This is a genomic window from Haloferula rosea (assembly GCF_016595525.1).
Taxonomy (GTDB): Bacteria; Verrucomicrobiota; Verrucomicrobiia; order Verrucomicrobiales; family Akkermansiaceae; genus Haloferula; species Haloferula rosea.
This window is the reverse complement of sequence record NZ_JAENII010000010.1, coordinates 115,343-173,013: the sequence shown is the minus strand read 5'-3', so window position 1 is coordinate 173,013 and position 57,671 is coordinate 115,343. Positions and strand designations below refer to the sequence as shown.

At 60.9% G+C, this 57,671-nt stretch carries 46 protein-coding genes (2 of these 46 running past the window's edge); 22 read left to right on the top strand and 24 right to left on the bottom strand.

Annotated elements, in window-relative coordinates:
* Together JIN81_RS13620 and JIN81_RS13615 are read left to right on the top strand one after the other, a co-directional pair.
* Positions 1-4,021, top strand: partial view of a beta strand repeat-containing protein gene (locus JIN81_RS13620; RefSeq protein ID WP_200280715.1) — the 3' portion only. It extends 809 nt beyond the left edge of the window; the window shows 4,021 of its 4,830 coding nt (coding positions 810-4,830); the start codon falls outside the window, past its left edge; the stop codon is at positions 4,019-4,021.
* Positions 4,022-4,158: 137 nt separating this feature from the next.
* Positions 4,159-4,944 carry a 3-keto-disaccharide hydrolase gene (locus JIN81_RS13615; RefSeq protein WP_200280712.1) on the top strand — a complete coding sequence of 262 codons (786 nt, stop codon included), beginning with the start codon at positions 4,159-4,161 and terminating at the stop codon, positions 4,942-4,944.
* A gap of 55 nt (positions 4,945-4,999) precedes the next feature.
* Here JIN81_RS13615 and JIN81_RS19500 read toward each other — a convergent pair whose 3' ends face one another.
* Entirely contained in the window at positions 5,000-6,577 is a 1,578-nt protein-coding gene (locus tag JIN81_RS19500; protein WP_200280709.1) for a mechanosensitive ion channel domain-containing protein, read from the bottom strand.
* 88 nt (positions 6,578-6,665) lie between these two features.
* Entirely contained in the window at positions 6,666-8,159 is a 1,494-nt protein-coding gene (locus tag JIN81_RS13605; protein WP_200280706.1) for a hypothetical protein, read from the bottom strand.
* A 336-nt stretch (positions 8,160-8,495) separates the two neighbouring features.
* Here JIN81_RS13605 and JIN81_RS13600 point away from each other — a divergent pair, with 336 nt between their 5' ends.
* The 3 genes from JIN81_RS13600 (at position 8,496) to JIN81_RS13590 (ending at position 10,939) form a co-directional block, all read left to right on the top strand.
* Positions 8,496-9,785, top strand: coding sequence for an alpha/beta hydrolase family protein (locus JIN81_RS13600; RefSeq protein ID WP_200280703.1), 1,290 nt, complete (start codon positions 8,496-8,498; stop codon positions 9,783-9,785).
* Between the two features lie 106 nt (positions 9,786-9,891).
* Complete coding sequence (locus JIN81_RS13595) at positions 9,892-10,362, top strand: hypothetical protein (protein WP_200280700.1); 471 nt, start codon at positions 9,892-9,894, stop codon at positions 10,360-10,362.
* A 97-nt stretch (positions 10,363-10,459) separates the two neighbouring features.
* Positions 10,460-10,939, top strand: a complete 480-nt coding sequence (locus tag JIN81_RS13590; RefSeq protein WP_200280697.1) for an LURP-one-related/scramblase family protein — start codon at positions 10,460-10,462, stop codon at positions 10,937-10,939.
* 3 nt (positions 10,940-10,942) lie between these two features.
* Here JIN81_RS13590 and JIN81_RS13585 read toward each other — a convergent pair whose 3' ends face one another.
* Positions 10,943-11,518, bottom strand: a complete 576-nt coding sequence (locus JIN81_RS13585) for a 3-keto-disaccharide hydrolase (protein ID WP_200280693.1) — start codon at positions 11,516-11,518, stop codon at positions 10,943-10,945.
* A 237-nt stretch (positions 11,519-11,755) separates the two neighbouring features.
* Here JIN81_RS13585 and JIN81_RS13580 point away from each other — a divergent pair, with 237 nt between their 5' ends.
* Positions 11,756-13,174, top strand: coding sequence for a BNR repeat-containing protein (locus tag JIN81_RS13580; RefSeq protein WP_200280690.1), 1,419 nt, complete (start codon positions 11,756-11,758; stop codon positions 13,172-13,174).
* Between the two features lie 114 nt (positions 13,175-13,288).
* The gene (locus JIN81_RS13575) at positions 13,289-13,912 is read left to right on the top strand and encodes a hypothetical protein (RefSeq protein ID WP_234044902.1); all 624 of its coding nucleotides are present in this window, start codon (positions 13,289-13,291) and stop codon (positions 13,910-13,912) included.
* Positions 13,913-14,027: 115 nt separating this feature from the next.
* On the opposite strand, the gene JIN81_RS13570 is transcribed toward JIN81_RS13575, so the two are convergent.
* From JIN81_RS13570 to JIN81_RS13560, 3 genes are read right to left on the bottom strand one after another with little or no spacing between them, the layout of a single operon-like run.
* A complete protein-coding gene (locus tag JIN81_RS13570; protein WP_200280684.1) occupies positions 14,028-18,899 on the bottom strand; it encodes a PVC-type heme-binding CxxCH protein in 4,872 nt (1,623 codons plus the stop codon).
* Positions 18,896-20,113 carry a Tm-1-like ATP-binding domain-containing protein gene (locus JIN81_RS13565; RefSeq protein WP_200280681.1) on the bottom strand — a complete coding sequence of 406 codons (1,218 nt, stop codon included), beginning with the start codon at positions 20,111-20,113 and terminating at the stop codon, positions 18,896-18,898. Before JIN81_RS13565 ends, JIN81_RS13570 begins: the two co-directional genes overlap by 4 nt.
* 12 nt (positions 20,114-20,125) lie before the next feature.
* The gene (locus tag JIN81_RS13560) at positions 20,126-20,989 is read right to left on the bottom strand and encodes a phosphoenolpyruvate hydrolase family protein (protein ID WP_200280677.1); all 864 of its coding nucleotides are present in this window, start codon (positions 20,987-20,989) and stop codon (positions 20,126-20,128) included.
* A gap of 173 nt (positions 20,990-21,162) precedes the next feature.
* Between JIN81_RS13560 and JIN81_RS19330 the strand changes: the two genes are divergently transcribed.
* Entirely contained in the window at positions 21,163-22,008 is an 846-nt protein-coding gene (locus JIN81_RS19330; protein ID WP_200280674.1) for an AraC family transcriptional regulator, read from the top strand.
* 5 nt (positions 22,009-22,013) lie between these two features.
* Here JIN81_RS19330 and JIN81_RS13550 read toward each other — a convergent pair whose 3' ends face one another.
* Both JIN81_RS13550 and JIN81_RS13545 read right to left on the bottom strand, forming a co-directional pair.
* Positions 22,014-22,424, bottom strand: a complete 411-nt coding sequence (locus JIN81_RS13550) for a cupin domain-containing protein (RefSeq protein ID WP_200280671.1) — start codon at positions 22,422-22,424, stop codon at positions 22,014-22,016.
* A complete protein-coding gene (locus JIN81_RS13545) occupies positions 22,421-23,536 on the bottom strand; it encodes a glycerate kinase (RefSeq protein WP_200280668.1) in 1,116 nt (371 codons plus the stop codon). The genes JIN81_RS13550 and JIN81_RS13545 overlap by 4 nt, the downstream gene beginning before the upstream one ends.
* Positions 23,537-23,706: 170 nt before the next feature.
* On the opposite strand from JIN81_RS13545, the gene JIN81_RS13540 reads away from it, so the two are divergent.
* Positions 23,707-25,059, top strand: coding sequence for a dihydrolipoyl dehydrogenase family protein (locus JIN81_RS13540; RefSeq protein ID WP_200280665.1), 1,353 nt, complete (start codon positions 23,707-23,709; stop codon positions 25,057-25,059).
* 67 nt (positions 25,060-25,126) lie between these two features.
* On the opposite strand, the gene JIN81_RS13535 is transcribed toward JIN81_RS13540, so the two are convergent.
* Positions 25,127-26,185: a sialate O-acetylesterase gene (locus JIN81_RS13535; protein WP_200280661.1), complete on the bottom strand. Its 1,059-nt coding sequence runs from the start codon at positions 26,183-26,185 to the stop codon at positions 25,127-25,129.
* 178 nt (positions 26,186-26,363) lie between these two features.
* On the opposite strand from JIN81_RS13535, the gene JIN81_RS13530 reads away from it, so the two are divergent.
* The 5 genes from JIN81_RS13530 to JIN81_RS13510 all read left to right on the top strand — a co-directional run bounded on the left by JIN81_RS13530 (position 26,364) and on the right by JIN81_RS13510 (position 34,274).
* The gene (locus JIN81_RS13530) at positions 26,364-28,544 is read left to right on the top strand and encodes a carbohydrate-binding protein (protein ID WP_234044901.1); all 2,181 of its coding nucleotides are present in this window, start codon (positions 26,364-26,366) and stop codon (positions 28,542-28,544) included.
* Positions 28,545-28,853: 309 nt separating this feature from the next.
* On the top strand, positions 28,854-30,224 hold the full coding sequence (locus tag JIN81_RS13525; protein ID WP_200280655.1) for a Gfo/Idh/MocA family protein: 1,371 nt from the start codon (positions 28,854-28,856) through the stop codon (positions 30,222-30,224).
* Positions 30,225-30,301: 77 nt separating this feature from the next.
* The gene (locus JIN81_RS13520) at positions 30,302-31,126 is read left to right on the top strand and encodes a methyltransferase domain-containing protein (RefSeq protein ID WP_200280652.1); all 825 of its coding nucleotides are present in this window, start codon (positions 30,302-30,304) and stop codon (positions 31,124-31,126) included.
* 55 nt (positions 31,127-31,181) lie between these two features.
* Positions 31,182-32,687, top strand: coding sequence for a glycerol kinase GlpK (glpK, locus tag JIN81_RS13515; RefSeq protein ID WP_200280648.1), 1,506 nt, complete (start codon positions 31,182-31,184; stop codon positions 32,685-32,687).
* A 27-nt stretch (positions 32,688-32,714) separates the two neighbouring features.
* Complete coding sequence (locus JIN81_RS13510; protein WP_200280645.1) at positions 32,715-34,274, top strand: glycerol-3-phosphate dehydrogenase/oxidase; 1,560 nt, start codon at positions 32,715-32,717, stop codon at positions 34,272-34,274.
* A gap of 190 nt (positions 34,275-34,464) precedes the next feature.
* Here JIN81_RS13510 and JIN81_RS13505 read toward each other — a convergent pair whose 3' ends face one another.
* From JIN81_RS13505 to JIN81_RS13495, 3 genes are all read right to left on the bottom strand, one after another.
* Positions 34,465-35,052, bottom strand: coding sequence for a hypothetical protein (locus tag JIN81_RS13505; RefSeq protein ID WP_200280642.1), 588 nt, complete (start codon positions 35,050-35,052; stop codon positions 34,465-34,467).
* A gap of 145 nt (positions 35,053-35,197) precedes the next feature.
* A complete protein-coding gene (locus JIN81_RS13500; RefSeq protein WP_200280639.1) occupies positions 35,198-36,526 on the bottom strand; it encodes a Gfo/Idh/MocA family protein in 1,329 nt (442 codons plus the stop codon).
* Between the two features lie 49 nt (positions 36,527-36,575).
* The gene (locus JIN81_RS13495) at positions 36,576-37,289 is read right to left on the bottom strand and encodes a 3-keto-disaccharide hydrolase (RefSeq protein ID WP_425498593.1); all 714 of its coding nucleotides are present in this window, start codon (positions 37,287-37,289) and stop codon (positions 36,576-36,578) included.
* Between the two features lie 218 nt (positions 37,290-37,507).
* Between JIN81_RS13495 and JIN81_RS13490 the strand changes: the two genes are divergently transcribed.
* From JIN81_RS13490 to JIN81_RS13480, 3 genes are all read left to right on the top strand, one after another.
* Positions 37,508-38,398, top strand: a complete 891-nt coding sequence (locus tag JIN81_RS13490; protein ID WP_200280633.1) for a DMT family transporter — start codon at positions 37,508-37,510, stop codon at positions 38,396-38,398.
* 126 nt (positions 38,399-38,524) lie between these two features.
* The gene (locus JIN81_RS13485; RefSeq protein WP_200280630.1) at positions 38,525-39,445 is read left to right on the top strand and encodes a TIM barrel protein; all 921 of its coding nucleotides are present in this window, start codon (positions 38,525-38,527) and stop codon (positions 39,443-39,445) included.
* Between the two features lie 3 nt (positions 39,446-39,448).
* Positions 39,449-39,958: a P-loop nucleotide/nucleoside kinase family protein gene (locus tag JIN81_RS13480; RefSeq protein WP_200280628.1), complete on the top strand. Its 510-nt coding sequence runs from the start codon at positions 39,449-39,451 to the stop codon at positions 39,956-39,958.
* A gap of 32 nt (positions 39,959-39,990) precedes the next feature.
* On the opposite strand, the gene JIN81_RS13475 is transcribed toward JIN81_RS13480, so the two are convergent.
* A complete protein-coding gene (locus JIN81_RS13475) occupies positions 39,991-40,758 on the bottom strand; it encodes a substrate-binding periplasmic protein (RefSeq protein ID WP_234044916.1) in 768 nt (255 codons plus the stop codon).
* Between the two features lie 65 nt (positions 40,759-40,823).
* Positions 40,824-41,612 (bottom strand): M48 family metallopeptidase, encoded by a 789-nt coding sequence (locus JIN81_RS13470; protein WP_200280622.1) that lies wholly within the window; start codon positions 41,610-41,612, stop codon positions 40,824-40,826.
* Between the two features lie 142 nt (positions 41,613-41,754).
* On the opposite strand from JIN81_RS13470, the gene JIN81_RS13465 reads away from it, so the two are divergent.
* Positions 41,755-42,402: an RluA family pseudouridine synthase gene (locus JIN81_RS13465; protein WP_200280619.1), complete on the top strand. Its 648-nt coding sequence runs from the start codon at positions 41,755-41,757 to the stop codon at positions 42,400-42,402.
* Between the two features lie 91 nt (positions 42,403-42,493).
* Positions 42,494-43,576 (top strand): SAM-dependent methyltransferase, encoded by a 1,083-nt coding sequence (locus JIN81_RS13460; RefSeq protein WP_234044896.1) that lies wholly within the window; start codon positions 42,494-42,496, stop codon positions 43,574-43,576.
* 32 nt (positions 43,577-43,608) lie between these two features.
* On the opposite strand, the gene JIN81_RS13455 is transcribed toward JIN81_RS13460, so the two are convergent.
* From JIN81_RS13455 to JIN81_RS13445, 3 genes are all read right to left on the bottom strand, one after another.
* On the bottom strand, positions 43,609-44,169 hold the full coding sequence (locus JIN81_RS13455; RefSeq protein ID WP_200280613.1) for a hypothetical protein: 561 nt from the start codon (positions 44,167-44,169) through the stop codon (positions 43,609-43,611).
* 38 nt (positions 44,170-44,207) lie between these two features.
* Positions 44,208-44,699, bottom strand: coding sequence for a transcriptional regulator NrdR (nrdR, locus tag JIN81_RS13450; RefSeq protein ID WP_200280610.1), 492 nt, complete (start codon positions 44,697-44,699; stop codon positions 44,208-44,210).
* 258 nt (positions 44,700-44,957) lie between these two features.
* A complete protein-coding gene (locus JIN81_RS13445) occupies positions 44,958-45,965 on the bottom strand; it encodes a polyprenyl synthetase family protein (protein ID WP_200280607.1) in 1,008 nt (335 codons plus the stop codon).
* Between the two features lie 232 nt (positions 45,966-46,197).
* Here JIN81_RS13445 and JIN81_RS13440 point away from each other — a divergent pair, with 232 nt between their 5' ends.
* The 3 genes from JIN81_RS13440 (at position 46,198) to JIN81_RS13430 (ending at position 51,969) form a co-directional block, all read left to right on the top strand.
* Entirely contained in the window at positions 46,198-48,405 is a 2,208-nt protein-coding gene (locus tag JIN81_RS13440; RefSeq protein WP_234044892.1) for a hypothetical protein, read from the top strand.
* 72 nt (positions 48,406-48,477) lie between these two features.
* A complete protein-coding gene (locus JIN81_RS13435) occupies positions 48,478-49,545 on the top strand; it encodes a vWA domain-containing protein (RefSeq protein ID WP_200280601.1) in 1,068 nt (355 codons plus the stop codon).
* Between the two features lie 60 nt (positions 49,546-49,605).
* On the top strand, positions 49,606-51,969 hold the full coding sequence (locus JIN81_RS13430; RefSeq protein ID WP_200280598.1) for an alpha/beta hydrolase family protein: 2,364 nt from the start codon (positions 49,606-49,608) through the stop codon (positions 51,967-51,969).
* An 11-nt stretch (positions 51,970-51,980) separates the two neighbouring features.
* On the opposite strand, the gene JIN81_RS13425 is transcribed toward JIN81_RS13430, so the two are convergent.
* The 7 genes from JIN81_RS13425 to JIN81_RS13395 all read right to left on the bottom strand — a co-directional run.
* Positions 51,981-53,210 carry a M16 family metallopeptidase gene (locus JIN81_RS13425; protein ID WP_234044891.1) on the bottom strand — a complete coding sequence of 410 codons (1,230 nt, stop codon included), beginning with the start codon at positions 53,208-53,210 and terminating at the stop codon, positions 51,981-51,983.
* A 1-nt stretch (position 53,211) separates the two neighbouring features.
* The gene (gene ispD, locus JIN81_RS13420; protein ID WP_200280592.1) at positions 53,212-53,868 is read right to left on the bottom strand and encodes a 2-C-methyl-D-erythritol 4-phosphate cytidylyltransferase; all 657 of its coding nucleotides are present in this window, start codon (positions 53,866-53,868) and stop codon (positions 53,212-53,214) included.
* Complete coding sequence (locus tag JIN81_RS13415; protein WP_200280589.1) at positions 53,868-54,323, bottom strand: GatB/YqeY domain-containing protein; 456 nt, start codon at positions 54,321-54,323, stop codon at positions 53,868-53,870. Before JIN81_RS13415 ends, ispD begins: the two co-directional genes overlap by 1 nt.
* Before the next feature lie 282 nt (positions 54,324-54,605).
* Entirely contained in the window at positions 54,606-55,316 is a 711-nt protein-coding gene (locus JIN81_RS13410) for a YqjF family protein (protein WP_234044890.1), read from the bottom strand.
* Between the two features lie 113 nt (positions 55,317-55,429).
* Positions 55,430-56,296, bottom strand: coding sequence for a sugar phosphate isomerase/epimerase family protein (locus tag JIN81_RS13405; RefSeq protein WP_200280583.1), 867 nt, complete (start codon positions 56,294-56,296; stop codon positions 55,430-55,432).
* 78 nt (positions 56,297-56,374) lie between these two features.
* Positions 56,375-57,418 (bottom strand): Gfo/Idh/MocA family protein, encoded by a 1,044-nt coding sequence (locus JIN81_RS13400; RefSeq protein ID WP_200280580.1) that lies wholly within the window; start codon positions 57,416-57,418, stop codon positions 56,375-56,377.
* A 30-nt stretch (positions 57,419-57,448) separates the two neighbouring features.
* Positions 57,449-57,671, bottom strand: the 3' portion of a protein-coding gene (locus tag JIN81_RS13395) for a divalent metal cation transporter (protein ID WP_200280576.1). 1,397 nt of this gene lie beyond the right edge of the window; only the last 223 of its 1,620 coding nucleotides appear in the window; its start codon lies off the right edge, out of view — the gene reads right to left on this strand; it ends in the stop codon at positions 57,449-57,451.

Genomic DNA, 57,671 nt, shown 5'->3' with positions numbered 1-57,671 from the left:
GAGCAATACCTTCAAGGGAAAAGTCGTTCTGAATGGGAACATGACCATCAATGGGGATGCTGCCCTAGGGGAGGTGCCCGGTGCCCCGGTGGCCGATCAGTTGACGATCGATGGTGGGGAACTTCGGATCAATGCGGCCACGACCATTGCCGCCAACCGGGGAATCACGGTCGGGCCGGGCAACGCAAGTTTCGTCGCGGGATCATCCTCCGCTCTCGTGATCGACAGCGTGGTCGCTGGCACCGGGGGCGTAAGCTTCAGCGGCACGGGCAGTGCGACGATGAATGCGGCCAATACGTATGAAGGTACGACGACGGTGGATGGTCTGACTCTCAACTTCTCGGCGGAAAGTGCGCTTGGTACTGCTCCTCTAACGCCCGTCGCTGATAGTCTGACCCTGCGCAACGGGGCGCTGCTGTTTCCAAACAACACGCCCAGCTTGGACAGCAATCGGGGCATCACGCTCGACAACGGCGGTGGCATCGTGGCCTCGAACAGTCCGAAGACCTACGATGGAACCATTACCGGGACGGGGCCGTTCATCCTGGGGCGTGCCGATGGGTTTGCGAATACCTTGACGCTGGGAGCTGATACCCACGACTACACGGGGGGAACGGAGATTCGCAAAGGAAGGCTGGTTCTCGGAATCGACGAAGCGCTTCCGTCGGATACGGTCGTCACCATCGGCGCAACGGGAGGCAGTGTGTCGAAACTCTACCTGAACGGGAAAAGCCAGACGATCGGTGGCCTGGTCAATACCGCCAACAACACCCGGCAGGTGGTCAACTTTGATACCGGGGCAGCTCCTGGGGCGGGTGGTCCGGCGGGGACACTCACGATCGATGTCGCGGACGGGGAGAGCTACAACTTTGGCTCCGCCTTTGGAGTCAACGAAGGGCAGGATCGCGGTAATTTCAATCTCGTGAAGGATGGACTCGGCACCCAGTCGATCGGCAATGTGCGGATCAACGGCACGATCGAAGTCAATGATGGCGACCTGCAGGTTGGTGGTTCCTTCATCCGCTCCGCTGATGTCACGGTGAACGGGGGCCTGCTGGCTTTCCGGACGACAAGCAATGCGATCGAGGTGGGGAACGTGACGATCAACGGGGGGATCATGACCCTTGACGACTCGATCGATGCAGCCTCCTACACGGTCGGAGCGCTGGGAATTCTGAGTGTCGGGGACGGTGCGGGGAATCAGGGCGTGATCGGAGGGCTCAACAAGGACATCACGAATGACGGAGTGGTGCTTTTCGATCGGAGTGGCAACCTCACCTACGATGGTGTGATCAGCGGCAGTGGTGCCGTGCAGATCGATGGAGGATTGAATCTGACCTTGTCCGGCACCAATACCTTCACGGGACCGATTGATATCCTCAACGGGAATCTGATCCTGGGGAGTCCAACCGCCCTGCCTGATCTTGGGTTGGTGACCGTGCAACCCGGCGAGGTCTTCTCGGTTCCTTTTGACGGATCGACCTTCGCTTCCTCCGACCTTCCGGCGGTGTCCACGACGGTGGACTTCGTGGATCCGACTGCCTACCTCGGACTCGAACTGACGGCGGGATCGATCACGCTGGCGGATGATCTGATCGGCGCCCACAGCTTGCAGGTCAATGGAGCGAGTGCCGACGTCCTCACGATCGGGACGACGCTATCGTACACGGGCGATACCCGGATCTTCCAGGGAAGAGTCGACCTGACCGCGGACAACCAGCTGCCCGCGGCGGCGGAGATGCAGATTGGCGGCGCCGGGGTTGCGGAGTTCAATCTCAACGGTTTTGATCAGACCATCGCGGGCTTGCCGAACACCACAGGCTCGACGCGTCAGATCAACAATTTGTCTGCCAACCCTTCCACCCTGACGCTGGATGTCGCGAGCGGTGAGAATTTTGCCTACACGGCGAACATCTTGGAAGATGGCGGAGGGGTCGTGAACCTGGTGAAAAATGGCGGTGGAACCCAATCGATTGAGAAGAACGGGTTCACCAGTTACTCAGGTAGCGCCACGGTGAATGCAGGAGAACTTCGTTTCAGGTACCCCTCGGATATTGACCCGGCGAGCCAATCCATCGTCGTGAACAGCGGCGGGACCTTCGGGATTTCGGTGGGTGGAGGGAACGAGTGGATGACGGGAGACATCGATACACTGCTCGCGAACGCCACCTTCAATGCCGGGTCGATCCTGAGCTTCAGGGCGCAGGGAGGACCGGATTTCGATCTCACTTCGGACCTTTCCGGAGTCTTCGGTATCCAAAAGCTCGGTACTGACGGGATCGAACTTCTCGGCACCAATAGCTTCACGGGACCGACTCTTGTCAGAGGGGGTGAGTTGAGCATCGATGCGGAAGACCGGTTGGGTCCGGCCCCGGGGGTGTTTGCTGCAGATCATCTGGTCCTTGATGGCGGAACGCTTCAGGCAACGGCGGACCTGACGCTCGATGATGCCAACCGGGGAATGACCGTGGCACCCGCGGGAGGTGGGTTTTTCACCGCTGGCTTTGTTTCAGAGATCGCCCTTCCGATTGATGGCACGGGTGAGTTGCTGGTGACCGGTTCCAACACCTTCGGCACGGGGCTGGTTCAGTTGACAGGCCTCAACCCCTTTGCCGGGACCCTGGAGATCTCGGGAGCGCCGGTGGAAGTGTCCAGTGCCGACAACCTCCCTCTGGCAGCGAACGTCAATCTGAACGGCACGGCCGTGCTTCAACTGGCTGGCAACCTCGATGGTGGTGCCTCTGATTTCACGCGGTCGGTCGGCACGGGGCCTGGTGAGATTCAGTGGACGGGAGGTGGCGGTTTCGCCGCGGTCGGCGCGGATCGCACCATCGATCTCGGCGGCGCCGGTGCCGACTTCGAGTTCGGTGTCGGGAGTTTCCTTCCGTCATCCGCCACTGCGCTGTTGCTGGGTTCCACTTCGGCGACCCACACGGCGATCTTCCTGAATGGATTGGTTCTCCCCGGAAGCGGCCAGTATGTGATCCGTCTTCCCGATGGTCCTGCAGCGGTCGAGGGAGAGGTGGCCGGACTGATTTCCGGTTCTGGTGGACTGAGCATCCGGGACCAAGGGGCGGTGATCCTCTCCAACGACAACACCTACACCGGCCCCACGAATGTCGAGAATACTTCGACCCTGCTGGTGAATGGGGATCAAACGCTCGCGAACGGGTTGGTCACCGTGACCAGCGGAGCAACTCTCGGTGGCACGGGAATCATCGGAGGCGGCGTCGACGTGAATGGCGGTGGCACCCTCGCTCCGGGAACCAGCGTCGGCACGCTGACTACGGCGGATGCCGTCTTCAAGGACAACTCGTTCTTCGAGGTCGAGATCGACAGCTCGGTGCCCAGTGCCGACAAGCTGGTGGTCACGTCTGGCGATGTGACGCTCAATACGGATGTCACGCTGGTGCTGAGCGATGTTGCCATGAGCCCACAGTCGATCAGTCCCGGCACGAAGTTGACCATCATCGACTACACGGGATGGGGCCTGATCGGAGGTTTTGCCGGTCTTGCGGATGGTGACGTGGTCACTGTCGGTGGGAACAGCTTCGAGCTCGACTACGATGACGGTGAGACCGTAACGCTCACCTCGATCGCGACCAATGCATACGACCAGTGGGTGGCGAACAACTACCCGGCCCTGGTGGGTGGTTTTGGCGACGATGATGACGGTGATGGCGTAAGCAATGGCTTCGAATGGTATTTCTTCGACAGCGATCCGCTGACGGCAGAAGGACTTGGAAGTCCCATCGTCGGCATCACCAAGACCGGACCCGATACCTTCACCTTCGTGCATCGTCGCCCGGTGGACCGCACGGGTCTGACGGAGAATTACGAATGGTCCGCTGATCTAGCCACGTGGACGCCAAGTGGGGATCCGGAAGGGGGCGTGACGGTCACTCTGGCTCCGATTTCCGTAGTGGCGGATGGCCCCGACTATGAAGTGGTCACCATCGAGGGGACGGTGAGCCCCGGAACTGCCGAGAAGATCTTCGCAAGATTGGAGCTTGTGAACTGATCGAATCCGTTCAATTGGCCGGTCGCGGAGTCCTTCCGCGGCCGGCCCTTTTTTTGCGCACCTACAGGAAGGGCCAATTCGGAGGTGTGGTCAGACGGGGCTTGGAGTTCGAGGGGGGAGTTTCTAGAACTCCCTCCATGAAATTTTGTTTCGCCCCTCGATTCATCGCGCTCGTGGTTGCTGTCTGGTCCTGTGCAGCGTTTGCTCAGGAGAAGCCGTGGATCGAACTCTTCAACGGCAAGGACTTGAGTGGTTGGACGCCGAAGTTTGCCAAGCACCCGGTGGGAGCGAATCCCTTCGATACCTTCCGCGTGGAGGATGGAATCCTGAAGGTCTCGTACGAGGACTACGACAAGTTCGACGGGCAGTATGGCCACTTGTACAGCAACCTTGCCTACTCCCGCTACCGGCTCCGGATGGAATACCGTTTTGCCGGCACGATGATGTCGGACGCACCTCACTACGTGAATCTGAACAGCGGTTTCATGATCCACTCGCAGTCACCCCTGAGCATGGGTCTGAACCAGTCATTCCCGGTCAGCCTGGAGTTCCAGTTCCTTGCGGACGAGGGCAAGGGGAAGCGTGCCACCGGCAATGTCTGCACGCCGGGGACGAACCTTGAGATCGACGGAAAGCTGGTGACCCAGCACATCGTGCAGTCGACGGCACCGACTTTTCCAGCCGACGAGTGGGTCTCGGTGGAGATTGAAGTCCGTGGTCATGATGAGGTGATCCACCGCGTGAACGGCAAGGAGGTGCTTCGATATCAAAAACCCCAACTCGACCCTGAGCATGGTGTCGAGTCAGCGGAGTCCCTGCTCAAGGCGGGGGCTCCCCTGAAGTTGGAGTTCGGGCACATCGCGCTTCAGGCCGAAGGTCAGCCGGTGTGGTTTCGCAAGATCGAGCTTCAACCGCTGGAGTGAGGCCGGCGAAGGTGCAGGGCTCTCATTCGATGCGCGGGGTCGACCGGGGCGACGCTCAGTCTTGCTCGTCTTTCGGCGGAAGGACGAGTGCTTCCGGCTGCGCGACGAAGTTCGGAGACATGATCTGCACACCCGCTTCCGCAAAGGCATCCTGAATGGATTGGTGAAGTTTTGACAGAACGGCCCCCTTGGTGGTCACGTCGGCGGGCACGAAACGCAGTTCGTAGGCGGCGTAGAAATCCGAAAGCTCGGTCTGAATCACCTTGGGTTCCGGCTTTTCGCGGATGCCGGGGGTGCGGTCAGCGGCGAGCAGCAGGAGTTCGTGGACCTGTCGCCAGGGGGTATCGTAGCCGATGGTGACCGTCGTGGAGAGTTCTGTGCGGAAGGCATCGGTGAGGCGCGAGTAGTTGAGCGTGTCCTTGGAGATGAGCACGGCATTGGGCACGGTGACGAACTCGTTTTTCGGGGTCAGAACCTTGGTCGACAGCAGGCCGATGTCGGTGATGACGCCCTCCACATCGCCGACCCGGGCGTATTCGCCGGTTCGAACCGCACCGGAATAGAGCACAACGAACCCACTGACCAGTTGATTGACCAGACCGGTCGAACCGAGGGAGACCATCAGTCCCAACAAGACGCCGACTCCCTTGAATGCATCCGAGTCGGATCCCGGGATGTAGGGGTAGGCGATCACCAACCCGAAGATCCAGATGAGGACCGAGGCGATCCGCCGTGTTGCCTTGGCAGTGTCCTTGCCGAACAACTGCTTGTCATCGGTATCGGTCTCGAAGCTGCGGAGAATCTGCTCGGTGATGCGCGCGGTTCCCCGGGTGAGCATGAAGATCAGGACGACAATCAGGAGGTTGGGAATGGAAGCCAAGAGGCCACCAAGAAGATCCCCTGCAAGCTTGCCCACCTGTTCGCCGATGACATGGGACCATGGTGCGGTGTAGGGGAACTGGCTGAGAATCACCGTGATCCAGACGCAGCAAGCGCCCAGTGCCACGAGGGTGAAGAATACCGCGGTCAATCGGCGTGAGAGCTGGAGGAAAGCAGGCCGTAGATCGAGGTCGCGTTGTTTCAGCTGAGACAGTTTGGCGGTGCTGCGGATGAACCGGCGCCGTGTGAGGCGGCTCAGTTTCTGCAGTCCGAAAAGCAGGGCGGCGAGGAGGAGGGTGGCGACCACGGAAATGCCCGCACCCTTGAGGTTGATGGCCCAGCTTCTCTGCGCGAGGCGGGCGGTCCGGACTTCGTCGAGGTTGCGGACCACGGCCTTCTTCACTTCCTCGAGCGTTTCGCCTTCTGCGGGATCGAGATCGGCCTCGATCAGTGTGAAGAGCAGGCGGTCACCGGAGAAGAAGGAGACCCCCTTGAGGCTCTCAAGCTGGGTGGGCAAGGTGCGGATCTCATCATAGAGTGCGGATTCGGGGAGTTCCCTGATCCTCCTCAGCGCGGTATCGCGCCGGATCGTCGGGCTGAGTGTGGCGATCGGTGCTCGGAAGGTGGCGACCGGGCGTTGCCAGACCTTGAGTTCTGCGGGTTCGATGACTGAATCGGCAGGGATGTCCTGCGCCCCACCAATGGGGCTGAGAATACCGAGGACCAGCAGGGCGAGGATGAACGGACGGATCACCCGCGTTCTATGCTGTTTCCGGGGCCGGGTCGTCAAGCGGAGGGATGAACCGGGTCTACGATCCGCGCGCGTGGAAGTGGCCGGAAGACTAACGCTGAATCACCCGGTTTCCCGATCCGTTGTCCTCGACGGGGCCCTTCGAGCGGATCGTGCAATTCCGAACGTTCTTGTGAAGGATGAGCTTGGCCGTTGACTGGTTGTCGATGGTGGAATCCGTCAATTCCTTGTCTCCTCCGCAGTTCAGGTAGTTGGTGCCTTCCGCGAGCGGACGGGTGGTTCCATCCTTGATGATGAAGGTGCACTTGTGGCCGCAGATCTTTCCGAGGCTGGAGCGTGGAGTGGGTTTGGATCCCTCGGGGGGGCTGAGCAGTGTGACCTCGTAGGTCGCACCTTTGGGCAGGTCGCCACGGGTCAGGTTGAAGAGTGGGTTGTAGGCGACGTCTCCCTTGCAGTCCTTCATGATGATCCGGCTTCCGGGCGTCGAGGAGACATCGAAGGAGAAATCACCGCTCTCGAGCACGGTGACATTCTCGAGCGTGACGTCCCCGGTGCAGAGCAGTTGGATCGCTCCCCGCATGCGTTCCACGGTGGTGTTCACGACCCTGATGTTCTTCACGTCTTCATAGGATCGAATGCCGTCTTCGGTGAGGGGGATGACCTCGCCACGCGGGATCGGCTGTTTCTTCCGGTAGAGCATGTGGAAGTCGTGTTCAACCGCTCGTCCCACGACTTCGTTGAATATGTCGTCCGTCGGGCGGAGGGTTCCGGTGAACAGGCAATCCTGAATCAAGGCACCGTCGACCGTATGGAAGTGTACGCAGTGACCGAAGGACTGTTGATAGACCTGGCAGCGGATCAGTTCGGTGCCATTGGCTCGGTCAATGGACATGAAACAGTGCTTGTTGAGACGGCCAAAGCTCCCGGCGCCTTTCCCATAGAAGTCGGTGTATCCGTAAGGCACCGAGCCCTTGATGACGAAGATGCAGTCGAAGAACCGGTTTCGGTCTCCACGGATCTCGAATTCGTTGCCTGTCACCTGATAGGTCGGGTAAGGCATGTCCAGCACGTTCCGGAAGTAGCCTCCGATGAAGACATTGCCGGACCCGTTGATGTGCCAGGAGTCGGACACGTGCACCCGGCCGGTCAACTTGCTCTGGACGGACACCGGTGTCTCAATGACAACGCCCCGAAGGTCGAAGTAGTTGTTGGAGCCATTGACGGCAAAAATATGTTCCTGATAGCTCGGTTTGACGTCCCTGGACTTTGAAAGGCGTGAAGTCTCGAGGGGGAAGGTGACCGGTGGGTCCGCCTTCGTGGCGCGGTAGATCCCGGGTTTCATCCGGATCTTCTGATTGCTCTTCTTCGTCACTTCGCGGAATTCGTCGAGGGTCGAAATGACCCGGTAGCCTCTGCGGACTTCGAAGTCATCCGTGGGAACGGGCACAGGCGGCGGTTGCCGGGTGTTGATCACCATGGGCGGGTTTTCCGTGTGCTGCAGCCCGGGATCGAAGGCGTCATCCTGTGCCTGTGCCGAATGCCATCCAGCCAGCATTCCGAGCGCCATGCAGGCTGCTTTCGCCATGCGGAGGACTGGGGCGGAAGTCGCTCGGTCTTTCCGTGGGCGAATCCGATGCAGAGGACGGGTTAAGGCTTTCATGAGTTGGGGAAAGGGTGGCTGCTGGATCTCTCCGATGGATCGACTGCGGAGGTGAAACATGCAGGTCTCGATCATTGTCCTGCCAACTCGGCATCGATCAATCTGGCAATCGGCGAACTCGGGTCACCCTGTTCACCTCTGGGCAGGAGAATCGCGCGATGTTTGTCGAAGTCCCTGCATCCCCGGGTCGTGGATCGGCAAATGCCTTGTCATGGTGGGTGGGGGTGGACAGGTTGTGATTCAGACGGACCCTCGATTTTCATGAAGCCAATCCCATTCTTCCTTGCGTTGCTGTATGTTCCTCTTTTCGGAGAACCCACCGAAGTAAGGGAATGGCGTTCAACGGCGGGGACAACGATCAAGGCGGCGGCCCTCAAGGTCGAAGGAGGGCAGGTGTTCCTGAAAGCGGATGATGGGAGGGAGTTCAAGGTGGCGGTCGACAAGTTTGCCGATCAGGATCGGGCTTTCCTGAAGGATCATTTTGCGATCAAGGCTCCGGAACCCGGGCAGCCGACAGCAAGTGGTGTGGCCATGGTGGAGGGGGGGGTGACCTATCCGCAGGGCGAGGTTTCCGGTCCGATCGATGCGGGTGAGGGCTCGACCCTGTTCGTCTATGTGCCCAAGACCCTGAGGGAAGGACGCCTGGCTCCGCTGATGTTCCACACCGGTGCCGGCGGGGGCAGCGGCAACTCGGTGAAGGCGTACGCCGAGGGTGCTGAGTTCAATGGCTGGGTGATCGCGTCTTCCGTCCAATCGAGAAACGGTCCTGACCATCCGGAGGTGAATCATGAACACTCGAAGCGCTGCGTGGAACATCTGCTCGGGAATCTTCCGATCGACGAGGAGCGGGTTTACTTCACCGGGAATTCCGGAGGTGGAGCAATGTCCTTCTACAACGCACTGCGAATCAAATCGGCAGGCAACATGCCCATCATCGGCTACTCACCCGACAAGAAGTATGAGAAGAAGCAGTATTGCTACGGCATTGGTGGTAATACCGACTACAACCGGTATCTGACGGCCCATGCGGTGGCGGAGTTCGGGGACCGGGGTTTTCATCGGTTTCATCCCGGAGGGCACTCCAACGGGCCGGATTGGATGGGTGACGAAGGCATCACGTGGCTGAATGGACGCTACCTCGGGGATCAGCGGAAGGATTCGGATCTCGATGCGGAGAGGCTCGACTACGAGGCGTCCATGATCGAGTGGATCACGACGCTCCAGGATGCCCATCCCTATCGCGCCCACTACTGGTGTCACTTTCTAAAGGACGAGTATGAGATCGAAGGGCCGAATGCCGCAATCGTCTCCGGCCTGCTGGGGGAACTGAGCAAGGAGCCGAACAACGTCCGCTACACCGAAGGGATTGCGGCTCTCGATGAGTTTTCGGACAAGTATTATGTGGGTGAGGGAGAGGGGGGCGGTTCGCAGTTCAAGCACACCAGCTCGAAGATCGAGAAGGCGGCCGAGAAACTTGCCGAAGGATACGAGGGGGTCCCGTTGATTGAGGATATCGCCAAAGGACTGGGTAATCCGACGGTTGGCAAGTAACGAGGGGACTCGTGCGCGAACAGCGATGCGACGGCCATAGCTTGGGATATGCCGGTGATTTGGCTGTCCCGAACCGGGCTTTGGGCAGTAATAACAGGAACGAATCATGTCTGAAGACCAACGCACATCAGGAGGCGGCAGCTTCAACGCCCGTCAGCTTTTTTTCGTCCGCTATTTTGCACTCGTGCTGACGGATATCGTCGTCCTGAACCTGTTCGAGGAACACTGGGGGAAGGTGACCATCCCTTCATTCACCATCTCGATCGGAGCCGCTCTGCTGCTCCAACTTCTGCTCAAGCTGACCGTGGCTGCTGAGCACAAGGTCGCGGGGTTCTTCTCAGCTCGCACTCACCGGGGGGCCAAGGCGCTCAAGATTTTCGCCCTCTGGCTCGTGTTGTTCGGATCGAAGTTCGTCATCCTCTGGGCCCTCGGCTTCGCGTTCGGTGATAAGGTTCACTTCGAGGGGAAGATGCACGGCGTGGTTCCTCTGATCATCGTGATCGTGGTCATTCTGTTTGCTGAAATGCTGGTCCTCAGGTTGACCGATTTTCTCGGACGCGGAAAGTCGAAGGCCTGAAAGGGTGACGGCGCGAAGCAGGGCGTACTCGCCTGCGTTCCAAACAGACCCGGACAATTGTAGCTGCCGAGGAGTCGCTGACCGGGCAGCCTTGGGCATGATCTATCAGATCCGAGAGAAATTTTGGTCGCTGGGTGATGAGTTTCACATCCTCGACGAGTCCGGAGAAATCGCCTTTCTGGTCCAAGGAGCGGCGTTCTCGTGGGGCGACAAGCTCTCGCTGCAGGACCCATCAGGTCGGGAGTTGGCATTCATTTCCCAGAAGATGCTATCCCTGAAACCGTGCTATGAGATCCACCGTGATGGCGGCCTCTTTGCCACGGTGGTGAAGGAGTTCAGGTGGTTCAAGAAGGAGTTCACTCTCGATGTCCCTGGGCCGAATGACTATTCGATCCAAGGCAGGTTCTGGGTGCATGATTACGATTTCCTCCGTGGTGGCGAGCCGGTCGCGACGGTGAGCAAGGAGTTCTTCACCATGTCGGATCGATATGGCGTGCGAATCCGGGACGGCGAGGATGTGGTGTCCATTCTCGCGGCCTGCATCTTGATTGATCAGGTGTTGGAAGATGACTCGTGATCATCAGTCACCGATGGCTTCCACGGTGATGTTGCGGAACTCGATTCTCATGTCGAACCCCTGATGGACCTGGAGTCCGATCGGGCCCTTTTCCTTGGCGGTGCCCGAAGTGTAGTCGAGAACCTGCTTGCCGTTGAGAGAGACGACGTAGCGCGGCCCCTTGGCGGTGATGCTCAAACGATTCCAATCACCCTCCTTGAGGAGTTTGTCGACGCCCTTGGCTTCCACCGGGTATTTGCCGAGGGAGGCGATGTAGGGAGAGCAGGTCATGTCTCGTTGCAGGGAGGACGAGATGCCGAGCTGGATCTGGTCGTTGAATGCCCGGACGAAGACGCCGGAATCCATGCGGCCCTCATAACGAAATTCTGCCTTGAGCGTGAAGTCGGTGAATTGTTTCTCGGTCCAGAGGTTCGAGTGCTTCTTTTTTGCGTCACTTTGCCCGATCAGCACGCCATCCTTGGCCGTCCAGTATTCCGCACCCTCCACCTTCCAACCGGTCAGATCCTTGCCGTTGAAGATGGCTTCCGGGGCGGCGTGGAGTATGCCCATGGTGAGAATGAGACTGATAAGGGTTTTCATGGTGGGAAGGATTCGAATTGCTGGTTGGCGATGGAGCGAGCGGAAAACCGTCCACGCAGTTGTCCAGAAACGTTGTTGGTGGTGTCTGATATTTCAAGCATGTCGCAATCCCACGTCAGGAGCGCGTATTGTCTGGGGCGTATCCGGAGGGAGCTGCCTATGGCCGGGGGGGAATCGGGGGCAAGCGAGTGAGCTTTCCAATTCCCTCCGTGATGGGTTGGGCCGGGAGCAAACCCAATGAAACAGGGCGTCGTCCGCGGAGGTAGTAGTGGCATGGCATCTGATCGTCTCCACTCCACCTTCTCCTGCGGTCGCTGGACCAATTTCGTGCGGCTTGGGGCGCTCGTCCTGACGCTTGGTGGTGCCATGGTTCATGCCGCACGGTTCAAGGTGGTGGAGACCTTGGAGATCGGTCGGGTTGTTTCTGATTTCCGGGTCGGGTTCTCCTTGGTGACTGATGAAGGTTCGAATTCGCAGTATGTGGCTTACTACGACGATCAACGCAGGATGACGGTGGCGATGCGGTCACTGGATTCAAGCGAGTGGCATTACCAAACGCTTCCCTCGAAGGTAGGATGGGACTCCCACAACTACATCACCATGGCCATCGATCGCCTTGGAAACCTTCATGTGGCGGGGAACATGCACGCGGATCCGCTGGTGTATTTCGTGACCTCAAGGCCCGGCGACATCTCGAGCCTGAAACCCGGGGCCATGACGGGTGAGCGGGAGGAACGTGTGACGTATCCCAGATTCATGAACGACCATGAGGGGAAATTGGTGTTCAACTACCGCGACGGTGGCTCCGGGCGGGGTGCCCGGTTGTTCAACAGGTTCGATCCTGAAACGAAGAGTTGGGCCCGCTTGCTCGACACTCCGCTGCTTGACGGGGAAGGGCAGCGGAACGCGTATCCGCTCGGCCCGGTTCGTGGGCCCGATGGCTGGTTCCACATGGTCTGGGTGTGGCGGATGACTCCCGACTGTGCGACCAATCACCATCTTTCCCATGCCCGTAGCCGCGACCTCATCGCCTGGGAGTCAAGCGGCGGGCGGAAGGTCGAGTTGCCCATCACCTTTGAAGATGACTTCCTCTTGATCGATCCCATCCCGGTTGGAGGTGGCATCATCAATGGCGGCGCCAAGCTGTTCTTTGACAAGAAGAAGCGTCCGTTGGTCACCTACCACAAATCAGACGCCGAGGGGAACATGCAGATGTATGTGGCCCGTCCTGAAGGGAAGGGCTGGAAGATCCAACAGCTGACCGAGTGGAATGATCCGATCGAGTTCAGTGGCAATGGCTCGATGAATTTCATCGGGATTCGGGCCAGCGAAGCGATGGAGGCGGAACCCGGAGTCCTGACTCTATCCTATCAGCACCGCGTCCTCGGCAGTGGACGCTTGTTCTTTGACGAGGAAAGCCTCCGACCTTTGGAAGGACCTTTCGAAGTCACGAAGGCGTTGCCTTCCCAGCTTGGTGAAGTGGAAAGCGACTTCCCAGGAATGCAGATCCGCCGCGCCACGGATCAGGCTGGCTCGGATGCGCAAGGAGTGCGCTACGTCCTGCAGTGGGAGTCGCTCGGAGCGCATCAGGACAAGCGCCGCAAGCCCCCGTATCCTGAGCCCTCGATGTTGCGGCTGTATCGCTTGGTGGAATGAATTGCCATCCGGTTGCCCAAGTCGATGAGGTCAGTCGCTGCTGGCCCTCAACGAATCGGAATGTGGTGGAAAGAATGGGCTCGCCCCTTTGACGATGAGTCGATTGTTTCGGGCATGGGCCCCGAACTCCTACTGCTTCTTCTCCCACTGGCTGCCTGCATGGGAATCTTCTGGATCATCCTCAGGTTTTCGTCGGCGAGGATTACGAACCAACATCGAATCCTCGCGGAACGGTTTGATCTCGAGTTCAGCCAGTTGCCTGCAACGATGGGCGGGTTTGTGCGGCCCGAACCGACCGTGTATGGGGCTTATCGGGGACGGGAGATTTCGTTCTCGGCACCGGGCAAGGGCCTCAAGGGTTCTCGGCAGATTGAGAGCCTCCTGAAACTGGAACTCAGGGACCGACGCTTGAAGGTGCAGATGGCCCCTACGGGTTTGCTCGGCGGTTTACGTCAGCGGGATAGTGGGGGGCTCAGCCGTTGGAAGTCCGGAGACGAGGGGTTTGACCGGGCGGTGGACGTGCGGACCAGCCATGGGGAGGTTTTGAATGGAGTTTTGACGGAGGAACGGCGCACTTGGCTCGCCGATCGGTTCAAGCGTTCGAAGGCTTCGCTGTATGTCGGGGATGGGACGATCGCCTATGCAAAGCTGGGATTGATCGGTGATGAGGCGACGAGACTGCAGTTCGAGGAGATGGTCGAGTTTCTCTGCGATTTCGCTGAGTCGTTGGAAGGTTGATACCGCGCAGGCGGCGGCTCCGCTCCCCGGAGGGGCCACAGGAGTTCAGATGCGGGGAGCTCGGTTCGTGGATCTGCGGCAACCCCGGTTCTGGCGAACTGTCTTAGGGTGACGATCAGGATCCGCCCACCCATTTCACCGAGTTGATCAGCAGTTGCTTGAAGTCCGGATGGGAATGGGCGCGCTGGTCGTGGCCGAGGGTGATGCACACGATACGGGTCTTCGGGTCGTTGACGATCCACACGCTGGGAATGGGGCCCTTGGTCTTGTCGGGCTCATTCACGGCGAGGAGTTGATGCTTGGATCCGTCCTTGAATCGGAAGCGATAGTTCTCGTCCCAGATCGTGAACTTCGGCTTCACCTTTGAGGCGATCGGATGACGGGGTCTCTTGATTGTCACGTCAAACTCGCCCTTGCCATGTTCGGTCGTACGCCCCGAAACGAAGCGCTCGTTGTATCCCTTCCAAGGGTGCGACCAGGTGGCGGCATGAAGCATGACCATCCCTTTGCCGCTGTCGGCGAAGTCGTGCAATGCCCGTTGGAAGCGCTCGCTGCCCCACTGGTCGTGATTTCCGCTGAAAACAAGCACGTCGGCGAGCGGCATGGCGGCGAGGGCTTCGTCGAGGTTCATGGTGCCGATGACATCGGCGTGCTTGATCCGGGAGAGCGTCCCGCGATCAGTGGCGATGAAGTCCCGAGGGAAATGGTGGGCCTGCCCGGCACCGACGAGCAGAACCCGAAGGGAATCGGCTTTCCGGGGCTCGACAAATCTCTGGCCGGTGGCAGCAGTGCTGTTGGGGGGCAGATTGGCAAGGTCGCGTCGAGTTGTACCGTGGGCGGCTGCTGCTGTGGAAATTTCCGCGGGTTCGTTTGAAAGGTCGGCGGTGATGGCTGCGATGACGGGGGAGATCCTGTTGTCCGCGCTCTCAAGGGTGATCTGACGAATGGTTCCCGGCTTCTTGATGTCGACGGTGAGCATGCGGATCTGCCCTGCCTTGACCCACCCCTTGAGCAACTTCGAGCCAGGCACATTGATGACGCGGTTGTAGTCGCCGAAGTGGACCTTATTGAGGAACTCCGTGCTTTCGGTCGTGCCATCCTGGTGGGTGAGGGTGACCTTGAGGGCCACCCTTTCATCGCCGATGGCCGGGAAACCCCAACCGGCGACCCCGCTGACGAGGTAGAGTCGAGAAGCTTCGATGTCGGTGGGGATCTCCACCTTTTTCGGGTAAGTCCGGGCGACGTTTCCGGGCTGACCTCCCTTCAGGACGACGAGGCTCCGGCCGTTCGGGCTCTTGGCGGGATCCATGAGAAAGAAGGGGACCCCTTCGAGATCGACGTGGCCGAACTTCCGGAAGAACACACTGTCGCGCGTGGCTTTCACGTCGGCGAAGAGCCCGCGACGGGCATCGGCCGTGTAGGCTTCACGAAGGTCGATGACCCGGTAGCGACCGGCATCCGTGGATGTCATGTAGGCAAGGATGTCGCGGAGGACCTCCGGGCCGAGACCACCGAGTCCCTCCGGCATGAGGGAGCGCTGCGTGTTTTCCCGCTGGGCGATGTCATCCTTCTTGAGCTCGGTGTCCCCGGCCTGGCTCCGAAGGGTCAACGAGGTGGCGTTCTCGGAAGTGATCACGCCGGCAAGCGAGCGACCGTCCTTTGTGGTGATGTTCCACTGCCAGTAGCTGGGATCGACCTCGCGGTTCGGGTCGATGATGTGGGTCAAGAGTTCCTCCGGTCCGTGGGAACCCATGCCGTTGAGGGTCGGGCCGACGTCGGAAGTACCAAGGTCATCGTATTTGTGGCAGATCGCGCACGCGGCCGCGAACATCAACTTGCCGTTGGCGATATCACCCGGTTTGCGCACCTCCGGCAGGAACTGAGCGATCAGTTCCCGGGTCTTCTTCATGCCCGGGACCAGTTTCTCCACCATCGACTCGGCCTTGTCCGATACCATCCGGTCGGGATGGTTGCGGAGGCGTGCGATGTTGCCCGGACCGATGTCAGCCGGTTCGACCTTGCCTCCTTCAACGGCCTGCAACAGGGCAAGGGCGGCGGCGGGGTGGGCGACGATGGCGTCGAAGGCGGCATTCTGTAGTGCCGGATCGAGTTGGCTGAAGATTGGTGCAAGGCGGGTGGCGTGGGCGGTTTCCCCGAGCTTGGAAAGAATGCCGAGTCGGATGGATTCAGGGGTGTTGGGGTCTTGCAGGGTCACCATTGTGGCCGCGATCGCCGTTTCCTCTCCGACGGCAATCAAAGCCCGGGCGGCGTCGAGGCGCTGTTTGGCATCCGCGGTCGTGTCGGTCAGCTTTTTCGCCAGCTTGTCGACCTGTCCGTCCACGGTTTCCTTCATGCTGCCATTTCGATCCCATCGTGCGATCAGGGGCAGTGCGGTGGACGCGGTCTGGGCGTCGCCGAGCAAGGCGCCGAGTGAATCCGTCAGTGGCTTCGTCAGGGGTGGCTGCACCTTCTTGTTGGTGGAGAGCGCCTGCAGGATGATGACCTTGAGTGCGGTTGACGCCTGCGGGGCGGAAGCGGAGGCGACGACCAGATTCGTCGCCGTGGAGGATGGATCGGCCTTCAGCGCAGACGGCAGGAGATTCTCGACCAACGGAGCGAGTGGATCCGGTGATGGCGAGTTCAGTGCGGCGAGAATGTACTCGGTGGGGGCGGAGGAAGCGGCCGCAATCAGCGCGGAACGAGTCCAGTCGTCCTCGGCTCCGGCGAATGCATTGAGCAGGGCATCGCGACGGGCGGCATCGGTTGTTTCGCTGAACTCTCGGTAGGCTTCGAGGGGGGAGGAACCGGCCGCCGCAGCCACCGGCTTGCCCGCTTCACGAAGCAGGCGGTGCGCGCTCATGCGGGTGTGGGCATTCGGATGGTCGAGCGCCTTGGTGAGGCCGTCGGTGTCCTCCTTGTCGAGGGCGGGAAGCGTCACGGTTTTGGCCTGCTTGTGCTGCACCCTCCAGATGCGGCCGAAGTAGTGGTCCCGGTCGGGCCGGATGGCGGCATTGGCCGGACCGTGACGGGGGCCACGGGTGTCATTGTGAATGACGGCCTGGTTGTAGAAATCGATCACGTAGAGGGCACCATCGGGGCCGACGCGTGTCTCAATCGGCCGGAACCAAAGATCGCTGCTGCGGATGAACTCGGTCTTCTCTCTCCCTTGCTCCTTGTCGGCAGTGTAGGTGACTCCATTGGGCCGGAGGAAATACTGGCTGACGAGGTTGATGGTGGGTTCGCCGGTGAAGTAGCTGTCGTTCCACTTCTCCGGCCATGCTCCGCCCTGATAGATCGCGCAGCCGGCGGCGGCGGTGTAGGAGCCGACGAGATCGATCTGGCGGTAGGCGGCCTGTTCCCAGGTCAGAAGGGGGAAGGTGGGTTGACGAACGATCATCCCGTGGAAGCTGTTGGTGCCGGGGATCTTCCCCTTCTCCAGAACGTACTCGGGCAGGACGGTGTGGAAAAGTACGGTGCCACTGGTAGGTTGGGTCCAGAAGCAGCGGCCGTCGGCCGTCATGTCGAGGCCCCACGTATTGCCACCCTTGCTGGAATACATCTCGATGCGCGTCCCGTCGGGCTTGAAGCGAAGCACTCCCGATCCGATTCCGACTTCGGGAAGCTCGGGGGCGCCGAGCGGCTTGACCTTCCCGGCGGAGTAGCCGTGGGTCGCGTAGATCCAGCCGTCGAGTCCCCAACGGAGATTATTGATCACCGCATGGGTGTCGCGCGTGCCGAGGCCAGTGTAGAGTCTTGTGCGCTTGTCGGCCACTTCGTCGCCATCGGTGTCCTCGAGGAACCAGATGTCCGGGGCGGCAGAAACGATGACGCCGTTGTTGTGAAAAACGAAGCCGGTTGCGAGCTCGAGCTTGTCGGCAAAGACATGCTTCCTGTCCATCCGTCCGTCGCCATCGGTGTCGGTCAGGATGCTGATGCGGTCGAGTGGATCTCGATCATATTCACCGGGTTCCACGGATCCGGAGTCCTTCCAGATCTCGGTATTCGCCTTGCGAAGGCCGTTGGGGTATTCCGGACTCTCGACAACCCACATGCGTCCCTGACCATCCCAGTCGAGGTTCATGGCCTTGTTGATCAGCGGTTCGGCGGCGACAAGGGAAAGGTCGAACTCCGGATGAAGTTCGATCTTGTCCGCGGCTTCCTCGGGTCGCGTCGGTCCGCCCACCGGGTAGCGCAGGGCGTCATCAAGGGCCTCCTTGTTGGAGAGAAGGGCGTTTGGATCCTCCATCTTCCCCGCCCAGGCGATGCCGCGCAGCAGGAGTGTCTGAAGGGAGGTGTGGGAAAAGTTCTTGTATCGATGCCCCGGGATGCAGGCGAAGGCGCGGCGATCGTTGGTTTCGTAGGTCCATATCTGCGGTTGGATGTCGTAGATGTTGACCGGCTGCCCTTCTTCGGCCGGACCCTCCTTGGGTTTCGGCGTGTAGGCGGCGGCGAGGACCTGGATCTCGGGGAGGAGATCCAGGTCGTAGTAGATCTCATCGTCGAGATCGAAGTTCGACACAGCGCGGGTGATCGGGTTTTCGCGGTCGGTGAAGTAGAGCGACATGGGCCCTTCGAGCCACTTGGTTTGGCCAAAGCGCCACGAGCCGCCGATGACCGACTTGAACCAGTCGGGGTCGCGGGAGACGGTGCCGCCGTGGATCGCGACGACGCCGCCACCACGGTTGAGGAAGGTTTCAAGATTCCTGCGGTCCTCTCCCTCGATGTTGCCCGCTTCCTTGGCATGAAGGATCAGCACATCGGTTTCCGCCAGTTGGTCCGCCGTGGGAAACCGGTCACCTCCGGTCGCCCGTGCTCCGCGTTCGTTGAGGAGGGCGGTCCAGTCCTTGAGGAAGGCTGGATGGTCGTGAGCTCCGGGTCCGTGGGTTTTGGGGCCGGAGCGGATGAAGACCCGCAGCGCGTCCTCCGCCACGCTGAGGTTGCACTGCAGTGCACAAAGGATGGCGAGAAGAAGGGCGTGGCGAATCATGGGTTGGCGGTGGATGAGCTTTGAATGAGTTTGAGTAGCTTGTCGGCACATGCGCGGGCGAATTCCGGGTCGTTGATCTGGTGATCGAGTTCGGTGATCTCGACATTTGATTGCTCGCGGATGGCTGAGAACAGGGCGTCGTCGGCCTCCGGGTCGTGGAAAGGCTGTCCTTCAGCGCTGATCACGCTGATCGCCTTGGTGGGAATCATCACGGCGGCGGGGGCCGAGTAGCGGTTCACCTTGTCAGCAAGGATCTTGCCGAGTTCGGCGCATTCCCCGGGTGTGGTCCTCATCAGGGTGACCTGTGGATTGTGGATGTAGAAACGACGCCCATCGTACTTCGAAGGGACGCTGTCCATTTCCCCGAAATTGACCATGTCGAGACAGCCGGGACCGATGACTGTCGGAATGCCGGCCTTGGCAGCTGCCTCAAGGCGATCGGGGCCGGCGGTGAGGACGCCGCCGGCGAGTTCGTCGGCGAGTTCGGTGGTGGTGAGGTCGAGCACGCCGGAAACCATGCCGCTTTCAATCAGCGACTCCATCGCCCTGCCACCGGCGCCGGTCGCGGCGAAGACGAGGACTTCGTAGCCCTGTTCTTCGAGGAGGCGCTTGGCTTCGGTCACGCAGGTGGTGGTGTTGCCGAACATGCTTGCAACGATCAGGGGTTTGGTGGCGTTGTCGTCGAGTTCGGCCTCGACCATGCCGCAGATGGCTCCTGCAGCGCGTGAGAAGATGGTGCGCGAAAGGCGATTGAGGCCGGCGACATCGGCGATGCTTGGCATCATGACGATGTCCTTGGTGCCGAGGTAGGGGGCGGTGTTGCCTGCTGCCAGTGTGGAAACCATGAGCTTGGGAAAGCCGATGGGAAGCCCACGCATGGCGGCCGTGCCAATGGCGGTGCCGCCGCCGCCGCCGAGCGAGACGACGCCGTCGATGCGGCCTTGTTCCGCCAGTGAGGCGAGGAAGATCGGGGCGGCTTCGCTCATGGCGACCACACAGCTTCCGCGGTCCTGTTTCGCCATCAGGGCGTCGAGATCCTTCCCTCCCGCTGTCGCCACATCGTGACGGGTGAAGTCGGGTTTGTGGGTCGGGGGCGCACCCGTCCCGACATCGATGAGGACCACGTCGTGCCCGCGAGCGCGGATCAGTTCGGCGACGAACTGGTGTTCTTCGCCTTTGGTGTCGAGAGTTCCGAGGACAGCGATGGTGGCCATGGTGACTGTGGATCAGCGGTTGATGGTGATGGACTTGAACTGGCGTGTCAGGTTCGTGAGGGACTCCTCGACCGCCATCCGCTCGAGGCTGGATGCTCCGACGAACCCGACGCAGTCGGTCGCCTGGATCACGCGGTCGGCATCCTCCGGGGTGTTGATGGGCCCGCCGTGGCAGAGATAGAAGATGTCGTCGCGCACGGCTTTGGCGGCATCGATGATGGCCTGGGTTTGGGCGATGGTGTCTTCCCATGAAACGACGGCATCGCGCACGCCGATGGAGCCGCCGACGGTGGTGCCGACGTGGGCGATGATGGCATCCGCCCCTTGCTCGGCCATCTTGGCAGCTTCCTCGGGCGACCCGACGTAGACGATGGAGAACATGTCCATCTTGTGGGCAAGCCCGACGGCTTCGAATTCCTTCTCGACGCTCATTCCGGTTTCCTCAAGCACGCCGCGGAAGTGTCCGTCGACGATGCTGTGGGTGGGGAAGTTGTTGATTCCGGAAAACCCCATCTCCTTCACCTTGCCGAGCCAGTGCCACATGCGGCGGCGTGGGTCCGTGGCATGGACGCCACAGATGACCGGGATTTCGTCGACCACGGGAAGCACTTCGTATTCACCGATTTCCATGGCGATGGCATTGGCGTCGCCATACGCCATCAAGCCGGCGGTGGAGCCGTGACCCATCATCCGGAAGCGTCCGGAGTTGTAGATGATGATCATGTCGGCACCGCCTTTTTCGATGAATTTGGCGCTGATTCCGGAGCCAGCTCCGGCGACGATGATCGCCTCACCCTTCGACAGGGTGTCGTTGAATCGTTCGATGACTTCGGTGCGTGTGTAGGGATTTCCTCTCCCGGTCCATGGATTCGGCATCCCTGAGGAATAGGGTCGGGAGCTCCAGCGGTCGAGGGAGGAAGACGAATCGCTCCCACGAGAACTTATCGAAAATCCACATGGTTGGGTGAGGTGTGGCTCGACGGGTGGGACTGGGAGGGTATGGTAGAGCCTGCATGGCAGGGAGGGATTTACCGGAATCTGAGTCGAAAGTGGACCGTGAGACTCTCGGGCCCGGGAGCAGATTGGCGGCGGTGCTTTGCGGTGAGTATGAGGTGACCGAGTGGATGAGGGGGGAGCCCGAGTGCCCGCTCCTGGCTCAACATGGGATCGCGCACTGTGGCTTGATGCTGGCCCGTCCGTCCACCGAGATTGTCCGAGGTCATCAGAGCGGGACCTACATGCTGGCGTGCATCGAGGGGGAGGGAGTGGTGCTCGCCGATGGCCGATGGAAGCGGATCGGCGCGGGGCAGGCTTGTTTGCTGCCCCCGTTCGTGACGAATGCCTTCAAGTGCCTGCCCGGAAAGTCGTGGTCGTTTGTGTGGGTCCGCTATGCGGAGTCGCGCGACACCCGACCGATCGTGACCGCGGTGTCACCGGTCTCCGGCTGCTTCAATGGTCTTCCCTTGAAGGCCGCCGTTGAGGGATTGCGGGCGGAATGCCTGGGTGAGTCCAGCCTGCCGGCGCTCCATCATTGGGCGGAATTGATTCATCAATACGTGCTCCGCTTTGCACAGCCGCACACCACCGATGAACGTCTTTGGCGGGTGTGGCGGAAGGTCGAAGTCGACCTTGCCGCGGATTGGACGCTCGATGGCCTCGCCAGGATCGCCTTTGTCAGTGGAGAGCATCTGCGTCGGATGTGCCACAAGGAGTTGGGGCGTAGCCCGATGCAGCACCTGACCCATCTGCGGCTCCAGCGTGCGCGCGAGATCCTCTCGACCTCGAATGACAAGATCGAGGCGGTGGCCCGTCAGGTCGGCTTTGAGAGTGTGACGAGTTTCTCGAACACCTTCCTCAAGTGGATCGGGTGTCGACCGTCTGCATTTCGGGATTGAGCGAGTCAGGCCTTGGACTGTCGGATCGATGCCCAAGGCTCCTCCTCGAACATGTCGACGGCCAATGGCCCCTTCTGGGATCCCGGCGAAAGGATGGCAAGGATGACCGCATCCTGATCGCTCCGGTTGAAAGACGCATGAACGACATCCGCGGGGATGTGGGCGCATTCGCCCTTCTTGATCCGTTGGGATTGCTCTCCAACCCATTGTTCGATCTCTCCTTCGAGGACGTAGATTGCTTCTTCGTTCTCTGGATGGCGGTGGAAATCATGTCCTTTTCCAGGTGGGAGGACGGCGCGGCAAACTTGGAGGTCCTTGGCATTGGTGATCTCAGGACGGCACATCCAGTAATTGGTGCGGCCTTCGAAGTCTTCCTTGATGGCATCGGCTTCGGTGATGAACGGGGACTTTTTCATGGTTCGAGGGTATCTGAGTTGGCAACGAGGTCGATAAGCAGGGGCGCGGCTTGTTCTATCAACTGTTTGAGGGGGAGTCCGCTCGAAGTGAGGGCGTGCAGTCCGTCGAACTCACCGCTGTCGCGCGCCGCCTGATCGGCGATGCCGCAGAATGCGGTGACGGGTTTGTGGCGCTTGCGTGCCATCCGAGCGAGGCCGACCGGACCTTTGCCCGAGAGGCTCTGGTGGTCGATCGATCCCTCTCCGGTGATGACATGGTCCGCTGCCTGGATGCGTGAGTCGAGATGGAGAAGGTCGGCGAGGAGGTCGAAGCCGGACACAAGTCGTGCCCCGGCGAAGAACATCAGCCCGAAGCCGAGCCCACCTGCGGCACCGGCGCCGGGGCATGCTGCGATGTCGGACGCGCCTCCTGCCTCTACCAGGCGAGTGATGCTTCGTTCCAAGTTTTGCTTCATCGGCGGGTCGGCACCCTTTTGGGCTGAGAAAACCGAGGTGGCCCCACGAGGGCCGAGTAGCGGGTTGTCGACATCGCAGGCCGCCGTGATGGCGGGGAGTCCGATGATGGAGTCCGCATCGATGTTGGCAAGGTTCTGAAGATCCGAAGGAATGGGACCGAGTTCGCGGTCGGCATGGTCGAGGAACCTCACGCCAAGTGCCGATGCCATGCCGCAGCCGGCGTCATTGGTGGCGCTGCCTCCGAGACCGAGGATGATCCGGTCCACCGAGTGCTGAAGGATGGCGTGGGCCATCTGCATGCCGACGCCGCGTGTGGTGGCCTTCAACGGATTGTACTCGGACGGGTGCAATCGCCAAAGACCTGCGGTTTCCGCCATCTCCAGCACGGCAATCCTTTCGCCAGAGGAACCGGCAAGCACGTAGCGGCTGTTGATGGGACGTCCCAGAGCATCGACCGCTTCGCAGTGGACCCAGTCGGCCTTCATGGCCTTGGCCACGGCTTCCATGAATCCCTCGCCTCCATCTGCAATCGGGCACAGATCGAATTCGGCCAGTGGGTCGATCCGGCGCACCCCCTCTGCAATCGAGTTGGCGGCTTCGATGGCGGTGAGAGAGCCCTTGAACTTGTCGGGGGCGATGAGGATGCGGCGCGTCATTCGTTTCTACGTCCTTCTCCGTAGCAGACATGCCGCCCGAGAAAAGCCACCGTTTTCGGTTTTCACGGAAGCGGGTCGATCAAGGGTTGCAGGAGACGACATCCGTTGGAGGGTTCGGGCGAATGAACTGGAAGAGCGTGTTCTTTCATGTCTCATGTCCCATCAAAACCATGGAAACCCCTGAACTGAACCATTTCGACGTGATCCTCATCGGGTCCGGCACGTCCGCCTATTACTGCGCCACGCCTCTGCTTGAGGCCGGCAAGAAGGTGGCCATCATCGATAGCCGTCCATTTGGAGGGACATGCGCCCTGCGCGGCTGCCAGCCGAAGAAGTATTTCGTCGCGAATGCGGAAGCGGTGGCAATGGGGCGTCAGCTCGTGGGCAAGGGGATCGAGGCGGCGCCGCGGACGGATTGGAAGGCGCTGCAGGCATTGAAGGGCGAGTTTCTTGAGGGGCGATCCGAGGAGGAGGTCGAGGATTGGCGGGAGGCGGGAGCCACGCCGATTCGTGGTGAAGCCAGGATGGTCGCGGAGGATGCCATCGAAGTCGACGGGCGCCGGCTCACCGCGGAAACGATCGTGCTGGCGACGGGCGGGACACCGGTCCAACTCGACATTCCGGGAAGCGAGCATGTTGGGGTGAGCGACGATTTTCTCGATCTACCGGATTTGCCGGAGCGGATTCTGTTCGTCGGCGGGGGCTACATCTCTTGTGAATTTGCCTTTGTCGCGGCGCATGCGGGGGCGAAGGTCACGATTCTCCAGCGGTCGGATCGAATCCTGAAGAACTTCGATGGGGAGATGGTGGGGGTGTTGCTCGAGGCGGCCAAGGAGCTGGGGATTGAGATCCGGACCGAGGAAGAGGTTCGTGCGGTTGAGAAAGTGGGAGAGGCTCTGAAGGTGACCACTTCCACGGGAGCGGTGCTTGAGACCGACGCGGTGTTCGAGGCTGCCGGTCGGGCACCGAATCTAAGTGTGCTGGATGGCCATGATGGTGGTGTCGAAACCAATCGATCGGGAGTGGTGGTCGATGAGTTCATGCGAAGCGTGTCGAATCCCCGGGTCTTTGCGATCGGGGATTGCGCCGCATCGGGCATGGACCTTGCGGCCGTGGCGGATGAACACGGGAAGGCTGTGGCAAAGAGCTTGCTCGGTGATGAGTTGGTTCGTCCGCGGCTGGAGGTGGTGCCAAGCGCGACGTTCACCATTCCATCGCTTGCTTCAGTAGGACTCGGTGAGGATGAAGCAAGGGAGAAGGGTCTGGCCTTTCAGGTGCACAAGAACCTCTCCATTTCGTGGGCATCGTCGAAACGCATCGGTGAGAATCACGCAGGCTACAAGGTGTTGGTCTCCGAAGAGGATGGAAGCATTCTCGGCGCGCATCTCGCGCGTCATGATGCGGCCGAGGTGATCAATGTGTTCGCGCTCGCCATCAAGCATGGGATCAAGGCCGACGATCTGGCCTCATTTCCATGGGCCTACCCAACCATGTCCTCGGATGTGAAGAACATGGTGGGCTGAGCGGAACGAGTGGCGCCTGACTCCGTGCGATCCGTGAGTCGCTTGGGTGAGTCGGATCTCCAGGGGGTCATTCGTCCTCGTAGAGTCCGACGAGTGCTTCACCCATGGCGAGGCCGATGTTCATGTAGGTCTCGGCGTTCTTGCCATAGTGACCATTCGAGGCTCCCCCTTTTGAAAGAGGGTGAGCATAGACGCTGGCGACGTTCCCCTTGAATTCCGGGTACTTGCCCGCGCTGCCATCCACGGAAAGCTGGGCATTGAGGATCTCTCCCTCCTTGCCGGTTGCTCCCTTCTCGGTTTGACCGAGGGTCGCGCAGACGAACTTGGCGTTCGGTGCATTGAACTCCTTGCGCAGCGCCTTGATGAACTGGACCAGGTTCTTTTCGTAGGTCGCGGCGTGGGCGGCATTGTAGCGGTCTTTGTCACCTTGCCAGAATGCAAACCCGGCGATTTCGTATCCCTTCGCTCCGGGATAGTATTTTTCGAGGTTCTCCAGCACCTGCCGTGCGCTTGCGATGTCGGTATCCCATTGTTTGCCGGCGTACCATTCCTTGCCTTCGTATTTCTCGCCGCTGCCGGCGGTTTCCGGGGTCTCACCATAGCCGGGTTGCAGCTTGCCGTCGTGTTCGTAGGCCTTGCTGCCGGGGGGGAGCAGGTCCCATCCGAGACTGCGGTTTCCAATGCATGACTTGAGGACCAGGACGGGCTCGTCGAAGTGCTCCCCAAGATGCCAGCCGATACCGATTTCGGGACCGATTCTCCCGGTCTTGTCCGCGGTGAGCCAGTCGTTCTTGTGATCCTTGAAATTCATCACCCGCACGTTCCGGACATCCATGCGGGTGGTCCAGGCACCGTCGTCATTGATGAGAAAGGGATATTTCCCTGCTTTGGTGGCGTGTTCCAGAGTACCCTCCTTGTTCCCGGCGACCGTGCCGAATCCGAGCATGTTCGACTGCCCCATCAGGATGAAGACCTTAACGGGTTTGCTCATGTCCGCGGGTTTGCCGTCCGGATCAGGAAGCGAGTTTGAGTCCGCCGGAGCCGCGGAGAGAGGTGGGCTGAGGAGTAGGGCGAGGATCACGCCGAGACGGGTAAGCGGAGAATGCCAGGAAGGAGGGGTTTTCATCGTAGGGTTTGAGGTTTCAGCAGCAGACTACTCCATCATGCGGAGGGTTCTTTCCCCGCTCGCACTCATGGCCGGAAATTCGGGTCCGCTCGGGATCGGCGGACCCTCAGGGGCAGCCTCCCGACAGAACGCTGAAAATTTCCGGGTGATCCCGCCGTTATTAGGCGATGATCTTGCGGTGAAGCAGGGCATTCTGAGCCTGATTGCCGAAAAACCCATGACAACTGATGCGATGAATTACTTGAAACGTGGGCTGTGTGCCATCGGAGTGTTGTTCGTGGGTTCATCCATGGTGGCTGCGAAGGATGAAGGTGCTGCGCTGCCTCTGTCCGGGAAAGGGGAGAGTCTGGCGGCGGAGTATGGTGCTCGGATGGATGAGCTCCGGTCCGAGTTGGCGGACCGCTTGCCCGACATTTCGGATTCGAAACGAGAAGCGTTTTTCGCGGCGATCGATCAGGAGGTCGCGGCGAAGGCGGCGCTGGAGGATGCGCGGAAACGTGTGGGAGAAATCCAGACAGCCAAAGCGCTTGTCGCCCACGCCAAGGGCAAGTGGATCGGCGGGGCCGACAAGGGGATTGCTGCCGCCAAGGCGGCGATGGCATCGGCCACCACGGACGAGGAGAAGAAGGCGGCGGAAGCGGATCTGGCGAAGTGGGAGCAGAACCGACTGGATGGGCTTCAGGCGTTGGAGGAACGGCAAGCGGCATTGGTGGCGGCGGAGAAGAATCGCGCGGAAGTGGAACTGGCTTTGAAATCGGCGGAGGCTGCCTTGGTGGTGGCCGAAGATGGGCCGATGAGGAAGCTCAGCGAGTTTGGCCTGGATCAGGCACTTTCGAGCAACGCGCTGGACGGGGCGCTTGCGAGATATGTCGTGATGAAGGAGGCAACTCCGCGTGGGTTGGCTGCCTTTGCCGAGAAGGGCGAGGAGCAGGAGGCGCTGGTTGAGAAGCTGCTTTCTGCGGACGACCTGCTGGTGCAGATGCTCGTCGCGGATGGTGCGAGGGAGGGCCGCTACGGGCGAGCGCTCGAGATCTACCGCGACATCTGGCAGGCGAGTGAGATGGCTGGCGAAGGGGCCCTGCAGCGCCTCGCACTCGCGATCAGCCTCGAACATGCGGTGCCGGTGGGTCAGCGAAATGCGGTGGCGGCAACCGATGCCCCTGCGGTGGTGGATCCGGTGAAGCGATATCTTCATTTCGAGAAGGCGCTGCTCGATGGTGAGCTGGACCCCGCCTTCGTCGACTTGACCGTTTGGGACTATCGGATGGTGGTCAACGGTGAGGAGCCTGACGAGATCCTGCAGTGGGGGAGGGAGATGCTGCGCAATTACCGCCCGGATCATATCACGACACCCGACTACCGCTGGCGCTACGTGGCTGCGGTGAGGAGTGACATCCGCTACGGTTCCCAGGACAATCAGTATGACAAGGACGAGCTCCAGTTCTTCCAGAATATCCTGATGAACGGGGGGATCTGTGGGCGTCGGGCGTTCTTCGGGAGGTTCATCCTGCGGGCCTTCGGCATTCCGACCACGGCACGTCCCCAACGAGGCCATGCCGCGCTGGCCCACTGGACGCCGGATGGATGGGTTGTCTGCCTGGGTGGCGGTTGGGGAGCCGGCTGGACCAAGACGCGCTACAACAAGGATCTGGATTTTCTTGCCAATACCCAGGCTCGGGCGGCGGGGGATGTCTTCATGAAGGTGAAGCGCGCCCAATGGATGGGTGATGTCGTGGGGGAACCCCGCGTGTTTGGTCTGCTGTCAGGGAAACCTGAATTCTGGAATGCGGTGGCCCTGTATGCTCAGCGCGGCATCGTTGCTGACTCGAAGGCGGAGGCATTGGCAGCGGTGGGCGAGGATATCGGGGAGGCGAATGAAACCAAGGAGAAGGTGGAGATCGTGAACGCGGAGCTGAGTGGTGAGGACCGGAAGATCACCCTCGATGAGGACGGGCGGATTACGATTCCTGCCGTAGCGACCACCAGGCCCACGAAGAGCAACGGGAAGATCATCCTGATGAAGGATACCGGCGGCAACGCGCTGCTGCACTACAGTCGAACCGGGGGGCATCAGGACTTCGAATATGAGTTCGATGCTCCGGAAGCCGGTCGCTACGAACTCCGGATGGAGGTGGTCACGCCGAGTTGGAAACAGGCCCTGCAGTTGGAGGTGAATGAGTCGGGTTCACCTCAGGTCATCGCACTGCCCTTTACGGTCGGGATGTGGCAAACGTCTGATCCGGTCGTGGTCGAGTTGAAATCCGGAGCGAACCGGCTGAGGTTCTTCCGTGAAGGCGAGGTCAAGGGAGTGACGCTGCGCAAGTTCACGCTTTCCCCGGTCTCCAGTGGTTCAGATTGATTCCCGTTTCCGGTCACCGTGTTTCGGGAGAGGGGTCCTTCTGTTCTAACAAGAACAAGGAAGCTGGAGTGGGTCGGCGGAGTGGCCGCCACTGGACGCGTGGGCGGAATGACCCCAGATCGTGCATCTGGGGACGTTGCACAAACGTTGAAGGATATGTGCGACCCGATCCGTAGTGGAACCCGAAAATCCGGCTTTGATGGTTTCCTTGTCTACATCGGGTCATCTTGGAATCCGTTCTTGCTTCGGCCAATGATCGGGTTACTTCCGGAGTCAACGTTATCCCGATCATTCGAACCCAATTTGACCATGGAACGCAGAAAGTTCATCAAGACGGCCGCTGTCGGAGCGGGAAGTTTCGTTCTCCCCCGTTTTTCCATCGGCAAGCCCGGTGTCTCGGCGAACAGCAAGCTGAACATCGCGATGGTGGGTGCCGGCAACATCGCCGGCATGGCCTACGACGGATGCAAGGGCGAGAACCTGATCGCGCTGTGCGACATCGACTCCCGGATGTTCAAACAGCATGCGAAGAAATTTCCCGAGATCGAGAAAGCCGAGAAGTTCACCGACTTCCGCGAGATGCTGGACAAGCTGGGGGACAAGATTGACGGCGTGTGCATCAATACGCCGGATCACACCCACTTCCATGCGACCCTGGCCACGATGGAACGCAAGATTCACGTCTGCACGCAGAAGCCGCTCACCCATAATGTCTGGCAGGCGAGGACGCTGAGGAAGGCGATGCACAAGTATGATGTGATCACCAACATGGGGAACCAGGGGCACACCTACGACGGGATCCGCAAGATGCGCGAGATGTATGAGGCCGATTGTTTCGGACAGATCAAGGAGGTGCATCTGGGGATCAATGGTCCGAAGTGGGGCAGTGGATATTTCAAGCAACCTGCCTCGATGCCGATGAAGGGCGAGAAGGTGCCTGACGAAGTGAACTGGGATCTGTGGTTGGGGCCACAGGAGGATCGCCCTTACAACCGCCTCTATCATCCGAAGACTTGGCGTGGTTTCAACGACTTCGGAACCGGACAGTTCGGAGACTGGTTCTGTCACATCGGTGACGGACCGGTATGGATTCTGGATCTCTACGCTCCGACGGTCATTGAATGTGTGGAGCGGGGTCCTGCCATGGACGGCATGATTCCAAGCTACAGCGTGGTGAGGTTTGATTTCCCGGCTCGCGGCAAGAAGGAGGCCTGCTCGATGTTTTGGTATGATGGCCGCCTCAACGGAGGGACGCCCATCAAGAGCCCACAAGACTGGGGCTGGGGCAAGATCCCGGATCTCGGGTCGTTCTGGTATGGCGAGGACGCGAATGCCTTCCTCGACCACCGTTCGAACAATCCGCGCTACACCGACAAGAAGAAGGAGATCGCCTTCCGCGATTCCGGTGGTGTGGAGCAGAAGTATGACCGGGTGAAGGGTGGACCTTTCGGTGAGTGGATCGATGCCATCAAGGGTGGCCCGAAACCGGGATCAAACTTCGACTATGCGGCGCCGATGACCGAGGTGGCTCTGCTTGGCGTGATTGCACAGCGATTCGGTGGGAAGATCGAATGGGATTCGAAGAACATGAAGATCACCAACCGACCCGAGCTCAATGCCTTCATCAAGGAGCCGGTCCGCGATGGGTGGGCCGCTGGTGAGGAGCTTTGGAAGTCCTAGTCTTCGGGCTGCTGAGTGCGGAGCGGGTTTCCATGAATGATGTCTGATGGTCGCCGGCTTCACCTTTGTCCACGTGGATGAGTCGACCGTTTGAGATCCGTGTCCGGCCGATCCCGGGGTGGCTCGACTGGAAGCGCCTGCTCGGGCCGGGCTCGTGGGAATCCATCGAATTGGCCGATGGTCGCCTTGAGTTGACCGGTCAGCTCGGCCGCAAGGCTGCGGCTGACTTGTCAGCCCGGCTGCGCGGTGTCGGCATCGGGGGCTCCCTGCTGGAATTCGAGGTCCGTCCACCTCTTCACCGCAAGGAACTCCGGCAGGCGGCGACGGAGGAGGCGCGCCGTTATCGCAAAGGGAGCATTGGCTTCAGTCGGAAGGGCACCCGTCTCGATGCCGAAGGGAAGTTCTCGCTAACGCCGGAGTCGCTGGCACTGGAGATCGGTGAGCGGGCGGGTGGGATGAAGGTCATCGATGCCTGTGCGGGTGCCGGTGGGAATGCGATCGGCTTTGCGCGGGCAGGTTGCCGGGTGCTCGCCATCGAGCTCGATGAGGCGCGGATCGCGATGGCCCGGCACAACGCGAAGGTCTACGGAGTCGAGGGCCGCATTGAGTTTGTCTGCGGTGATGCGGTTGAACTGGTGCCTGGACAGAAGGCGGATCTGCTTTTCATCGATCCACCGTGGGGTGAGCGGTATGACAAGGCACGGGTGGAGCTCGGGGATTTGGCGCCATGTGAGCGTCTCTTGGCGGCTTCATCCCATATCGACAGGGTCTGGATGAAGGTGCCGCCCTCGTTTGACCCCGTGACGGTTCCGGGTTGCACGGTGGAAGCTTTCTTCGGGAGTGGGAGTGGGGATTCCCGGCGGGTGAAGTTCCTGCTGGTAAAGTCGGGTATCCCTTGTTGATGGGGGAGTTTGACGATGGGTGGAGGGCCTGATATCTCATCAGATCCGCAGACCCATGAGCCGATTCATCCTGTCATTCGACCAAGGGACGACCAGTTCCAGAGCAATCCTTTTCAACCGAGAGGGAGAGATCCGAGGTATCGCGCAACGGGAGTTCGAACAGATTTTTCCACAGCCGGGTTGGGTCGAGCATGATGCGGAGGAAATATGGGCATCCCAGTCCGGAGTTGCCGACGAGGTGATGTCGAATGCCGGAATTTCTGCGGACGACATTGCCGCGATTGGCATCACCAACCAGAGGGAAACCACGGTGGTCTGGGATCGATCGACCGGGCGGCCGATCCATCGTGCCATCGTGTGGCAGGACCGGCGGACCTCCGAACGCATCGACCGGTTGAAGGGCGGCGAGGGAGAAGCGTTGATCACCCGTCGGACGGGGCTTGTGCCGGATGCCTATTTCGCAGGCAGCAAGATCGAGTGGATCCTCGATCACGTCGAGGGCGCACGGGCACGGGCGGAGCGGGGGGAATTGGCCTTCGGGACCATCGATTGTTGGTTGGTCTACAGGCTGACGGGGGGATCGGTCCACGTGACGGATGCTTCCAATGCAGCCCGGACCATGTTATACAACATCGAGACCTGTGCTTGGGACGAAGACTTGATGAAAGTGTTCAGGGTTCCTGCGTCGATGCTTCCCGAAGTTCGTTCTTCCAGCGAGGTCTACGGTGAGGTCTCCGCCGGGCTGGCGTGCCGCGGTGTCCCGATCGCCGGGATGGCAGGGGATCAGAATGCCGCTCTGTTCGGGCAACTCTGTCATGAGCCTGGTAACGTGAAGAATACCTATGGGACGGGTTGCTTCATGTTGATGAACAGCGGTGACCAACCCCGGAAGTCGTCCCACCGCCTGCTCAGCACGATCGCGTGGCAGTTCGACGGGAAGATGACCTACGCCCTTGAGGGAAGTGTGTTCGTCGGTGGGGCGGTGGTCCAGTGGTTGCGGGACGGACTGAAAATGATCGAGAAGTCCGCCGATATCCAGGGTCTTGCGGGGTCGGTGGCGGATTCCGGAGGGGTGTATTTCGTGCCGGCCTTCGCGGGGCTGGGAGCTCCCCATTGGGACCAGTATGCGAGGGGGACGATATTCGGTCTGACACGCGGCACGACCTCGGCCCACATTGCCCGCGCTGCCGTGGAATCGATGGCCTTCCAAAGCGCGGATCTGCTGGATGCCATGGTGGCTGATGCGGATGCCCCCATTCCCGAGCTGCGGGTGGACGGTGGTGCGACTCGTGATGAGATCCTGCTGCAGTTCCAGTCCGATGTGCTCCAGATGCCCATCGTGCGGCCGACGATGGTCGAAACCACGGCGTTGGGGGCAGCCTATCTCGCTGGGTTGGCGACAGGGTTCTGGGGCTCGGTGGACGAACTCGTGGCCAACTGGAAGGTGGATCGGGTCTTCGAACCGCGGATGCCTCCGGACCAGGTGGCGGAGAAGCGGGCGAACTGGAACAAGGCGGTTCGAAGATCACTGGGCTGGCTGACGGACAAGGATGGAAAATGATGAAGGCAAACCACCGAAATTAGAACGATGAAGAGGGAATCAATGCTGGAGAGGGTTCGTGGGGAAGAGACGTGGGACATGGTGGTCATCGGCGGGGGGGCGACCGGGATAGGGGTGGCGGTGGATGCTGCTTCCCGGGGCTACTCGACCCTGTTGCTGGAGCAGAGTGACTTCGGCAAGGGAACCAGCAGTCGGAGCACGAAGCTGGTCCATGGCGGCGTCCGCTATCTTCAACAGGGCAATGTCTCGCTGGTCATGGAAGCGCTCAAGGAGCGTGGCATCATGCGGGACAATGCGCCCCATCTGGTCAGCGACCTGAGGTTCATCGTGCCGAACTACACGTGGTGGGAAGCGCCGTTCTACGGGATCGGGATGAAGGTTTACGACATGCTGGCCGGGAAATACGGGTTCGGCCCCTCCGTCCTGATGTCGAAGGAGAAAACCCTCGAGCACATTCCCACCTTGAAGACCGAAGGACTGCTCGGAGGGGTGCAGTACTACGACGGCCAGTTCGACGATGCGCGGTTCCTTGTCAATCTCGCGCAGACGGCTGCCGAGCAGGGAGCGGTGCTCGTGAATTATGCAAAGGTCACGTCGCTCGAGAAGAATTCGGATGGGTTCATCTCAGGCCTGAATTTCGTGGATGAAGAGAGCGGCGAATTGCATCAGGTGAAGGCAAAGGCGGTGATCAATGCCACGGGCCCCTTCACTGACGGTGTGCGTCGGATGGATGACCCCGGCGCGGAGGAGATGATCTCGCCAAGCCAAGGGGTTCACCTCGTCTTGGATAAGTCGTTTCTGCCGAATGATACGGCCATCATGGTTCCCCACACCTCGGACGGGCGCGTGATGTTCGCGATTCCTTGGCATCACCACGTGGTGGTAGGCACGACTGACATGCCGATTCACGAATCCACCCTCGAGCCGAGGCCGATGGAGGAGGAGATTGATTTCATTCTCGAAACGGCTGCGGGCTATCTGGAGCGGGAACCCACGCGCGCGGATGTGTTGTCGGCCTTTGCCGGGATCCGGCCGTTGGTAAAGGCCAGTGGGGATGGGAACACCGCAGCCTTGTCGCGTGACCACACAATCCACATCGGTCCATCGGGCCTGGTGACGGTTTGCGGTGGCAAGTGGACGACTTATCGGAACATGGCAGAGGACTGTGTCAATCATGCCGAGACGGTGGCGGCGTTGGATGAAGGTCCTTGCATCACCAGGAAGCTGAACATTCATGGTCACCACTCGAACCCTGAGAAGTTGGGGGATCTCGCGGTCTATGGCTCCGATGCGCGGGAGATTCTTGAACTGGCGAAGTCGAATCCGGGGTGGTCGGAGCCGATTCACGAGAGCTTGCCGATCATTGGTGCGGAGGTGGTCTGGGCAGCGCGCCATGAGATGGCGAGAACGGTTGAGGACTGCCTGTCGCGCCGGACCCGGGCCTTGCTTCTGAATGCCGTGGTTTCGATGGAGATGGCTCCCCGGGTGGCAGAGCTCCTTGCGGCTGAACTGGGCCGCGACGAGTCCTGGCAGAGGGACCAGGTGCAGGCCTTCAAGGAAATCGCGGAGGGCTACGTCGTGAATTGACCCTGATACCGCCCCATGATGACTCCATGGGTGGCAGAGTTGGTTCCTTGTTCCCAGATCCTGTTGGGGGAATCGCGTGCTTGCGCACGTGGTCCCGAGAGGGACGAAAGGTGGGTGGATCGTGATCCGTGCGGGCGGGGGGGGAGCCGTGGATGGGGGCGCACTCCCACGGAATCTGAAACCGGTGGTCTCAGGGTTTCTCGATGCGAACCGCCACGGTTTCGGTCAGGCGGATGAGGACCTTGTCTCCGACCTGATGTTGGGTGAGGTCGATGTCAGGCCGGACCTTGACCTTCCGGGTCGTGCCGTCAGAGAACTCGAGGGTGGCCTTGCGGCGTTTCGTATCGATCGCCGAGACCGTGGCGATGACCTGATAATCGCCACTGGCCTTGAGCCCGGGTTTCCTTCCCTGACCGGGGATCTCACCGGTGAATTCGCTGAACTCCTTCAGGTTTTCGTTCGGCTTGATCATGCGGAGCACGGTTTCCTCGGTCAGGGTGATCTTCAATTGATCGCCGATCTGGATCTGGTCGAAGTTGGAAACTTCGGAGCCCACCTTGATCGTCGATTTCCTGCCCTTCGGGCTGACCAGCGTCAGCTCCCGCTTGCGGGCATCGATGCCGGTCACGGTCGCTTGGATGGTGGTGGTCTCGACGACATGCCCTCCGGGCACACCTTCCCTCACATCGGCGGTGGTCTCGGTGACACCTTCGATGGATGTGCAGGATACCAGAGCGGAAGTGGTGAGTGTGGCGGCAAGGAGGTGGGAGATGTTCATGGTCGGGAAGATGAAGTAGGTGGCCGGAAGACTGCAGCCAGCCGATGGCTTGATGTACGTTGTTTCTGCCTGGAGTCTAGCGTGACGCCGATGCGGAGCCAGATCAAAGGCTCTCATCGGCGTCTTGCGGTCCAGGTGATCAGCTTCAGCCCATCAATGACCAGCCTTCGCGGTAGCTCCGGTTGATCAGGCTGTTTGCCTTCTCGCTGTTGGTTATCTTTCCGGTAGCAGCGTCATACTTGATGGTTTCTCCGGTCCGATAGGCGACCAACCCGAGGAGCATGGTTTCGATCATCTGTCCGGCGTAGTCGAAGTGGCAGGAAGTCTTGCCCTCACCCTTGCAGGCGGTGATCCATTCGGCCTGGTGGTTGTAGCCACCCTTCACGCCGGTGCGGCTGAACCGGTCTCCATCCTTGGCGCTCTTGGGAATGATGACGTGGGAGCCGAAGTCCGAAACCAGCCAGGCATCGGTTCCCTCAAACAGGGCGCCGTGGCCGATGCCGCGGAGCGCGTTCTTGACCGGCTCGTCGGGCATGGCACCGCCCTGGTACCACGAAAGCTTGATGGCCTTGCGCCAGTCATTGGCGGGAATTTCGAAGTGGGAGGTGAGCTTGACCGGAGTGACGTCCGGATTGAATGGGTCACCTTCGGCCGAAATGGATGTCGGAGGAGCGGCGTCAATGGCGTTCCACACGAGGTCCATGGTGTGCGATCCCATGTCGCCGACCTGTCCGCTGCCGAAATCCCAGAACATGTTCCAGTTGAGGCAATTGGAACCGGGTCGGTCGTGTTCGAAGTAGCCGGGATGGTAGGGGTGAAAGGCACTCGGTCCGATCCAGAGGTCGTAGTGGAGGTGCTTTGGCGGGGTTCCCTTGGCCTGGAAGTATCCGGGTTTGGGGAGCTGGCGGTTGCCCCAGGCCGAGACGCCCTTGAGTTCGCCGATCGCACCTTCGCGGATGAGTTCGCGGACCTTGGCGAAATTGTTGTTCGCGTGCAACTGGGTGCCGACCTGGGTGGCGAGGTTCGCTTCGTTGCCCAGATAGGTGGAGCGCACCGCACGGGCTTCGCCGACGGTGTTGGCGAGCGGTTTCTCGCAGTACACATGGATGCCGCGGGCCATCGCCCAGTTGGCGACATGGGCGTGGGTGTGGTCGGTGGTCGAACAAACGATGGCATCGAGGTCCTTCTGCTCGAGGCATCTACGCCAGTCGACGTAGTGCTTGGCCCCTGCGAATTGCTTCGCGGCCTTCGCCATGTGGTTTTCGTCGACATCGCAGAGGGCGACGACGTTCTCGCCGCTCACCGCCTCAAAGTGCCTTGTGGCCCGTCCTCCGGTTCCGATCAGAGCGATGTTGAGTTTGTTGCCGGGAGAGTTCTTCCCGGAGACCACTCCGGAGGGAAGGATGAGAAGTCCTGCCCCGGCGGCGGACTGCTTGAGAAATGTTCTGCGGCTCGGGTCGTGGGTGGATTTCATGATGGATTAGGTTTCAGTGATTGAGTTCGTGAAAGAAGTGAGAACGGGGTCAGGGGCACTTGGGTGCGGTCTGGGCCGCGGTGACGTTGCCGCCCGGGAGTTCCATGATGCGGATGTTTCGAAAGTGGATCTCCGAGCCTTCGGACTCGAGGCAAAGATAGCCCTTCCGGACCGACGAGTCCCTCACTCCGTTGACGAACTTGCCGTTGATGGACAGTTTGACGGTTCCATCCACACAGACCACCACATAGGTGTTCCATTCGCCATGGGGTTTGCAGCGGAACTCGGTGGCCATGCTGCGGGATCCGCGTGGGTTCTCCGGTGTGCAGGTCAGTCCGTTGGCTCCGAACAATTCGCCGCTGATGTAGCCGGGGTGGTTGGCGGAGCCGTCTTTCTTGGGATTCTGATTGATCCAATCGAGCTCGAGCATCTGAACCTCCATGCCCTTGGGGAGATTCCCTCGGCCGGCTGGTGTGCCTTCGCTCCAGACGAACACGCCGGAATTGCCGCCGGGTTTCATGTGCCGCCACTCGATGTGAAGGATGAAGTTCTCGTATTGGCGCTCACTGCGCATCACCCCGATCGGCAGGCCGGTGCAGATGAGCAATCCATCACGAACCGACCAGGTTTCGGGGGTGGTGTTGACATCGACCCATCCATCCAGGTCCTTTCCGTTGAAGAGGTCCCGCCACTCCAGTGTGGGGCTCTCTGCCGCAGACAAGGTGACTAATGATAGGAAAATGGACGAAACAAGCGCTCTCATGCCTGCTTCTACGGGTGAGGGCTCACGGATTTCTCAGCAAATCCAAGTCGGATCGGGAGTGGAGTGGGCCTGCGGGAACCAACGTCGGAAGGGATCGTCGATGTGGTCCGCCTTGCGTGGGCTGCGACGGCAGGGATTGCCTGCTCGTGCCGTGTCCCCGGCCATGACGGTTCAGAACGGGCTTTTCATTTCCCAGCGGGCGACTAAACGCACCGCCCATGTCTTGGCTTCTGCTGTCGATTGCGTCTGCCGTGTTGCTGGGGCTTTACGACTATTTCAAGAAACTGGCGCTGAAGAAAAATGACGTCGTGCCGGTTCTGGCTGGCAGCGTATTTGCCTCGTCACTGGTGTGGCTTCCATTTGCGATCTGGTCGGCGGTTTCGCCGGACAGTTTGCCTCACGAGTTTTTCGATGTCGGCCGGCTCACGGCGCGCGAGCACCTTCTCCTGTGGGCGAAGGCTGCCTTGGTCGGTGCCTCGTGGGTGTGCGGGTATTGTGGCATCAAGAGGCTACCGCTTTCGATCGCCGCCCCCATCCGCGCCACCGGACCCTTGTGGACGATTGCTCTGGCGGTGTTGGTGTTTGCTGAGTCCCCGACGGCCCGGCAGTGGTTGGGGATCTCGATCATCCTCACCTCGTTCTTCGCCTTCTCTCTGGTCGGTCGCCGGGAGGGGATTCGCTTCCATCGCGACAAGGGTGTGTTCCTGATGATTGGAGCGACGGTGCTGGGGGCGGTGTCCGCGCTCTACGACAAGTTCCTGATTCAGTCGGCTGGGATTCCGCCGTCTGCCGTGCAGGCGTGGTTTACCATGGACATGGCGGTCCTTTTGTTGCCCGCGGTCTGGTGGTGGATGAGAAAGTCAGGTCATCGGAGTTTCTGCTGGCACTGGTCGGTGCCGGTGATCGGGCTCAGTTTGTTGGCTGCGGACATCCTGTATTTCATTGCGATCAGTCAGCCCGATGCCCTGATCTCGCTGATCTCTCCGGTGAGAAGGACTTCGGTGGTGGTTTCGTTCCTGTTGGGGATCATCATTTTCCGGGAGCGTCAGGGATGGTCGAAGGCGGTTTGTGTGGTGGGGATCGTAACGGGAGTGCTGCTGCTTTCCTGAACCGGGTGTAGGAAGATTTGGCGGGGCGGGGCGGGGCGATGGCAGCGGAGTTTCCGGGACCTGGATCCGGGGTGTGGTTCGTGCGGACGGGTTGACGCCCTGCCGGAAAAGCGCTGCGATGAGGCCATGCAGGAGCGAAGGGATTTCATCAAACAGGTCGTGGCGGCCGGGGCTTTGGCGGGAACGGCACGCGGTGCGGAAGCAGAGCGGTCGTTGTCTTCCGACTGGCCGATCGTGTTTTTCGAGAAGCCGGTTCAGGCGCTGAGCTACGATGAGATAGGTGAGAGGTTGGCGGGGATGGGAGCTCAGGGGATCGAGGCAACGATTCGGAAGAATGGCCACATCAAGCCGGAGCAAGCAGCGAAGGAGGTTCCCGGGATGCTCAAGTCGCTGGCGAAGTCCGGGCTGAAGACCGTGATCGCCGCCACGGATATCACCGAGGCGGGACCCCGGACGTCCGAGTTCTTGAAGGTACTCAGGGATCAGGGAATCACCTCCTATCGAATGGGGCACTACCGTTACGACAACAAGTCGCGACCCACCGAGCAGGTGGCAGCGTTCCGCGACCGGTTGAGGAAGCTCGCCGACCTCAACGAGTCACTCGGAGTGCACGGGCTCTATCAGATTCACTCGGGAGCGGTGTTTGTGGGTGCCTTGGTCTGGGACATTGTCGGGATGCTCGAGGGGATTGATCCCGATGCGTTGGGGCTTGCCTATGATCTGAGGCATACCAAAAACGACACCGGGAGCGCGTGGAAACAGGCGGCGGCGGTCGCCAAGCCGCACATCCGGTCGCTCTACGTCAAGGATGCCCGTTGGGAAGGGAAGCGAAGCGACAAGCGGATCAATGTTCCATTGGATACCGGTTTCGTCACCCGTGAGGTTTTCGATCACACGAGCCGGGGATTGAAACCGATGCCACTGAGTCTGCACATGGAGTGGGGGAATCATCAGATCTACCCGGCAGATTCCGCCGCGGAAGCGTGGGCGATGATTGGTCAGGACATGAAGGTGCTGAGGGCGTGGCGCGATGGCCTCAAGGGTTGAGTGATGGGATCGGAAGTTCACGAATGCCATCTCGTCTGCGGTCCACCGGCGGCCGGGAAGACGCGGTATGCTCGCGTTCTGGCGGACCGCTTGGGTGCCTGTTTGCTCGACAGTGATCAGGTGACCGAGCGATTGGTGAGAGCCGGGCTGCTGCTGGCGGGCAGGGACCCCGACGACAGGGATTCGGTGGCATACAAGGAGGCCTATCGTGAGCCGGTCTATGAGACACTGTTCGAACTGGCACGGGAGCACCTTCCACGGGGTCCGGTGATCATCGTAGGTCCTTTCACCCGGGAAGGGGGAGAACCTGATGGGTTGGCCGGCCTTGAGGGGAAGGTCGGCCAAAACGTGATCGCCCATTTCGTCTGGTGCGACCCGGACGAACGAAAGCGGCGGATCGAGATGCGGGGTGAAACCCGTGATCTGCCCAAGCTGGCTGACTGGGATGGTTATCTAACAAGCTGCCGCGAAGACCGGCCATGCTGGCCGCACCGGTTCGTGGATACGACGTGACGGGTGCCTGGTCGCCTTGGATGGACGTCGGTTCAGCGGCGGGTGGGAACCCAGCGGTTGACCATTTTCGCCAACTGGCCGTTTTGTTTCCATTTCTTCAAGGCGGCATTGGCCTTGTTCAGAGTGGCGGTGTCACCACGACGGACGGCCCAACCGAGGGATTCGGCTCCGATGGGAGTGGGGACCATGGCGACTCCCTTCACGGCGGCAGGTCCCGAGAGTTGCCAGATGACCGGGGCGTCGTGGACGAAGGCATCGATCTTCCCGCTGGCCAGGGCGTCGATGGCCTGCGACGGATCCTTGAGGCCGACACGTGTGGCTTTCGGGCAGTAGCGCTGGACGAAGGTGTCCGAGACCGTTCCTTCCTCAACGCCGATTCGTTTGTCGACGAAGGCGAGCACCCGTGGGTCTTGATAGAAAAGGATCTCACCGGCCCGCACGAGGATCATCTGTCCGACTTCGAGATAGGGCGATGTGAACTGAGCGTAGCTTCGACGCTCCGGGGTGATGGTCATGTTCGACATGACGATGTCGATCTCTCCAGCCTGGAGTGAGGGGAGCAGGCGATCCCATTTTCGTTCGATGAATTGAGGGGTCCTGCCCATCTCGGCGGCGAGGGAACGCGCGAGGTCGGCATCCAAGCCTTGGTATTGCCCGCCCGATTTGAAGATGATCGGAGGCGAGTTTGGTGTGACTCCGACCCGAAGGATGTCGGGCGAAGCAGGGACCTGTTGCTGATTGGCGCAGCTCGCAAGGAGCAGTGCGGTGACGAGGGCGAGGGAGCGGAAGAATGGGACCATCACGGGGAGACCCTAGGCAGAAAGACCATCGGAGTTGGAGATCTTTCCGGTCGAGCCCAGCAGGCTCACCGTTGGTATTCCTTGAGGGCCACGGGGAGATAGGACTCAAGGCTACGGATGCGGGTGGTGTCGAGTGGGTGGGTGCGGAGGAATTCGGGCATCTGACCGCCGCTTGATTTCTGGTTGTAGGCGGCGAAGCGTTTCCAGAAGTCGACGGCGTCGCGTGGGTCGTATCCGGCTCGTGCCATGTAGATGAGGCCGAGCTTGTCGGCTTCGGTTTCGGCGCTGCGGGAATTGGGGAGGAGGAATCCGGTGGTCGCCAGTGCCCCGTAGCCGGCTGCGGCTGCGGCCCGACTGCCTCCGGATTGGCCTTGTGAGGCAAGAACGGCATCGAGGACGACACCGCCGAGCACCGCACCCGTTGCGCGGTTCACCTTCGACTGGGCGTGGTTGAGCGTGACGTGGGCCATTTCGTGGGAGATCACGGTGGCCATGCCGGTATCGTTCCGGGTGACCTGGAAGATGCCGGTATGCACGCCGATCTTGTTGCCCGGCAGGGCGAAGGCATTCGGGGATTCATCTTCAAACACGACCACCTCCCATGTGCCGTCGGTTTCAACCACCCGGGCCAGTCGGTTGACGACCCGGTTGACCTGGTTCCGGTAGGCGCTGTTGGTGGAGATCTGCTTGTTGGATTTGTAGTTGGCAAACTCGCGGGCGCCCTGCGCCTTGAGTTGACTGCTGGCCTGGCTGCTTCGGACCTGCCCGGTCCCGGGGTCATACACGGGCGAGGTGGCACAGGAGGCGGCGAGGAATGCGGCGAGAACCAGAGTGGGACGTGTGATCGAGCGCATGGGTCTGATGGTAAAACCCAAGTCGTCCGAGGTCCATCATCAAGGGAGGCGGCCCATCGAGTCGTGGTGCTGGATCTGATGGGAGTCGACAGAACCCGTCGCGACTGGCATTTCCGTCGCGGCGAGTGGCCAACCCGATGTGATGAGAGATGCTGGTCCGATTCTTGAGATCATTCATGCCGACCCGGATGTCGTCGTGGTGAACAAGGAGAGTGGCATGCTTTCCGTGCCAGGACGTGGGCCGGAGAAGCTGGATAGTGTGGCGACCCGGGTGCGTACCCTGTATCCTGATTGCATCGAGCAACCGGCGGTGCATCGCTTGGATATGGATACCTCGGGGTTGATGGTGCTCGCGCTGAATGCCGAGTCCCATCGGGACTTGTCGATTCAATTTCAGGACCGTCAGACGAGCAAACGCTACATCGCGCTGCTTGACGGCATCGTGGAGGCGGATGCAGGGACGGTCGAGTTGCCCTTTCGGTTGGACGTCGAAAACCGGCCGATCCAGATCTATGACGAGGTGCACGGCAAGGTGGGGATCACCCACTGGGAGAAGCTCGGGATCGAAGATGGGCGGACGCGGGTGTCCTTCACGCCGGTGACCGGGAGGACCCATCAACTGAGGGTGCATTCGGCTCATCCGAAGGGCCTGGGGATTCCGATCGTGGGGGATACCTTCTACGGCACAGGTCAGAGATCGGGCGAACTCAAGCTGCATGCCTGTGAGCTGGCGTTTCGGCATCCGAAGAGTGGCGAGCGGCTGGCTTTCTCCGTTCCGCCCGATTTTTGATGGGTCCGCTTTTTGGGAGGTGGATTTGGCCGCGTGAAAAAGCCATTCGAGGATCGACCTGGTCCCCCGAACCTTGGCAAATCGCCGTGTCTTGAACCCGGAATCCAAATCTCGAGAAACCCGCACGTACCTGCTTCGCATCCCGATCCACTTCAAGGATCAGGTCGCGGACGTGCTCGCCGACCTGAATGCGGAACTCGTTCGCAAGTTGGGGACCGAGTATTTTCTGGTTCGTGTCAGGGGTGATCTGCCCTCCGCGGGTGCGGAACGTCTTCGGTTTGTCCGCTGGAGCATCCCGATGGATCACGTGTGGCCATGCAAGCCGCTGAAGATGGAAGACTTCATCGAGAAAGCGGCTCGCACCTTGGCGGACAAATTCCCGGCCGACTCTCTTCAGGGCGTATTCGTCGGTGTGTTGGATCCCAGCGCACGCGATGGCCACTACAAGAGCTTGGCCAAGAGTTTGCGGGGGCGGGTGATCCAGCGGATGGGAGATGGAGCCAAGGGCTTCGTCAAGGTGGAGGAACAGGTGAGCACGAGCGCGTCACTCTTCTGTCTGCTCGGTGAGGAGGGCTTGTATGCGGGTGTGGCTTCACCGCGGTCAGCGAACGGTTTCTACCCCGGCGGAACCAAATTCATCAGCCAGAGCGCACCCCACATGATCAGTCGGGCGGGCGCCAAAATCGCCGAGGCCCTGCACTACTTGCGCCTCTATCGGGAAGTGCCGCCAGAAGGAAGTCACTGGCTGGAGCTTGGTGCCTGTCCCGGAGGGATGACATCCGAACTTCTTGAACGGCGCTACCGGGTCACGGCAGTGGACCGGGCACCACTCGATGATCGCTTGTATGGGCGGGAAGGGCTGACCTTCCACAAGGCCGATGTGGCGGACTACTCACCCGGTCCGGGAGCAAACTTTGATGCCGTGCTATGTGACATGAATGGCGAGACCGGCTTCGCTCTACGACAGGTCGTGAGGCTTTCCCGCTTCCTGAATCGAGGGGGCTTGGCTGTCTTCACTCTGAAGGCCGCCGGGATCGGGAGCTATCGGGAATACCTTGGCCATCATGAATCCGCGATTCGGCAGGCCGGAGCGGGCGGGTTGCGGTTGTTGGCGAACACCCACCTCACCTACAATCGGCACGAGTTCACCCTGTTTTTCGAGAAGCAGGGGTGAAGGCGGTCAAGTGAAGCGATCGAGGGTTCCTGTTAGTCCTTGCGATCACTCTCAACATGCAGCCGGCGGCGGACGCGGTCGTGGCGGTGAAGGAAGGCCCGGATTTCGGTGAGAAGCCGGTCGCAGTTGGCATTCCAGTCGCTGGAACCACTCAGAACCTGAACGGATTCGAGCAGTCCGGTGAAGCGGACTTCCTCGGCGCCAGCCTCACCCAGGTGGGCGATCTCGTCCCGCAGGTGGGTGAAGAACGCAAGTTCGAAGCCGTTGCCTGCCTCGCGCGCGGCCTGTTCGAGAGAGATGGTGACGGGGGGGGCGAGAGGCTCGAGCTTCTCGGCGATGTGCTGGCAGCCGATCTTTTCGAGCATCTTGCGGACGCGCTGGTAGAGGGCGTCGATGGACAGCAACTCGAGCGAGCACTTGGTTTCGAGATACTCCTCCACCCCACGGCGGATCTCATCGAGGAACGGAAAGTCCTCGCGTTCGGCGGCCCGTGCCGCGCGCTGGAGGGCATCACCCAGCCAGCGGGTATCGTAGTCGTGCACCTGATGGCGTCCGACTTGGATGATGGGGCGATTGCCGATGAGTGCGATCACTCGTTAGTTGGGGAGGTGGATGGGGGGGGGAGATGGGGCTACTCCTTGAACAGGCGTCGCTGCATCGGGTCGCGGGCAGCGCGGTGTTCGAGACTCTGGATTTCCCGGATGAACTCGCCGACGTCCTCGAACTGGCGGTACACCGAAACATAGCGGACGTAGGCGACCGGGTCGACCTGGTGAAGTTTGTCCATGACCTTGGCCCCGATGACTGACGAGGGCACTTCGCTCACGTGATCCTTGTGGAGTTCGGTCAGGATCTCGTCGACGGCGCGGTCGATGCGGTCCATGGAGACCGGGCGCTTCTCGCAAGCCTTGATCAGGCCGTTGCGGAGTTTCTCGCGGTTGATCGCCTCGCGCATGCCATCGCGTTTCACCACCCGTAGCTCGGTGCGCTCGATCTGTTCGTAAGTGGTGTATCGGTAGGTGCATTGGATGCATTCGCGACGACGCCGGATGGTGGTTCCATCCTTCGACATCCTCGAATCGAGGACTTTGTCTTTGAAGGAACCGCATTGTACACATCGCATCGCCGTGTCGGAAGATGGGCGGGAGACTACCTCTATATAAGGTAGGCAAAAAGCAAAAATGGGCGCATATTTAGTGCCTTGGGCGCGAAAGTCCGGATCGGTGAAGCAAAGTTTTTAGAGCAGGAACCCGTGGAGTCCGGGCACTCCGAAGTCGCCCAAAAATGGCATGATCATGCCATCCACAGCGGGGCAGGTGGAGTGGCGAAGCCGGAAAGCTAGGGGCCTTCTGGAGTGGAACGGCTTCGGCTCGGGCGGTGATCAGCGGCGGCACTTCTCGAGCAGGGACTCGAGGAAGCGGGTGATCTGGTGCAAGGCCGCGGTGTATTCGTTGTCGGCGAGCACCGAGAGATCCTCGCGGCATTGATCGAGCATGCCGCAGGCGGTATCGATGGCGGACTCGATGGCGCCTTCGTATTCCGCGATTCCCACCAGCACGGTGAGGTCGAGCGGTTGCTGTTCGATGATCCGCTTGTTCAGCTTCGATCGCTGACTCTCGGAGGCGGATTCAAGGAGATTGAGGATGGGGAGGGTGAGCTTTCCCTTTTCGAGGTCGGTGCGCAGGGTCTTGCCCACCGTTTCCTCCGTGCCGACGAGGTCGAGACAGTCGTCGTAGATCTGGTAAACGGTGCCGAGTCGGAGGCCGTAGTTGTAAAGCTTCTCTTCGGTGGCCTCATCAGCACCCGCCAGAGCGGCGGAGATGCCGGTGGCTGCGGCAAACAGGGCACCGGTCTTCATTTCGATGATGCGGAAGTAGTCCTGCTTGGTGAGGCTCAGGTCAAAGCGCCTCTGGGTCTGAACGATTTCACCTTCGCACACTTCGCGGGATGCCTTGCCGACCTTGCGGCAGATGGCAATGTCATCGAATTCTGTGGCGAGTGCCAGCGCGTGGGAAAAGAGGGCGTCGCCGAGAAGGACAGAGAGGCCGTTGCCCCATTTGGCATTGGCGGTGGCGACCATCCGCCGGGTGACCGCGCCATCGATGATGTCATCATGGACGAGGGTGGCCATGTGGATGAGTTCCAACACGACGCCAATCTGGCGCTGATCTTCGCCCAAGGTGCCGAGGGCACCACCGGTCAGGATGGAAAGAGCCGGACGGATCCGCTTGCCCGACGTGTTGCAGACGTAGCTGACGTAGGGTTCGACGGCGGGGTCGAATGCACGGACCTGATCACGAATGGATGCTTCCACCTTTTCAAGGTGGGGTCGCACGAGGTCGAAAGGGAATCGGTCGCTTGCTGTGAGAATGGTCGTGGCGCTGCCCATGAGCTTCTAGGCATAGGTTCCACATGCATCGATGACCCGCAACACTTGATATTGATTCTCATCGAAATTGGTGCGTCGTGTGATTTCGACTTGCGAGGACGATCGAGTATGCTCCGACGAGCGGGAATCGCGCTCTCGGAGCGCCGCCGGTGCCAGACCGGGGGGGTCTTCCGAAAATCCGCGGGAATTGGAATTGCTCGTGCTTCTCCGTGCGTCCTAGCATCCATCACCTATGAGATCAGCCCCATCCTGGTATTCCGTCTTGCCCCTTTCCGCGTTCCTTTTTGCCTCGTGCGGCGAGAAGGAGACTCCGGCCACTCCGCCAGAAGCGACACCTGAGGAAGCGGTCGAGGCACCCGCGCTGCCAGTGGTGCCGGCGCTGCCGGAAATCGCCAAGCTGAGTGCGGATGAGCGTGCGGAGATCCTTGGGATCGTCGGTCGCTTGGCACCGGAAACCGATGCGGTGATGGCCATCTACGACGGCCGTGGCCTGGTCGAGGGGTTGAGGTCGCTGAAAGGGTGGAAGTTCATCAGGGAGATGTCCGAGGAAGAACTCGGCGTCGATCCGGAAGAGGAAGTGGGCGATGGTGGGCCGCAGCTGGATGCCTTTCTGGGTGACGAGTTCTTCCTGGCCTTCGGTGATGGTACCGCCGAGCAGCTGGAGATTTACAACAAGTTCAACTCGCGCATGACCTACTACCAGGTCCGGATGTTCACCCAGGCCTTTGCCGAAGGGGCGGCGGAAGGGGATCTGGAATCGGCGATGGAGTCGGCCGATGAGAACGCATGGGTTCAGGAGATGGCGCGGGATATCGGTCGCTACATGCCATGGATCGAGAATGCGAAGGCACCCGGCTTGCTGGCTGGCCTCAGGATCGAAGACGATGAGGCGCGTGGCATGGGTGAGCAACAGCTCCGGTCCTTCCTTGGCTACTTCGGCGAGGAAGTCGAAACCGTCGAATTCGAGAAGGGTGGTGCGAAGTTCTCCGGCGTATCGTTCCCTGGCAGCATGTTTGCTGAAGGTCTCGAGGGTGAGCGCGAAGACATGGCCGAGATGATGGGGGAAGAGGCGACGGGGGAACTGATCGAAGCGGTCGGCGAGAAAAGCCTGATGGTCACCATTGGGACGCTGGATGACTACCTGTTCCTTTACGTGGGAAGTGACGAAGAGGGCTGTCCGTTGGTTGCTTCGGTGGATGAATCACTGGCCGGGAGCGACGAAATCGGCTTCATCGATGAATTCAAGGGCCAGCCGGTCCACGGGTTTCTTTACGGTGCCGAGGCGGTCACCAAGGCGGCGGTCACCACAAGCATGAAAGACCTGGCCGAGGGTGCCCGGGATGGCATGAAGGGGGTGGAAGGCATTGGCGACACCCGGGAGTTGGTGGCGCTGCTTGATCTCGTCGGGGAACGGGAAGCGGCCTTGCTCGACTTGTTTGAGCCATCTTCCTTCGGTGGAGTGATCCGGATCGACGACGGTCTGGTGTTCGAGACCTTCGGTGCGAGTTCGGGAGCGCTGGACTACCAGACGCCGCACCAGATGGGGGCGCTGGGTGAAGGTGAGAACGTGCTTCTGTTCGCCAACTGGGTCGCTGACGAGACGTACATGGAGCGCAGTGGCGAGATGGCCGAGTTGCTGATCGAGACGGGTTACGCGACGGCGCAGCACCTTGCGACCATGGATATCGAATCCGAGGAATTGGAAGAGTTCCAATCGTATTTCGGGCTGTTCGATTCGATGCTCCGCGAGGATGTGGTGACCCTCTGGGAAGGAATGACCGCCATGTCCGATGGCCTCGGCAAGGAGTCCGCGGTGGTGGTTGATTTGAATGCTCCGTTTCCTCCGATTCCGGGTGTCCCCGTGCAGGTCGTCGAGGAAGGCCGATTCGTCCGGGCGTCTTATGTTTCCCCGGTGGTGGACCGCTCGAAGCTCAAGGAGTCGTGGGCCTCGATCTATGGCTCGATCCGCACGATGCTGAAGAAACTTCAGGAGGCGGAGCTGGCGGAGCTCAACATGCTGTCGCCGACCTCATCGGAGAAGGATGACCTGGTGACCTGGTATTTTGATGCCCTGGCATTCTCGGACGACGTCAAGCCATCGGTCTCGATCAACGATGATTGGTTCGTCGCATCCACTTCCCGCAATCAGGCCATCGATCTGATCGGCAGCGCCGGCAAGCCGGCGGCGACCGTTCGTCAGGGCTCATGGATGCGTTTGGATCTCGATGTGATGCGTTCCTATGTCGAGGAGGCCCTGAAGCTGGTGGACAAGGAAGGTGAGGCCATCATCGTCGATGAGGATGAATTGGCGGAATTCCGGGAAGCCCTGCCGAAGATCATGCAGGGGATCGAAGCGATGAGCGAGGTGGAGGCGGTCACGGTGCACGACCGGGTGGAGCGGGGATCCCGCCGCCTGACGCTGCATTTTGATGCCCGTTGAGATCAGCGATTCGGCGAAGTTCTTCTGGTGGTCCCTGCACGGGTGTGGTGGAGTCACGGAAAACACCCAGTCATGGCCCACCCACCTCAGTTGTATACGACCGAAGCTCCTCCCCAGGATGCGGCATTCCACTTGGAACAACTGGTCGCCAAGCAGCGACGGGTCGATTCGATCCAGTCGCTCGTGGTCTCGTTCATCGTCCTCGGACTGATTGCCGGGATCCTCTGGTTGATCGCCATTCTGCCCCGTTTCACGGAGGTCGACGTCATCGTCAGCTACAACGCCCCGGTGCCGCCCGAGGACAACCCGGTGGACCGTCCGCAGTTGGCTGCCGGTGTGAGGCCCAAGCCGAGTAGCTCGAGTTCCTCGATGGCTCGGGTGATTGCCGCGGCGGTCGAAGCGCCGGTCGCGGTGCCGATGCCGGAAGTTTCGAATCCGACGACGCCGTTCGGCATGGATGACGACTTCACCGCGGGCTTTGGTTCCGGTGATGGCGATGGCGACGGTGGAGGGGGATCCTCGTTCTTCGGTACTCCCCGCAAAGGGCGCCGCGTGATCTATGCCGTGGACTACTCCGAGTCGATGCGTTCCGACGCACCGGGTGGGGGAACGCGATTGGATGCCTTGAAAAAGGAGCTCACGCGATCCATCAGTTCGCTGAAGCCGAACATGAATTTCAACGTGATCTTCTTCTCGCACACGGCGTGGACGATCTCCACGGACGGGCCGGATCACGCCAACAACGGTTGGAATGGCCTGAACGAAACGCCTCCGGTTGCCTGGCATCAGGCGTCGGACCACATCAAGGGCGTGTTCAAGGAGAAGATCCAGACGATGGGAACGGGTCGGGGCACGGTGTGGTATTCGCCTCTGAAGATGGCGCTCTCGATGTCGCCACCACCGGACATCATTTACCTCCTCTCGGATGGTGAGCCTTCCGACCTGGATGACGTGCTGGTCCGCATCGACGAGATGAATCCGACGGGGGTGCCGATCGACACCTTCGCCATGGAGGAGCCCGGCGAGCAGGCCCGGGCGATGTGGGACATGGCCAATGAGACCGGCGGGCGTTTCACCATGATCTATCAGGGCAAGGCCTACTCGGGGATGGCTGCCGAGAAATATACCCTCGATCAGTGACCTCACGGTCCATTCCTTTTTTGATTGTGCCGCGGGCAGGAGGCTAGAAGCCTTTGCGGCATGAGTTTACAGCCGCCTCCCTTGCCTCCGTCCCTGCCGCCGCGTCCCGAAGCTGCTGTCGGACGCACCGAGAAAAAGTCGCTGTTGTGGCTGTGGATCGTTCTGGGGGTCGTCGGGGTGATCGGCATCGTATCGGTGATCGTTGCTGCCGCGGTGGTGTATCGTGTCGCGGAGAGATCAGAATCGCTTGCTGCGTCAATTTCCAACGAGCAGGTGGCCGCTGAGCTTGGCCTGAACGAGGAGCGTGAAGGCTATGTCCATGAGTGGCTGGAGGACGTGGAGTTCGAGCCGTCCGGGACGCCGGATGATCCCGATGGCTCTGAGTTCGAGTTGATCCGGTATCCGTCGGAAGTCGGTGAGCTGGCCGCCTACCTCACGCCTGATCCGGGCGACGGCGAGCGACGCCCGGCCGTGGTCTGGGCCAAGGGAGGATTCGGAGGCATCGGCAGCTACCTCTGGGAAGAGGCGGATCCGGAGAACGACCAATCGGTGCGTGCATTTCTCGATGAAGATCTGGTGGTGATGTGCCCGTCGTGGCGGGGTGAGAACGATAATCCCGGACGCTTCGAGCTGTTTTTCGGCGAGGTCGATGACCTGCTGGCTGCCGTGGATTTCGTCAAATCGCAGCCCCACGTCGACCCGGACCGGGTTTATCTGGCCGGGCACAGCACCGGGGGCACGTTGGTGCTGCTGGCGGCGGCGAGCGGGGCGGAGGTGCGCGCTGCCTTCTCATTCGGAGGCGCGCCGGACATGGTGGCGGTGATGTCGGACGGGGTGGGTTATGGAAACACCCCGTATGGAGGTGACGTCGACCGCGGACATGAATTGCGGAGTGCGATACGATATACGCCGTACATTGCGTGTCCGACCTTCTACTTCGAGGGCGGCTACTCGAGCTATCAGGATCAGGCGGCGGCGATGGAACGGATGGCTGCGAAGCACGGCGTCGGCTTCGCTGCCTTCCAGTTGCCCGGTGATCACTTCGATATCCTGGCTCCGACGACCGAGCTGGTGGCGAAGAAGATCAAGGCGGACATCGGGCCGGGGTGCTCGATCGAGGTGACCTTGGATGAGTTGAACGAGGCGTGGGATGTGGTCCACAACAAGCCGGTCGATGAGGTGCTCGCGCGCTGGATGGAGGAGGGCGGCGATCTTCGGGAGATGCTGGACGAGCTGGGTGAGGAAGTGGCGGTGGATGACCTCGGGGATCTCGCCGCCATGGTGAGGGCGCTGAAGACTTGTGCGGAGAAGGATGGGGATGAGGCCGCAGAGGACATGGCGACGGTCGTTTCACTGATCGAGTACTGCTACGAGGATGATGTCCTCATGGAGTTCGAGGAGGAAGCGGCGGTGATCATTCACAAGTGGCTGCGGAAACATGCGGAATCCGAAGCTTCGGAAGAACAGCAGCGGGCGATACTGGATGTGGTCGAGACGCTGATCTGGAACATTGATGGACGGGTGAGCGAGTTGATCTCCAATTGGTTGGAGGACGGATTTGCCGAAGGGCACTGGCGCTGGGAGGGCGTGTTCGATGCGTTCGACTGTGATGACGGAATCTTTGAGGAGTTGCTGGAGTCCTTCGAAGGGCAACCGCCGGCTGGACCGACAGGGGCGATGCTTCTCACGCGGATCAATCGGATGCATTTCGACGAGGAATGGGAGGGGGATCATCCATACGACACGCCTGCCGGGGCGAAGTGTCTGAAGGACTGGCTGGCTCCGGAGAGTGACGATGCCTTCGCTGCCGGATTCGGCCTGGCATTCGTGAATGACGAAACGAGGGAAGGGCTCGTCGAGCTCGGGCTCAGGCATCCGTCACCGAGTGTGCGGATGGAAGTGGCATGGTCCGACGTGCGGACGGACGGCGACCTGGGATTGGAGTATCTTCAGAAGGCCTGTCTGGATGTCGGCTGGTCCGAGTTGGCGGTGAGTTACCTCGAGGAGCTTGAGCTGGCCGATGAAGTGCCTGCTGCCGCAAGGGAGCCGGACTTCGTGGCGAAGGCGGACATGGCCGATTGGCTGCGCCATCCCAATGAGCTTGGCGAGGTGCCTGAGACGCTCGAGCAGATCGATGCGCAGGAACTCTACTGGCCGCCGTCCGAGGAGAAGCAGATGATGCGCATCTTCCGATTCACCCACCTGCCGAAGGAAGGGGCGGAGCCGGAAACCTACTATGGCTTCGTCGGTTCGACCACTTGGTCCTCCTTCGAGGAATTCGACGAGGAGCCGTCGATCGAGACCCTCTACGCCGGTCAGTGTGCCCGAGAACTAAACTGGCACCGCGAAGGCGAGGGCGATGAAGTTTCAGCCGAGAAGGCGCTGGAGTTGCTGAAGAAACACAACCCGGACTTCGGCTCGTAGCAGGCGGGCCCTTATCTGGGCTTGATCTCGGCAAGCGCGAGGCGCTCGGGAGTGCAAATCTCCCGGGCGACGGCCTGCACCTGCTCGGGGGTGACCGCCCGGGCCTTCTCGAGGGCCTCGGCCGGGGTGATGATGGAACCGTGGTGAAGGATGCATTCGCCGATCCACGACGCATGGGCCGAGGTTGATTCCATCCCGGCGCGACTTTGGCTGGCTGCGAGGCGTTTCGCCCGCGCGAGCTCGCCTTCCCGCGGGCCGTGGGTGGCCAGATCCTGCAGTTCCTCCTCGATGCAGCGGATGGCTTCGTCGCGCGATGCCGGATCGAGCCCCGCGTGGATTTCGAGTGAGCCGGTATCCGACAGCAACGAAGCGTCGCAGCTGACCTGATAGCACAGACCGCGTTCCTCGCGCAGGCGTTGGAAAAGGCGCGAGCTGGCACCTTCGCCGAGGATCATGGACAGCAGGTTGAGGGCGTGGCGTCGAGGGTCCGTGCGACCAAAGCTGCGGTAGGCCAGGGCGAGTTGGAGTTGCTGGGTATCCCGTCGCTCGACCTCATGCCTCGTGGGCACCGCGTCGTCGATGAAGGGGGGGGACTCCGTGGGTCCGGTCGAGGGCGGAAGCAGTCCTTCGAGCAGCTCCAGAACGTCCGGGGCCTGATGGGGGCCGGCGACGGCGATGACGATGTCGCTGCGCCGATGGTGCCGCAGGGCGAACTTCTGAAGGGCGGGCTGATCAATGCGTCGGATGCTTTCCAGCGATCCGGAAATGGGCTGGCCGAGCGAGTGGTTTCCCCACAGGGCGCGTGAAAGGAGGTCGGTGATGTGATCTCCGGGAGCCTCCTGATACATCACGATTTCCTCGGCGATGACCTCCCGTTCCAAATCGATCTCGGCGGCGGGGAAGGTGGAGTGCCAGACCATGTCGCAGAGGATGTCCACGAGGAGGGGAAGGGTTTCCGCATCACCACGTGCCTCGTAAACGGTCTGTTCCTCGCTGGTGAATGCGTCCAGGGATGCGCCGACATTCTCCGCATCGAGGCTGATGTCCCGAGCATCACGGCGGACCGTTCCCTTGAAGGACATGTGCTCGACGAAGTGGGCGATGCCCTCGTGCCCGGATGGGTCGTCGCGGCTTCCGGCCGGAATGTGGATTGAGACCGCCGTGCATTCGCTGTCGGGCAACGGAGCGAAGGCCAGGCGCATTCCGTTGGAAGTAAGGAAAGTCTCGTAAGAAGCACGCATCTCAGTGGACAAGGGCCTCCGCGAGCGCCAGATCGGCGGGATGGGTGATCTTGAGGTTGGGCGTTGCCGATGTGACCAACTTCGTCTCGACCCCGAGGGCTTCGACCGCGGAGACTTCGTCGGTCACGGCGAGTCCATTCGCGCAAACCAGCTCGTACGCCTCCTTGAGCAGTTTGGTCTTGAAAATCTGGGGGGTCTCGGTGTGCCAGAGTCCGTCGCGATCGACGCCCTCCTGGCTGAAGCCACGGGCATCGGCCCGTTTGATCGTTTCACTGATGGGGCGGGCAAGGCTGGCGGCACCGAATTCCGTGGCGGCTGCGATGCAGGTCTCGATGGCCTCGACGGTTATCAGCGGGCGCGCCCCGTCGTGGACGGCCACCAGGGTTTCAGTATCCAGTGCGTTCAGGCCGGCGATGACCGAATCCTGGCGTTCCGCCCCGCCATCGACGCGTTCGAGGGGCTTTGGGAACTCGCCATCGAGCAGGGCATCGAAGCGTTCCTGAGGGCACACGACGACCACCCGGGTGATCGACGGGGAAGCCATGAACCGGTCGATGCTGGTGCGCAGGACCGGGCGGCCGTTCAGTTCGGCCGCCAGCTTGTCGAAGCCCATCCGCCGGCTGCTGCCGGATGCCACGATGACGGCGGCGCAGGACATCAGGAAAGTCGCTTGGCCACCTCTTGGGAGAGGGTCTTGCCGTCGGCGCGGCCTTCGGAGCGCTTCTGCAGGAGGCCCATGACCTTGCCCATGTCGGCCTTGGTGCTGGCTCCTGTTTCAGCGATTACGGCTTCAACCAGAGCCACCACCTCATCGGTGCTCATGGCGGCGGGGAGGTAGCCCTCGAGGATCTCGATCTCAGCCTGCTCCTTGGCGGCGAGTTCGTCGCGACCGGCATCGGAAAACTGCTTGAAGGAGTCCTGACGTTGCTTGAGTTGCTTGCGCACGATCGCGGTGACCTCGGCATCGGTCAGTTCCGTTCCGAGGCCGCCCTTCTCGATGGCGGCATTGGTCATGGCGGTCTTGAGGGCCCGGATCAGGGTCAGGCGGGTGGCGTCCTTCGCCTTCATCGCTTCCTTGAGGTCCTGCGGGATGCGGTCATTGAGTGAACTCATGTCGCTTTCCTAGACGCCGGGTGCGTTCGGGGAAAGGCGAAATCCGTTTGTTCCGATCGGGGGGGACTGGGATAGGAAGGCGGCGATGGGGCGGCTAACCGGGACGGCGGCCTCGGATATCCTCCTTTCACCCCTGCGCGCCTCGACGAACTCCTGCTCCTTCTTCCTACGGCAGGACTACGGTGGACAGGCGGGCGTTGATCTCGATCTGCTCTCTCGTTGCGCCGTGCCTGATGGGAATATGACTTGGAGCCGCGCCATGCGGAATGAATCAGCGCATCCCTAGCAGGCGGGGCGGAGAGGGAAGACTGAAACATCGACCGGATCCGCCCACAGGGTGGAGTGCGGAGGCGAGTCGGGCAGGTGGATCCCGTTCCATTCGGCGGGGAGCGCGCTCCACGGTTCGCAGCGTGCCGGGGCCAGTTGGTAGGGGGAATGGTGAACCCGGCCGTAACGCAGGGAGCCATCCGGGGAGTGGGAAATCAGCAGGTATCGCTCGGCGAGAAAGAACTCGAGGGATCCGGGTTTGGCGAGCGTCCGTGGGCCGGTCGCCTGATAGACGTAGTCCGCGCTGGCTTCCTCGCCACGCCTACGGCAACTGTAGTGGATGCTGCCGTCCTTGTTCCGGCTTTTCATCGAGGCGTGCTGGTAGGGCAGGTGGAAGCTGCGCCGGGCAAACTCGACGGCGAGCGGTTGGTCACAATCGAGCGAAAAGAACCACACGCCCGGGTTGCCCTGCTCGTCGTGGACGTAGGTGCGGACATTCAGTTCGAGGAACCATGACAACCACGGCAGCGGGAGCAGTCCGCTCGGGCGGATGCGCTGCATGTGGAAGGGGACGATGCCCAGCCAGGCGTTGCCTTCGTGGAGGTCGAGATGAAGGCCCTCCGGGAGATGCGGCGAGAGTTCCTCGGGATCGACCTGCCAATGCAGGAAGAGGAGGTTGGCCCAGCGCTGTGACATGACGGGCCTGCCGATCGGGCGATCGCGCATGGCCAGCCGTCGATGCAGGGTGGGGGTCATCGGTCAGGTGGGGGAGGGGCGTCGGCACCGCCCTGCAGTGGCGATGCCGTTGACGAGATGACCGCAGCACGGTTCATCGGAGCTCAGACCTCGCTGAGCAGTGCGTCGAAGCGTTTGCCGTAGTCGACGTAGGAGTCGTAGCACTGCTGCCAGTCGACATCGGTCGGGTCGGCAGCGTGGAAGACGGTGGCGACGTGGGGTTCGATGGCGATCCAGCCGTCGTAGCCCCGTTCCTTGGCATCGCTGAGGATGCGGCGGAGTTTCGCCTGGCCTTCACCGGGCATGGTGTATTCCGGTTCGTCGGCTCCGGGTTCGGGATACATGCAGTCCTTGATGTGGATGTGGACGACGTGATCGCGGACCTTTTCCCAGAACTCGAACGAGTCCTGCCACGGGAATGGTTCCGGCTTCGAGCGGTCGCGCTGGAAGACGGGGTTGCCGGTGTCGAAGACGAGCTTCAGGCCGGGGACTTCTTCGACCAGGCGCAAGGTGTGGTCGGCGGAGAATCCACCCCAGTTCATGCAGTTCTCGTGGATGGCAGTCAGGCCGGCATCGGAAAAGCGTGCGACGATTTCGCGCAACCGGCGGAAGCGTTCGTCTTCCTCCTGGTCTTCGCCCCATGGGTTCTGGGCGTAGGACATGACGCGGATGAGCTGGGTGTTCAGCCGCTTCATGCGGGGGATGGCGCGGTCGATTTCCGCGAGGGTGATGTCGAAGTCAGAATCGATGGTCTTGGCCCAGTTCCCGATGAGTGAACCGAATTCGGGAACCTGGATGCCCGCGGCGTCGAGTTCGTAGGCGGCCTTGTCAAAATCGGCATCCGACAGTTCGTGGATGTTCTTGTCGCCGATCATGCGGGCGGAGATGGCGCTCCAACCGATGTCTTTGGTGGCGGCGATCTGTTTGGCGAGGTCGCGGGAGGCTTCGTCGGCGAATCCGGTGAGTTTCATGAGGCAATCTGGGGTGGTGGTCTTTGTCCGGGCGGGACGCCCGGACGACGGACGGGAGCGGGACGCTCCAGCCACGGTTTAGAGGGTGATCTTCTGGCCGCCGTTTTGAGCGGACTGGTAGATGGCTTGGATGAGTTCGACCGGTTTGCGAGCTTCGGCAGACGAGGTCGTGGGTTCACGTCCTTCGTGGATGGCATTGACGACTTCCTCGAAGTTGCGCTGGTGCTGGTAGAAGTTGATCGCGCTGGGGTCGTTGGCACCCAGTCCGGCTTCCTGGCCTTTCATCAGGGTGCTCTTGATCTCAGCGTCCTCGGGTTTCTCCTCCATGAAATCCCAGATCTCGAAGGCTTCGTCGGCAAGGAAGACGGAGCCCTCCGTGCCGGAGAGTTGGACGCGTGCCGGGTGGCCGTCCTTGGACCAGGTGCAGGTGGAGCATTCGATCACGCCGCGGGCACCACTTTCGAACTCGACGATGGCGACGACGATGTCTTCCACTTCGATGCGTTCGTGGGCGAGGCAGGCGGTGTTGGCCTGCACCGACTTCACCGGGCCGGCGAGATAGAGCAGGGCGTCGACGGTGTGGATCGACTGGTTCATCAGGGCGCCGCCACCATCGAGGGCCCAGGTGCCACGCCATCCGGCGGAGTCGTAGTAGGCCTGATCGCGGTACCATTTCACGTAGCACGAGGCATTGGTGAGGATGCCGAAGCGACCTTCGTCGGCGGCTTTCTTGAAGGCGTCCATGCCGGGGTGGAAGCGTCGGTTGAGGACCGCGGCGATGGTCTTGCCGTTCTTCTCGGCGGCTTCGATGAGTTGGTCGATGCGGTCGGTGGTGATCTCGAGGGGTTTCTCGCAAATCACGTGTTTGCCGGCATTCAGGGCCGCGAGGGAGGGGTCGAGGTGGGCACCGGACGGGGTGCCGACCGTGACGATTTCGAGCTCGGGATCGGCGAGGAATTCGTCGATGTTCGAGAAGGCCTTGGCTCCATACTCGTCCGCGAGCTTCTCAGCGGCTTCCTGGCGGAGGTCGAAGACCGAGTGGAGTTCGCCACCGGTCATGGCGGTGATGGCTTTGGCGTGGAAATGGCCGATCATGCCGGCACCAATGATTCCGAATTTCATAGTCTTTGAAGTGGTGGGTAAAAGGGGGGATCAGGCAGGCTTCTGCTCGTTCTTGAGGAAGGAGACCGTGCCGACGACGAAGAGAAGGACGAGGAACCCGAGGCCACCCCAGGCGACGGCACCCTGCCAACCCGGCAGGCTGGTCTTGCCGTGAAGGACCCAGAATGAACCGAGTGTGGCAATGCCGGTGGCGGTGGCCATGAGGGTGTTCCACAGGACCCGCTTCCCTCCGGACGGAAGGTTTTCACCGAGG

Bases quoted from the DNA above. Each gene is read 5' to 3' on its own strand.
- JIN81_RS13415 (WP_200280589.1), bottom strand. From the start codon at position 54,323: ATGAGTTCACTCAATGACCGCATCCCGCAGGACCTCAAGGAAGCGATG.
- JIN81_RS13615 (WP_200280712.1), top strand. From the start codon at position 4,159: ATGAAATTTTGTTTCGCCCCTCGATTCATCGCGCTCGTGGTTGCTGTC.
- JIN81_RS13520 (WP_200280652.1), top strand. From the start codon at position 30,302: ATGAGTCGACCGTTTGAGATCCGTGTCCGGCCGATCCCGGGGTGGCTC.
- JIN81_RS13475 (WP_234044916.1), bottom strand. From the start codon at position 40,758: ATGGTCCCATTCTTCCGCTCCCTCGCCCTCGTCACCGCACTGCTCCTT.
- JIN81_RS13540 (WP_200280665.1), top strand. From the start codon at position 23,707: ATGGAAACCCCTGAACTGAACCATTTCGACGTGATCCTCATCGGGTCC.
- nrdR (WP_200280610.1), bottom strand. From the start codon at position 44,699: ATGCGATGTGTACAATGCGGTTCCTTCAAAGACAAAGTCCTCGATTCG.
- glpK (WP_200280648.1), top strand. From the start codon at position 31,182: ATGAGCCGATTCATCCTGTCATTCGACCAAGGGACGACCAGTTCCAGA.
- JIN81_RS13525 (WP_200280655.1), top strand. From the start codon at position 28,854: ATGGAACGCAGAAAGTTCATCAAGACGGCCGCTGTCGGAGCGGGAAGT.
- JIN81_RS13560 (WP_200280677.1), bottom strand. From the start codon at position 20,989: ATGCCGAATCCATGGACCGGGAGAGGAAATCCCTACACACGCACCGAA.
- JIN81_RS13545 (WP_200280668.1), bottom strand. From the start codon at position 23,536: ATGACGCGCCGCATCCTCATCGCCCCCGACAAGTTCAAGGGCTCTCTC.
- JIN81_RS13490 (WP_200280633.1), top strand. From the start codon at position 37,508: ATGTCTTGGCTTCTGCTGTCGATTGCGTCTGCCGTGTTGCTGGGGCTT.
- JIN81_RS13470 (WP_200280622.1), bottom strand. From the start codon at position 41,612: ATGCGCTCGATCACACGTCCCACTCTGGTTCTCGCCGCATTCCTCGCC.
- JIN81_RS13580 (WP_200280690.1), top strand. From the start codon at position 11,756: ATGAAACAGGGCGTCGTCCGCGGAGGTAGTAGTGGCATGGCATCTGAT.
- JIN81_RS13440 (WP_234044892.1), top strand. From the start codon at position 46,198: ATGAGATCAGCCCCATCCTGGTATTCCGTCTTGCCCCTTTCCGCGTTC.
- JIN81_RS13570 (WP_200280684.1), bottom strand. From the start codon at position 18,899: ATGATTCGCCACGCCCTTCTTCTCGCCATCCTTTGTGCACTGCAGTGC.
- JIN81_RS13500 (WP_200280639.1), bottom strand. From the start codon at position 36,526: ATGAAATCCACCCACGACCCGAGCCGCAGAACATTTCTCAAGCAGTCC.
- JIN81_RS13485 (WP_200280630.1), top strand. From the start codon at position 38,525: ATGCAGGAGCGAAGGGATTTCATCAAACAGGTCGTGGCGGCCGGGGCT.
- JIN81_RS13585 (WP_200280693.1), bottom strand. From the start codon at position 11,518: ATGAAAACCCTTATCAGTCTCATTCTCACCATGGGCATACTCCACGCC.
- JIN81_RS13550 (WP_200280671.1), bottom strand. From the start codon at position 22,424: ATGAAAAAGTCCCCGTTCATCACCGAAGCCGATGCCATCAAGGAAGAC.
- JIN81_RS13480 (WP_200280628.1), top strand. From the start codon at position 39,449: ATGGGATCGGAAGTTCACGAATGCCATCTCGTCTGCGGTCCACCGGCG.
- JIN81_RS13495 (WP_425498593.1), bottom strand. From the start codon at position 37,289: ATGAGAGCGCTTGTTTCGTCCATTTTCCTATCATTAGTCACCTTGTCT.
- JIN81_RS13590 (WP_200280697.1), top strand. From the start codon at position 10,460: ATGATCTATCAGATCCGAGAGAAATTTTGGTCGCTGGGTGATGAGTTT.
- JIN81_RS13405 (WP_200280583.1), bottom strand. From the start codon at position 56,296: ATGAAACTCACCGGATTCGCCGACGAAGCCTCCCGCGACCTCGCCAAA.
- JIN81_RS13600 (WP_200280703.1), top strand. From the start codon at position 8,496: ATGAAGCCAATCCCATTCTTCCTTGCGTTGCTGTATGTTCCTCTTTTC.
- JIN81_RS13505 (WP_200280642.1), bottom strand. From the start codon at position 35,052: ATGAACATCTCCCACCTCCTTGCCGCCACACTCACCACTTCCGCTCTG.
- ispD (WP_200280592.1), bottom strand. From the start codon at position 53,868: ATGTCCTGCGCCGCCGTCATCGTGGCATCCGGCAGCAGCCGGCGGATG.
- JIN81_RS13575 (WP_234044902.1), top strand. From the start codon at position 13,289: ATGGGCCCCGAACTCCTACTGCTTCTTCTCCCACTGGCTGCCTGCATG.
- JIN81_RS13425 (WP_234044891.1), bottom strand. From the start codon at position 53,210: ATGCGTGCTTCTTACGAGACTTTCCTTACTTCCAACGGAATGCGCCTG.
- JIN81_RS13510 (WP_200280645.1), top strand. From the start codon at position 32,715: ATGAAGAGGGAATCAATGCTGGAGAGGGTTCGTGGGGAAGAGACGTGG.
- JIN81_RS13410 (WP_234044890.1), bottom strand. From the start codon at position 55,316: ATGCGCGATCGCCCGATCGGCAGGCCCGTCATGTCACAGCGCTGGGCC.
- JIN81_RS13595 (WP_200280700.1), top strand. From the start codon at position 9,892: ATGTCTGAAGACCAACGCACATCAGGAGGCGGCAGCTTCAACGCCCGT.
- JIN81_RS13535 (WP_200280661.1), bottom strand. From the start codon at position 26,185: ATGAAAACCCCTCCTTCCTGGCATTCTCCGCTTACCCGTCTCGGCGTG.
- JIN81_RS13605 (WP_200280706.1), bottom strand. From the start codon at position 8,159: ATGGCGAAAGCAGCCTGCATGGCGCTCGGAATGCTGGCTGGATGGCAT.
- JIN81_RS13445 (WP_200280607.1), bottom strand. From the start codon at position 45,965: ATGGGCAGCGCCACGACCATTCTCACAGCAAGCGACCGATTCCCTTTC.
- JIN81_RS13400 (WP_200280580.1), bottom strand. From the start codon at position 57,418: ATGAAATTCGGAATCATTGGTGCCGGCATGATCGGCCATTTCCACGCC.
- JIN81_RS13465 (WP_200280619.1), top strand. From the start codon at position 41,755: ATGAGAGATGCTGGTCCGATTCTTGAGATCATTCATGCCGACCCGGAT.
- JIN81_RS13430 (WP_200280598.1), top strand. From the start codon at position 49,606: ATGAGTTTACAGCCGCCTCCCTTGCCTCCGTCCCTGCCGCCGCGTCCC.
- JIN81_RS13435 (WP_200280601.1), top strand. From the start codon at position 48,478: ATGGCCCACCCACCTCAGTTGTATACGACCGAAGCTCCTCCCCAGGAT.
- JIN81_RS13565 (WP_200280681.1), bottom strand. From the start codon at position 20,113: ATGGCCACCATCGCTGTCCTCGGAACTCTCGACACCAAAGGCGAAGAA.